The sequence below is a fragment of the Lysobacter sp. Soil_N_23 genome (assembly GCF_057656135.1).
This window is the reverse complement of sequence record NZ_JBDGKY010000022.1, coordinates 1-56,595: the sequence shown is the minus strand read 5'-3', so window position 1 is coordinate 56,595 and position 56,595 is coordinate 1. Positions and strand designations below refer to the sequence as shown.

Below are 56,595 nucleotides of genomic sequence, written 5' to 3'. Positions count from 1 at the left end.
TCTGCGCCGCCGAGCGCACGTCCAGGCGCTGGACGCCGTCGGGCGTGGGCAGCGAGACCGGGCCGGCCACCAGCACGACCTGGGCACCGCGACGGGCCGCCGCCTGGGCGATGGCGAAGCCCATCTTGCCGCTGCTGCGGTTGCCGATGAAGCGGACCGGATCGATGTCCTCGAAGGTGGGGCCGGCGCTGACCACGATGCGCAGGCCGGAGAGCGTCGCGTGCGTGCTCATGCCGTCCTCATGCCTGCGCCGCCACCAGTGCCGAGACGATTTCTTCCGGCTCGGCCATGCGCCCCGGCCCGGATTCGCCTTCGGCGAGCGGGCCGTCGTTGGGACCGATCACGGCCACGCCGCGCGCGCGCAACGTGGCCATGTTGGCCTGGGTGGCCGCGTGCAACCACATGCGATGGTTCATCGCCGGCGCGACGGTGAGCGGTGCGGTGGTCGCCAGGCACAGCGTGCTGACCAGATCGTCGGCGAAGCCGTGTGCCAGCTTGGCCAGCGTGTTGGCCGTGGCCGGTGCAATGACGATACGGTCGGCCCAGCGCGCCAGCTCGATATGGCCCATCGCGGCCTCGGCCGCGGCATCCCACAACGAGGTGCGCACCGGCCGGCCCGACACCGCCTGGAAGGTGGTGGCGCCGACGAAGTGCTGGGCGTTCTGCGTCATCGCCACGGTCACCTCGGCGCCGGCGTCGCGCAGGCGCCGCGCCAGTTCGGCGGACTTGTAGGCGGCGATGCCGCCGCAGACGCAGAGCAGGATCCTGCGTCCTTGCAGAGCACTGGGACCGGTCATCTGTGGGAACTACCTACCGACAATTCGATCATTAGCTTACCCGATGGGACGTCGCGCCCCGGCGGCACTCGATGGCAGCGGCGTGTCGAATGGGCCCGGGTGGCCGGCCGCCGTGATGCTGCATCCAGGGGCACTGGATGCGACCCCTCGCCCCCGGCGGTCGGCCACTTACCCGCAAGCCGGCCCGACCTGATCCGACGAGGACGCCTCATGCACATCCGCGATTGGCCCAGCAGCGAACGCCCCCGCGAGCGGCTGCTGGCCCAGGGCGCCGGCGTCCTGTCCGACGCCGAACTGCTGGCGCTCTTCCTCGGCTCGGGCCTGCGCGGCCGTGATGCGATCGCCACGGCGCGCGAGCTGCTGCAATCGCACGGGCCGCTGCGGGCGCTGCTCGAGCGGCCGCCGCTGGAACTGGCACGACTGCCGGGCCTGGGGCCCGCCCGCGCCAGCCTGCTGGCGGCAGCATTGGAACTGGGCCATCGCCGGCTTGGCGCCGACCTCGAACGTGGCATCGCCATGGACGACCCCATGGCCGCCGGCCGCTACTTCGCCCAGCGCCTGCGCGGGCTGACCCGCGAGGTGTTCGCGGTGCTCTTCCTCGATACCCGCCATCGTGCGCTGGCGTTCGAGGAAATGTTCCACGGCACCCTCGACGGTGCGGAGGTGCACCCGCGCGAAGTGGTCCGGCGCGCGCTGGCGCACAACGCCGCGGCGCTGATCGTCGGCCACAACCACCCCAGCGGCAATCCGGAACCCAGCGCCGCCGACCGCGCCCTCACCGCACGCCTGAAACAGGCCCTGGCGCTGGTCGACCTGCGCCTGCTGGATCATTTCGTGATCGCCGACGGCCCGCCGGTGTCGTTGGCGGCACGCGGCTGGGTGTGAGCCGCCAGCTGTGAATGCGCCGGCCTGTGACGCGCCGACGCGGTGGCACAGGCGGGGCTGACAACGCCACGCGGGACCGCGCAGGCCAATGCCATACCGCCTCGTCGCGTACAATCCCCGGTCCCGCAACACCCGCAGACTCCCCGTGAAAGCCACTCTTCGCGCCCTGGTGGCGCAGGCCATCGACGCCCTCCGCGCCGCCGGCACCCTGCCGGCCGACCTGGCCACGCCCGAGTTCGTGATCGAGCGTCCCAAGAGCCATGCGCAGGGGGATTTCTCGACCAATGCGGCGATGCTGCTGGCCAAGCCGGCCAAGTCCAACCCGCGCGCGATCGCGCAGGCGCTGGTCGATGCCCTGCCGGCCAGTGCCGAAGTGGCGCGGATCGAGATCGCCGGCCCCGGCTTCATCAACTTCCACGTCGCCGAAGGCGCGTGGCGCGAGCGCATCGGCGAGGTTCTGGCGCAGGGCGCGAAGTACGGGCGCAATGCCACCGGCAAGGGCCATCGCGCCGGTGTCGAGTTCGTCTCGGCCAATCCGACCGGTCCGCTGCACGTCGGCCACGGCCGCGCCGCGGTCATCGGCGACTGCATCGCGCGCGTGCTCGATGCCAACGGCTGGGACGTCGCCCGCGAGTTCTACTACAACGACGCCGGCGCGCAGATCAACAATCTGGCCATCTCGGTGCAGGCACGCGCGCAGGGCAAGGGCCCGGATGATGCCGGCTGGCCGGAAGACGGCTACCGCGGCGACTACATCAAGGACGTCGCCCGCGCCTACCTCGATGGCGCCAGTGTCGAAGTCGACGGCCATGTCGTCACCGGCGCCAAGGATCCCGACGATCTCGACGCGATCCGCCGCTTCGCCGTGGCCTACCTGCGCCGCGAGCAGAACCTCGATCTGGAAGCGTTCGGCGTGTCGTTCGACGTCTATTTCCTCGAGTCGTCGCTGTACACCGACGGCAAGGTCGAGGAAACCGTGCGCGAGCTGGTCAAGCACGGCCACACCTACGAGGAAGGCGGCGCGCTGTGGCTGCGCAGCACCGACTTCGGTGACGACAAGGACCGCGTGATGCGCAAGTCCGACGGCACCTACACCTACTTCCTGCCCGACGTCGCCTACCACCTGTCGAAGTGGCAGCGCGGTTACGAGCGCGCGGTCACCGAACTGGGCGCCGACCACCACGGCAGCCTGGCGCGCGTGCGCGCCGGCCTGCAGGCGCTCGATTGCGGCATCCCCGAGGGCTGGCCGGAGTACATGCTGCACCAGATGGTCACGGTCATGCGCGGTGGCGAGGAAGTGAAACTGTCCAAGCGTGCCGGCAGCTACGTGACCCTGCGCGACCTGATCGACGAAGTCGGCCGCGATGCCACGCGCTGGTTCCTGATCGCGCGCAAACCCGATTCGCAGCTGACCTTCGACATCGATTTCGCCCGCAGCCAGTCGCTCGACAACCCGGTCTACTACGTCCAGGTCTCGCATGCGCGCATGTGCGGCCTGGTACGCCAGCTCAAGGAGCGCGGCCTGGGTTACGACCCGGGCAACGGCCTGGCGCAGCCGCTCGACCTGGACGATGCCCCGGCACGCGAACTGGTCGCCACCCTGCTGCGTTACAGCGACGTGGTCGAGACCGCCGGCCGCGACCTCGAACCGCACCAGATCGCCGTCTACCTGCTCGAACTGGCACAGACTTTCCAGACGTACTACAACGACCACCAGTTCCTGGTCAACGACGCCAACACCCGCGATGCACGGCTGGTGCTGGCGATGGCGACGCGCCAGGTCCTGGCCAACGGTCTCGAACTACTGGGCGTGAGCGCCCCCGAGGTGATGTAAGTGGCAGCACGACGCGGCAAGACGCAGGCAAAGCGCAACCAGGGAAACAGCAGCGGCCTGCCGGGGTGGGCATGGATGGTGCTGGGCATCCTGTTGGCGGTAGTGGTCATCCTGGTCGCGCCGAAGTACCTCAAGTCCGGCGGCGACGGATTCTTCCGCCCGCAGCCGAACCCGGACGCCAAGCCGGCCGCGGTCTCGGGCAGCGACGATGAAGCCATCGCCAGCGACGGCGACAGCAGCGAGCCGGCGGACAAGCCCAGGCGCGGCGGCAAGGACGGCGAGAGCAAGAAGGACACCGACTACGACTTCTACACGCTGCTGCCAGGCAAGGAAGTACCTATGTCGGACGCCGAGCTGGCCGCCAGCGAACAGGCCGAAGCCAAGCGCGAGGCGGCGCGGCAGAGGGCGAACAGGACTGACGATGCCGCAGCGGACAAGGTCGACAGCAAGACCACCGCATCCCTGCCCAAGCCGGTCGAGACTGCGCCGGCGGCGGTGGCGACCACCGTGCCGAGGAATGCCGACGCGGCACCGGCGGCAGTGGCGACCACCGACGGCGCCGCCACGCCGGCTGCCACTCCGGTCGACGACGGCACCCGTTACCTGCTTCAGGCCGGTGCATTCCAGGCCTCGGGCCAGGCCGAGGAAATGAAGGCGAAGATCGCCCTGCTCGGTCTGAGCGCGCGGGTGGAGTCGGCCAGCATCAAGGGCGCGACCGTGTACCGCGTGCGCATGGGGCCCTATGGCACGGCCAGCGATCTCGCCGACGCCAAGCGCAAGCTCGCCAGCGGCGGGCTGCCGGCGATGGCGATCAAGGTTCAATAGCCTTTGTCATCCCGAGCGTAGCGAGGGATCTGCTTTCCGCGGCGAACAGCGGGTCCCTCGCTGCGCTCGGGACGACATGACGGTCCGACCTCTGCGACCGCGGTCACCGCGCCGTGCTGCGGCGCGGGCTAGACTGCGCCGATCTTCGAGGGGACGGCATGGACAAGCGCATTCTTTGGGGCTGCATAGCGGCGTTGGGCCTGCTGGTGCTGTTTGCCGTGATCACGATGCTGTTCGATGCGCGCCTCAATCATGCGCTCAAGACGCCGCTGGGCGACCTGCCCGTACTCGATCTGCTTGGCGTGCTGGTGGCGATGGCCGCCGGCGGCGCGATCGCCGGCGTGCGCTTTGCGCGGATCGCGGCGGTATTGATGGCCGTGGTCTGGGTGACCAGCCTGGCCGTTCCGGCGGCATCGCCGTCGATGCCGCTGATGCTCGTGCTCAAGTTCAATGCGCTGGCGATGCTGCTTTCGCTGGCCCTCGCGGTACTGGGCGCCCGCCTGGGCGCGCAGTACGGTCCGCAATGGCTGGCGCGGATCAGGCGCCGCGCTTGAGGGTGATCAGCGCCGACGTGTCGGCCTCGCCCTGTCCGTGTTCGATCAGTTCGGCGTAGTCGGCCAGCGCCTGTTCGACGGTGGGCAAGCGCAGCCCGCAATCGCGCGAGATGGACTGGACGATGCGCAGGTCCTTGAGCATGTGCGCACACTTGAAACCCGGCACGAACTCGTCACGCAGCATGGTCGCGCCGCGCTTTTCCAGGAACCAGTTGCTCGCCGCTCCGGCCAGCAGCGTCGGCAGCAGCTTGTCGGGGTTCAGTCCGAGCTTCTCGCCCAGCGCCAGGCCTTCGCTGACCGCTTCGTTGATGCCGGCGACCAGCACCTGGTTGACCGCCTTGGCGGCCTGGCCGGCACCGCTCGCACCCATGTGGGTGACGCGCGCGGCATAGCTCTCGATGACCGGGCGGACGCTGTCGAGCGCTTCGGAGTTGCCGCCGACCATCACCGACAGCTTGCCGTTGCGCGCGCCCTCGACACCACCGGAGACCGGCGCATCGAGGAAGGCGATGTTGTGCGCACCGAGCATGGCCGCGCAGCGACGTGCGGTCTCCACCGCCACGGTCGAGTGGTCGATCACCACCGCGCCCGGCTTGAGCACTTCGGCCAGCGCGGCCACGTTCTCCAGCACGTCGGCATCGAGCGAGACGCACAGCACCACCACGTCGCAGTCGGCGAAGTTCGCCGCCGACCGTGCCGCGCGTACCGAAAGCTCGGCGGCCATGGCGTCGGCCTTGGCCTGGGTGCGGTTGCCCACCGCGATAAGCAGGCCGGTGTTGTGTATGTGGCGCGCCATCGGCGCGCCCATCGCGCCCAGGCCGATCAGTCCAACTTTCATCGTATTCATATTCCGCTTGGGGGCAGGTGGGGCAGCGATCCGCTGCCACCTTCCTGACTGAAAACGCGATCCACCGCCGGGCGGGGACCGCTGCAATCCGCGCAGGGGCGCGGAGTCGTGTTTGCGCCGGACAGGGCGTTCACGCCAGCGGCGTGTCGTCCAGATAGGTGTAACCGGTCAGGCCGGTTTCCAGGGCCGCGCCCATCCGCGCGGCCTCGTCGGCCGGCAAACCTGCCGCCGCGACCTTGGCCTGGTAGGCGGCACGCAGGTCCGACAGCTTGTAGCCGACGTAGTCGAGCATGACGTCGGTGGTGTCGCCGCGCCGCTGCTGGGTCAGCTGGTAGCCCTGCGCAGACGTTGCTTCGACGCGCACTTCGATCGCATCGGTGTCGCCGAACAGGTTGTGGATGTCGCCGAGGATCTCCTGGTAGGCACCGACCAGGAAGAAGGCGATGCGGTAGCTCTCGCCCGCGCGCGGCGCGTGCAGCGGCATCGAGGTGTCCAGGCCCTCGTTCTCGACGTAGGTCTTGACCGTGCCGTCGGAGTCGCAGGTCATGTCGGCGAGGATGCCGCGGCGCGTCGGCGCCTCGTCCAGGCGTTCGATCGGCACGATCGGGAACACCTGGTCGATCGCCCACACGTCCGGGATCGATTCGAACACGCTGAAGTTGACGAAGTACTTGTCGACCAGGCGATCGTTGAGTTCGTCGAGCAGCTCGCGATGGCTCTTCTCGTCGAAGCTCAGGCGCTTGCGCACGGCGTGCGCGATTGCATAGAACAGGTCGTCGATTCGCGCGCGATGCACCAGGTCGATCTGGCCGAGCGCATACAGCGACAGGCCCTCGCTGTGGTGGTGCTGGGCCTCGTGGAACAGCTCCACCGCTGGGCGCTGGTCGAGTTCGGCATGGATCTCGCGCAGATGGCGGATCACTGCCGGCTCGTCGTCGTGCTCGTCGGGGATGCGGCCTTCCGGCGCTTCCTCGACCTCCGACACGTTGGCCACCAGCACGGCATGGTGCGCGGTCATCGCGCGGCCGCACTCGGTGACGATGCGCGGCGGCACCAGGCCGTGCTCGGCGCAGGCTTCGGCCAGCGGCTGGACGATGTTGCTGGCGTACTGGTGGACGCCATAGTTGATCGAGCAGTAGCCGCGCGAGCGCGTGCCCTCGTAGTCGATGCCCAGACCGCCACCAACGTCCATGTAGGCGATGCGCGCGCCCAGGCGCGACAGCTCGACGAAATACCGCGTCGCCTCGCGCATGCCGTTGGCGATGTCGCGGACGTTGGAGATCTGCGAGCCCATATGGAAGTGCAGCAGCTGCAGGCAGTCGGTCATGCCGCTGTCGCGCAGGTTCTTCCACAGGTCCAGCACCTGGCGCGGGGACAGGCCGAACTTGGCCTTGTCGCCGCCGCTGTTCTGCCACTTGCCGGCGCCCAGGCTGGCCAGGCGCATGCGCACGCCCAGGCCGGGCTTCACGCCCAGCGCCGCGGCTTCCTCCATGACGATCGCCAGCTCGGACGGCTTCTCGATGACGATGAAGGTCTGCAGGCCGAGCTTGCGGCCGATCAGGGCCAGTCGGATGTACTCGCGGTCCTTGTAACCGTTGCAGACGATCAGGCCACCGGGACGGCTCAGCGCCAGCACCGCCATCAGCTCGGGCTTGCTGCCCGCTTCCAGGCCGAAGCCGTCGCCGTGGTGCGAGGCCAGCGTGCCGGCCACGCCCTGGTGCTGGTTGACCTTGATCGGGTACACCGCGGTGTAACCGCCGGCGTAGTCCCAGTCGGCCTGGGCCTGGGCGAAGGCCGACTGCAGCTTGCCGAGGCGGTCGCCGAGGATGTCGGGGAAACGCACCAGCAGCGGCAGCTTGGCGCCGTTGCCGCGGGCACGGTCGACCACCTCGGGCAGCGACACGTCCGGACCGGCCGCGCCGCGCGGACGGACCACGACCTGCCCGGCCGCATTCACGTCGAAGTAGCCCTCCGACCAGTGCGGAATCGAGTAGGTCTTGCGGGCCTGATCGAGCGACCAGTGGGACATCGGCGTGCTACCGGCGGAGGTGGGGGACGCGCATTCTACAGCCCCCCTGACCCGGGGGCCGCGAAGGCTGCGGCGACCTCTCCGGGAACGCCTAGCGGCGGCCGTAGACCGGGGCTCCGGCGGCTTTCCTGAGCCGCGAGGCGACCGAACGCTGGTTGGGCGCGGTGAAAACGATGAAGCTGCCCGGAAGCTCCAGCGCATCCACGACCTTCTGCAGGGCCGAGGACTCGTTGAGCACCATGCCGCGCCAGGTCACCAGCACCGCGTAGTGGTGCACGCCCGAGCTGTCGCCGTCGATCTGCTTGCGTGCGATCCAGGCCTGCTTGACGTTGCCGACCCGGTCGAAGGCGTCGATCGCCTCGCGCAACGCGGCCGGCTCCAGGCCGTGGGCAACGAAGCGGTCGCGCGCGCCCAGTTCGTTGCGGGCATGCAGCGCATCGATGCGGCGGTCGTTGAGCGCACGCAAGCGTGCCTGCACGGCTTCGCGCTCGGTGATGTTGCCGCGCCGCTGGTGGTAGCGGTCGAGCTGGTACAGCGCGGGCTCCGTCGCCTCCGGGTCGAGGTCCATCGCGCGCCGCAGGTGGACGACGCCGGCATTGTCGTCGCGCTGGAGCAACAGCACGCCCAGCCGGTAGTGCGCGAGCGGGGCATTCGGGCTGACCTCGAGGGCGGCACGGAACAGCGGCACCGCGTCGACGTCCGGACGCAGGTCATCGACCAGGCGCGCGTGCTCCACCGCCTCTTCGCTGCTGCGTTCGGCCTTGTTGTCCAGCTCGTCCAGGCGGGCGCTGTCGCGCCGGTGCTGGTCGTGGCGCTCGCGCCAGTTCTCCTCGACCCCTTCGCGCCACTCCTGGCTGAAGCGCTCCTGCAGCAGGTCCTGCAGCGGGCCGAGCAGCACGTCGGCGGCGCTGCGGTTCGGCGTCGGCACCGGTGCGGCCGGCTGGCCGAGCGCCTCCAGGCGCTGCGCCAGGGTCGGATGCGTGTCTTCCAGATCCGGCGTCTCCTGCAGCAACTCGGCCAGGCGCGTGCTTTCGTCCGCGCCCGGCCTGGAGAAGCTCGCGGCCATCTCCCGGTACAGCGCCACAGGTGGCTGCGCGTGGGTCTGCATGGAACGGTGCACGTCCGGCCAGAAGTCTCGGTCGAGCACGGTCGCGCCCAGCCCGACCCGCTGCAGCGCCTGCGCCGCCACGGGCGCGCCGACCACGCGCGCCGCCGTCGCATCGGCCTCGTATTCGTTGGCGCGGGCGAGCACGAAGCTGTAGGCGTTGAAATACGGCGCATACCAGTCGAAGAAGCGCCTGAACAGCTTCGTGGTCCACGAGCGTTGCAGCGCCAGCCCGTCGAGCAGGCTGTACCAGCTCTCCCGCACGCGGTAGATCCAGCCGGCGAAGCGGCTGTGGCCGCCACCGAAGTGACCGAACTCGTGGGCGATGACCGCGTCGAACTGCTCGCGGCTCAGCAACTGCATCAGCGGCAGCCCGAGCACCAGGTAGTGGCCGTTGCCGAGCAGGCCCATCGCGCGCGGGACGCTGGCTGCCGCTGCGTTGAGTCGCGAGTCGATGATGATGCCCTGCAGCGGCGGTGCGCCGGTCTGCTCGCGCAGCCATTCGACCTCGGCACGCAGCTCCGGGGCCTCGCCGTCGCGCAGCAGGTAACCCGGCGGCGGCTCGATGCGGATCCACAGTGACTTGATCACGAACCAGCCGAACGCGACCGGAATCCAGATGATCTTGATCAGCTTCAACAGGAGCACCGGGCTGATCGCCAGCAGCACCAGCACCAGCCCGAGCGACATGCCCAGCGCCAGCAGCACCGCGCCGCCGAGCACCGCGAAACCCAGCCCGGCCAGCAACGCCAGCTTGAAGCGGTAACGCCCCGGCGATTGCCGGGCCTCGCGCTCCAGACGCTCCACCAATCCCCGATACCGTGCGACCGACGCCATCCGTGTTGCCTCCCCCTGAGGTGCGGACATCGTAGGGGGTGTGGGTGCCGCTTGAGTAGACCGCCCACGCAGCGGCGCGCCATCGTCGCGGCCAAGGTGAGGACCCGGGCCGGCGCTGGATCCCGGCGTCCGCCGGGATGACGGTGAGGGGATGAAGCGGGTAGGACCGGTGCCGGCGCGTCACGGCCGGTCCGCTACAATGCCGCCCCCTATTCCCCCGCCAGCTCCCGGGCCTGTCATCGACGACGGCTACCCTCGGGACGCGGCCACCTCCCTGGGACGAACCGGCATGAGCAACGACACCTCCTGGCATTACGAGAACTTCGAACCGACCGGCTCGGCCATCGGCTATCGCATCACCCGCAAGCTCGATGAGGTGCAGTCACCGTTCCAGAAGATCGAGATCTTCGAGAGCACCGACTGGGGCAACCTGATGCTCATCGACGGCGCGATGATGCTGACGACGAAGGACAACTTCTTCTATCACGAGATGATGTCGCACCCGGCGCTGTTCACCCATGCCGCGCCGAAGAACGTCGTCATCATCGGCGGTGGCGACTGCGGCACGCTGCGCGAGGTGCTCAAGCACCCCGGCGTCGAGAGCGCCGTGCAGTGCGACATCGACGAGCAGGTCACGCGCATGGCCGAGAAGTGGTTCCCGGAACTGTGCGACGCCAACCACGATCCGCGCGCGACGCTGATGTTCGATGACGGCATCGCCTACATGAAGAACGCCGCGCCCAACAGCCTCGACGTCGTCATCGTCGACTCGACCGACCCGGTCGGCCCGGCTGAGGGTCTGTTCAACAAGGCCTTCTTCGAAAGCTGCTTCCGCGCCCTCAAGGACGACGGCATCCTGGTGCAGCAGTCCGAGTCGCCGCTGATGCTGCTGGAGCTGATCAAGGAAATGCGCGCGGAAATGGGCAAGGCCGGTTTCACCACTTTCCAGACCTTGCCGTTCCCGCAGCCGTGCTACCCGACCGGCTGGTGGAGCTGCACGCTCGCGCGCAAGGGCAAGGGTTTCGATTTCCGCGAAGCCGACGCGCGCGCCAAGGGCTTCCAGACCCGCTACTACACCGCCGACATCCACCAGGGCGCGGCCAAGCTGCCGCCGTTCGTGGCCGCCGAACTGGGCGAGTAAGGGCGCCGCCTCGCTCTGCTGAAGGAGCCCCGCAGATTGCGGGGCTCTTTGCTTTTCCGGGCCAGACATGGCCGTGGGCCCGCAATGCATCGTTCCGTTCGCAGAACTGTCACAAACGCCCCCGCGGCCTAGAATTCGCGCCACTGCCTCGCCCTCCCCCTGCGAGACCGGCCCGTTCCCTCCCCCCGACGGTCCACGGTGCCGGCCTGGATGCCGCCCAATGAATCTGATGAAATCCCCGGCCCCGCGGGTGCGACCGGTGCCGCGGCCGTCGCGGATGCTCAAGCGCGGCGAACGGCTGCTCGAGCCCAACGTCTACGTGGCCGACCTCGGCGGACGCCCCGCCGTGATCAAGGACTACAGCCGATATCGCTGGACGCCGCTGGCGCCGTTCGCGCGGATCCTGGTGCGCCGGGAGGCGCGCGTGCTGAAACTGCTGCGCGGCTGGCGCCATGCACCGGCGCTGCTCGGCACGATCGGCGGCCTGGCGCTGGGCATGGAACTGGTGCAGGGCGAGCCGCTCGACAGCGAGACCCTGCAAGCCGCCGGTGCGCAGTTGTTCCAGCAGTTGCGCAGCGCGGTGGCCAGCCTGCATGCCGCGGGCATCACCCACAACGATTTGCACGCGTCCAACATCCTGGTCTGCGGCACCACGCCGGTGCTGATCGACTACGCCTCGGCGCTGCGCACGCCGCGCTGGTTGCGCTCGCTGCCGCTGGTGCGGCAGTTGCGTCGAAGCGACCTGGCCAACGTGTTCAAGATGCAGCAGCGCCTGACCGGCGAAGGCCCAACGAAGCAGCAGGCGGCGGCGCTGGCCGAGCCGACCTGGGTGCGGGCGCTGCGCGATGGCTGGCGGCGGTTGTACCGGGTGATCAAGCGGTAACCGCTTCGCCTGCTTCGCGGGGATTGCGGCGCGCCGATTGCCACCGCGCACGCAGTTGCAGGAACGGTCGCTCGACGGCGTAGTACAGCAGCGCACCGCCCGCGAGCGTCGCCAGTGCATAGACGGCGAAGGCCACCAGCCCGCGCCCTTGCAGCCATTGACCGAACTGCACGTCCACGGCGTGGAACACCAGCTTGTGGCTCAGGTACAGGCTGTAGGAGATCGCCGCAACCCATGCCGCACCCGGCACGCGCCAGCGTCCGATCCAGCTGCGCGCGCTCGCGCCGGCCACGACCAGGCAGGCGATCGCGGCCGACAACACCGGCCAGCCGATCGAATTGCCGGGCAGCCCGCCGCGCTCCCGGAACAGCCACAGGGCCAGCGCCATCAGCGCCAGGCCGAGCAGCGCGAACGCGTTGCCGCGCTCGCCCATGCGCGCCCACAACGCCGGGCGGAACACCGAGATCGTCGCCAGCACCACGCCGGCCAGCAGGCCATCGAGGCGATTCCAGGTCGGGTAGTAGATGTCCTCGATGTACCAGTTTCGCGGCGGGTGCATGGCGGTGTCGTGCAGCCAGATGCCGGTACGAAGCGCGATGCCGCCCAGCACCACCAGCGCGCATAGGCCGACGAACTTCGCCATCGATGGCCGCCGCGTCAGCCACCACGCCAGTGCCGGGAAGACCAGATAGAAATGCTCTTCCACGCACAACGACCAGGCATGCGAGAACGATGCCTGGGTGCCGTAGTGGACCAGCAGGTTCATCGTGAACGTGGCGAATTGCCACCATGGCGCCATGCCCTCGGCCTCATGCAGGTCGGGGAAGGTCAGGTAGATCGCCAGCACCACCGCGAACGCCGGCAGGATGCGGCAGGCGCGACGCGAGTAGAAATCGGTGAATGGCAGCCGCCCGCCGCGCGCCAGCGGCGCCAGCACCTGGCCGCCGATCAGGAAGCCGCTGAGGACGAAGAAGATGTCCACGCCCATCCAGCCGAAGCGCGACAGCCAGGCGAAATCCGGGCCGAGACCGCCGACCAGGAACGAGTGGAACAACATCACCCAGATGACGGCGATGGCACGCAGCAGGTCCAGCCCGGGAAGTCGGCTCATTCGCAATTCGTGTGTGGGTACTGCGCCGGTCCGTGGCGCGACGGGCCTGCCGAGCAGGCGAGCAGGCGAGCAGGCGAGCAGGCGAGTAGCGATATCTGCAGCGCGCGGAATCTAGAGCGCGTCGCCGTCCATCTCGCCGGTGCGGATGCGCACCGCGCGTTCCAGGTCCCAGACGAAGATCTTGCCGTCGCCGATCTTGCCGGTGCCGGCGGCCTTCATGATCGCCTCGACCACCGCCTCGACCTGGTCGTCGGTGATGGCGACCTCCAGCTTGATCTTGGGCAGGAAGTCGACCACGTATTCTGCGCCGCGGTAGAGCTCGGTGTGACCCTTCTGCCGTCCGAAGCCCTTGACCTCGGTGGCGGTGATGCCGGCCACGCCGGCCTCGGCCAGCGCCTCACGGACATCGTCGAGCTTGAACGGCTTGATCACCGCCATGACCATCTTCATCGGATCTCTCCCGGTCCGGACCGGACCCCTGCTACGCGGCAGGATAGCGAAGACTGCGCCCGCACGAGTAGCCATGCGCTACAGTGGCCCGCCCGCTCGGAATTTCCTGACAGCAGGTTGCAGCAGACGCCTACGGCGCCCTCACGGCCCCCGCCCCAAGCTGCGACTACTGCTGGAGGACTCATCACCCATGATCGACCTCAACCACATCGACGACCTCGCCCGCCGCCTCAGCACCCTGGTCCCGCCGGGACTGCGCGAGAGCCGCGAGGAGCTCCAGCAGAACTTCAAGTCGGTGCTGCAGTCCGGCCTGGCCAAGCTCGACCTGGTCACGCGCGAAGAATTCGAAGTGCAGCGCGCGGTCCTGCTGCGCACCCGCGAGAAGCTCGACGAGCTGCAGCGCACCGTTGCCGAACTCGAAGCCCAGCTCGGTGGCAGCGCCTCCCCGCGCCACTGATTCCCGCCCACTAAAGGCTTGTCCCCGATGAACCTGGCACTCGTGCACAGCCGTGCGCGATCGGGCGTTCGTGCGCCGGCGGTACGGGTCGAGGTCTACCTGGCCGGCGGCCTGCCGTCGATGTCGATCGTAGGATTGCCCGAAGCGGCGGTACGCGAAGCCAAGGACCGGGTTCGTGCGGCGATCCAGTGCGCACAGTTCGAGTTTCCGGCCCGGCGCATCACCGTCAACCTTGCACCGGCCGACCTGCCGAAGGAAGGCGGTCGGTTCGATCTCGCCATCGCCCTGGGGATCCTCGCCGCCAGCGGGCAGATCCCGCTCGAGGCGCTCAACGACCATGAGTTCGTCGGCGAACTCGGCCTGACCGGCGAGCTACGCGCGATCGACGGCGTGCTGCCGGCGGCACTGGCCACCGCGCAGGCCGGGCGGCGGCTGATCGTCCCCGCCGGCAATGGTGCCGAGGCCGCGCTCGCCAGACAGGTGGAAGTGCGTACCGCGCGCACGCTGCTGGAAGTGTGCGCGCAGCTCACCGGCCGCAAGTCGCTGCCGCTGGCCGTAGCCGTGCCGGGCATGCGCGGACAGCAACCGGACCTGGCCGATGTACGCGGGCAGGTCCATGCCCGCCGGGCGCTGGAGATTGCCGCCGCTGGCGGCCACCACATGTTGCTGATCGGCCCACCCGGTTGCGGAAAGACGCTGCTCGCTTCGCGCCTGCCCGGCCTGTTGCCGGAGGCATCCGAAGCCGAAGCGCTGGAAGCGGCGGCGATCGCCTCGGTCAGCGGTCGCGGACTCGACCCGGCACGCTGGCGCGAACGTCCGTTCCGCGCACCCCACCACACCGCCAGCGCGGTCGCGCTGATCGGCGGCGGCGCTCAGCCGCGCCCGGGCGAAGTCTCCATGGCCCATCACGGCGTGCTGTTCCTGGACGAACTGCCCGAGTGGGAACGGCGCGCGCTGGAAGTGCTGCGCGAGCCGCTCGAATCGGGCGTGGTCACCGTGTCGCGCGCGGCGCGAAGCGCGGAATTCCCGGCGCGGTTCCAGCTGGTCGCGGCGATGAACCCTTGCCCTTGCGGCTGGGCTGGCGATGCCTGCGGCCGTTGCCGCTGCAGCAGCGAGGCGATTGCGCGCTATCGCGGCCGCATCTCCGGTCCGCTGCTCGATCGCATCGACCTGCATGTGGAAGTGGCGCGGCTGCCGCCGTCGGAATTGCGGCCCGATGCGCCGCTGGCGGAAGACACGGCCTCAGTACGCACGCGAGTAGTGGCTGCGCGTGAACGACAACTCACGCGGTGCGCAAAACCCAATGCGCAGCTGGGCCAGGCAGAGACTGCGTCGACGTGTTGCCTGTCGGCGGGCGACCACGCCTTGCTCGAACGTGCCGTCGATTCGCTGCAGCTGTCGGCGCGGTCGCTGCACCGGATCCTGCGGGTGGCGCGGACGATCGCCGACCTGGCCGGCGAAGCGTCGATCGGGACCGCGCACCTGACAGAAGCCATCGGGTTGCGGCGTGCGGCGCGTGGATTGGACGCGCAAGGGCCCTGAAGGCCACCGTAGGAGCGAGCTTGCTCGCGACCACCGGCAGGCTGGCTGCACGCATCACGCGAACGCCGGCGTGATCAAGGCCAGCCCCATGACGCAGATTTGGTTCAGCGTTGTGAAGCCGGTTCCTCGCGTACCCAGACCCGCTCGGCCGGGTCGAGCTCTGCGGTCTCCATGATCTGCCCGCGCCAGCCGAAGCCGCAGATCGCCAGCGCCCCCTGGTGGATCGGGTCGAGGCCGAAGGCCTGCTCCAGCTCGACCTCGTTGATCGCACCGGTGATGAAGGCGCCCAGCCCGGCCTCGGTCGCGGCCAGGTAGAGGGTCTGCGAGAGGTGGCCGCCTTCCAGCGCGACCACACGGTAACCCTTGGCGTGGTGGCGGTACTTCCAGAAGGTGCGGTCGAAGCGCGGCGACAGCAGCACGACCACATGGGCATCGGCGAACCAGTGCTGCTGGGCAACCATGTCCATGACGAACTCGCGCAGCGGCTTGTCCGGCCCGGCCAGCGGTTCGAGCGCGTGCTCCTGCGCCTGGTAGTGGTACAGCCCCGGCTCCACGCCCTCGACGTGCTGGACGATCAGGTAGCACTCCATCGGGTGCAGGCCACCGCCGGAGGGGACGTTCTTTTTCAGGAATGTCAGGTCGTCGCTGATCCGTACCTCGGCCTGGGCGGCGAACACCCGCTGCAGCAACTGGGCGAACAGGTCGTAGGGGACCTTGCGGGCCGGGTCGAAGTTGCGGCAGGTGGCGCGGCGGGCGAGGAGGTCGTCGAAGGCGGTGGGGGCGACGCGCGGAAGCGGCAACCGTGCGCTGCCCTCCCGCGCGTCGATGGATGGCGGCGCCCCGAGCACGCTGCGCATCCCAACTGCCGTCCCGGTGCCGCTGTCCTCCATGTTCTTGACCGCATCGACACCGGTCCAACGACTGAAGGCGTGCAGCGTCGCCGCCAGCGGGTGCCAGTAGACGTCCCTTAGTCGTTCGTCGCGCTGGCGCATCCCGGCGTGGCGCTTGCCGCTCCCGATCAACAACCCTTTACGCAGCAGCTGCCTGATGGCGTCGTGGTCGGCATCGATGGCTTTCGAATCCACCCATTGCACGGGACTCAGTCCGCCCAGCAACTCGCGTTCGGCCTCGTCGACTTCCACCTCGTCGCCCAGGTGTGCCGCCAATGCAAGCCAGCGCCGCTCCCGCAACAATCCATCTCCGCCGCTCATGAGCACGCCAAGGTCAAAGCTGACCTCCTCACGTGGTTCAAGCAGGAGCACCGTGCAACGCCTAACTTTCATGAGTCCCCGGAACCAGAACAGTCCGGCCACAGGTTAACCCGATTGCGCGCAGCGAACGCTGGGACCTGGCGCCACAGGCGTACCGCAGCCGCCCGATGGCCGACAGCTGCCATTGCCAGCACCTTGCCAAACCCTTCGGCATCGATAGAGCGAAACCGGACGAGTCCTTGTGACAGACAGCACAGAAGGTTAGATTCGTGACCTGTCCGGCCCGCAACGGGCCGCCATAGGGGAATGGGGAATGGCCGGCAAGAAGACTGCTCCACTGGATGCGAAGTCTGCGGACAAGCTGTTGGACCTTCTAAGCAGCAACAACGACTTTCGCCGATCCTTCAAGAAGGATCCGCTGCTTGCGATGCAAAATGCAAAGATCGTAGTCGGCGGGGACCCGGCACTGATGGCCTCCGTGGCCGCGTGCTGCCAGCTGGCTCGCATCGCCCCCAAGGCCGACGTCATCAAGGCTCGTGTGCAACTCAGGGAAATGCTGCTTTCAGGACTCTCGCAGCAACCGATTCAGTTGGATGCCACCAACAAGGCTTCCCTGCGCACTCGCAAGTAATCGGGCAACGTCGACGGATTCCATCGGCGGTCGAATGCCGCCAGGTCCCTGGTGGCATCTTCCTTGTGGCCGAGTTGCATCTGCAGTTCGGCTGCCCGCAGTTGCGACAAGTTGGTGTCCACGACATTGAGCGGCTGTTGACACCAGCCGCAGCCAAGCTCGATGTATGCCCGGCCCCGATGCTCGGAAAGCCATCGGGCCTGCGCGAGGGCCTGCCCGGTCTTTCCTGTCTGAGCATAGGCCTCAAGAAGCGCTACCCGAACCTGAAACCGCTCATCCCCATCGATGGCGCTTTCCAGGTTCGAGACCGCTTCGGCGGGCTTGCCCGACAACCGAAGGTCGTTGGCGACGAGCACGACCATCATGTCGCGCAAGGATGGCACGCCGAGCAATGCCTTTTGAGGCTCCAGCCGTCTCGCCACTTCGCGTCCGAGTTCGACATCCCCCATTCGCTGCGCCAGAACGCCGGCGGAAGCTGCCAGGTACGCATCATCAAGGGCACCGGTGGCATTTTCCGGCGAATCCACCGCCACCAGGGCCTTGCGCGCAGTGTCGCGAAGTCTGCGCAGGGCGGCATCATGGCTACCTTGTACCCACTCGGTGACGGCGATGGGGAATGCCGCTGCCCTTGCCCGGAACGAACCCGGCTCGACCGCCTTGATGACCGATTCGGCCTCCTGGCGCGCCTGTCTCCATTGGCCACGATCCAGATAGACCGCAGCGTGGTTGAAGTCATCGTTCTTCACGCCCGAAGGTGCCTTGGCGAACAATGCCTCTGCCGCGTCAAACCCTCCCTGGGCCGCATTCGCGCTGGCGCCGCGGAGGAGCGCCGATGCAACGCCATCGCCCGAGGCATCGGCGAATGCAGACTTGGCCTCGTCGTAGTTCTCCAGCGCGAGCTGGAACTTACCCACCAGATCGGTGGCAAGCGGCGAGAACTCGTACTGGGCAGCCGACGCCCTTCTTGCAAAAACCAGCCCTTCTTCAAAGCGATTGCGGGCGAACAGTTCGTACCCCACGTTCGCAGCAGCCGGAAAGAAATCCGGATACATGGCCGACAGTTCGCGCCAACGATCCAACGCCTGCAACGGTGCATCGACCTGGGCCAGCCAAGCATCCAGATACATTGCATCGCGCGGCGGCAGGTGTTCGCGCAGCTTCGCGGCCTCGCGAAGATTCTCGACGCCGCCAGGCAGATCGTCCAGGGCGTTGTGAGCGCGCAGCAGTCCGATATAGGCCAGTGCAAATGACCCATCGAGCTTCACGGCATTGGAATAGAACCCTTTTGCATCTGCGTACTGTCCGCGCCCATAAGCCTTCTGCCCCAAAGCATAGGCGCGCAGGGCATCGAGGTTGCCAGTGGTGGCCTCCGGCAGCTTGATGGAGTCCTTGTCGATCGAGGCAATCGCCTCCCCGAGCTTGCCGCGCAATGTCCTGGTGACTTCGTCGATTGAGTCGAGCGCCGATTCGGCTCCCTTCCCGTCGACCGACTCGGCGTAGACGGTGGCCTGGGTGTGAGGGTCGATTACTTCTACGCTGACGCGCAGCTTGCCGCCCACTTCCGCAACTGTCGGAAGGATCACGGCGCGAGCCCCATCGCGCATCGCGATCTCTGATGCAACGGCTCGGTCCAGTGGCGTCCCAGGTTGAAGCCTCATGCGCCCGAGCGTGTTCCGTGTCTTCATGTCACTGAGTACATTGACGTAGCGCGACTGCTCCAGGCTGATCCGGAACGCCTGGGCCAGCGAGTCGTCCAGCACCGTCTGCCCGGTCAGGTTCCGCAGGTCCGCCACCACCACCCAGTCGCGCTGGTTGAACGCGATCGCCGGCGCCGGGCGGGTCATGAACCAGACGCCGACACCAAACAGCACCAGCACCGCCGCTTCGGCCACCAGCGACGCCGGCCGGCGCCACAGCGGGATGTCGCGCCAGGCCTTGGGCGTGTTCGGCGGTGCGCGCAGCGGGGCGATACCGGGCTCGCCGACTTCGTAGACCTGCTGGCTCTCGGGCATGCCCTTGAAGCGCCAGCGGCCATGCGATTTCCACAACAACTGCTGGCCGCGTTCGCCCAGTTCGCGCGCGGCGCGGTGGGCCAGCGGTTCGGCCACCGACGACAGCAGGATCTGCCCGGGCCGCGCCATCGACATCAGGCGCGCGGCGGTCGGCTTGGCCAGGCCTTCCACTTCCAGCGGCTTGGCGCCGGCGAGGACGGCTTCGTCGGTGTTGCGCCAGGTCAGCACTTCGCCCACGTGCAGGCCGGCACGCGCCTTGAGCTCCATGCCGAGCGAGGCACTCATCACTTCCAGGGTGCGCACGTAGTCGAGGGCGAAGCCGAGGCCGTCGATCGGTCGCTCGAACATCAGCAGCAGGCCATCGGAGCGGTCGATCAATCGCCCGCGCCAGCGCTGCTGGAGGTCCAGCACGAGGCGGTCGTGGTCGCGGAACAGCGTCGCCGTTGCGACGTCGCCGATGCTCTCGACCAGGGCGGTCGAGTCGCACAGGTCGGTCAGCAACAACGTCCGCAGTTGCGGCGAGTCGATCGACGGGCGATGGGTCATCTCATTCATCGATGGTGCTCACCTCTTCGGCCTAGGCCGAGGTCAGTTCCGCATCGTGATCCTGCCACTGCACGCAATTGCCACCCATGCGCTTGGCCCGGTACAGGCCTTCGTCGGCACGGGCGTACCAGTCGTTCCAGTCCTTGGCCGGGTCGACCAGGCAGGCGCCGACGCTGAGCGGACACATCAAGGGGGCACCGTGCACCATCTGCATCAGGCCCTGGGCGGTGGAGACGACGAAGTCGGCGAAGCGCATCACCTCTTCGCGGTTCTCGGCCACCATCAGCAGGCAGAACTCGTCGCCACCGAGGCGGCAGGCGAGGTCGTCGGGGCCGGCGACCGAACGCAGGATGTTGGCCACGCCCTGCAGCACGCGGTCGCCGATCAAATGGCCGTGCTCGTCGTTGACCTGCTTGAAGCGGTCGCAGTCGATCAGCAACAGGCCCATCGCGTGCGGCATGCCGAGCTTGCGGAATTCCTGCAGGTGCAGGGTCAGGCCGCGGCGGTTGTAGAGGCTGGTCAGCTCGTCGGTGCGGACCAGCTCTTCGGTCTGGTTGAGCTGGTGCGTGGCGGCGTAGAGGCTGTCGAGTGCGGACTCGAGCTCCTCGTTGCGGCGGCGCAGGCGGCGGATCAGGCTCTGTTCGTTGAGCACGACGCGCAGGATCGCGCGGCGCAGGAAGTACGACACCAGGCCCGGGTCGCAATCGACCAGGCGCTGGAATTCCTCGTGGCGCAGTTCGATCAGCAGGCCGTCGCTGGCGGCGACGGCATCGGCGCTGCGGACGTGGTCGCCGATCAGCAGGCCCAGTTCGCCGAAGAATTCGCACGGACCCAGGCGCTTGCCGACGAGGTCCTCGCCGAAGTCGAGGTCGATGACACCGCGTGCGATCACGAACATGGTCGTGCCCAGTTCGCCGCGGCGGAACAGCACCTGCCCTTCCTGGATGCGGCGCGAGCGGCCGATCTCGGCAAACAGTTCGTATTCCGAATCGGTGAGCACCGCCGTCGCCACATCCGCCGACGCCGTGCTGGGTGTGCCTGCGATGATGGTTTCGCGGCTGTATACCATCGCCGCGTTTTCGCGATTCATCCCAGGACCCCGGTCCGTGGTGAGGCTGGAGAATAGCACCTGAACACGGTGAATAACGGTGAAAACAGGGCGTGGAGGACGTGTCGTCTGGGCGGTTTCGGGCTGCAGCGGCGGCTCTCGTCGGGCGCCATTCCGGCGCACGCCGGGATCCGGGAACGAGGCGTCTGAACGGTGGGGACGGGGCGTCCAGTGTGCCAAATGCGGGGTTTTCGGGGGCTGCGGGGGTGTGGGCCTGGATCCCGGCGTTCGCCGGGATGACGGAGTCGCGCGTACCGCCCCGGGATTTTGGGCCGGGGCGGTAGCGGTAACCGAGACTTTTTCTCAGGCGGCCGCGGCGCGCTTTTCGTGGAACTGCTCTTCCTCGGTCGAGCCCTTCAGCGCCACGGTCGAGGACTTGCCGCCCTGGATGGTCTGGGTGACCGCGTCGAAGTAACCAGTGCCGACTTCGCGCTGATGCTTGACCGCGGTGAAGCCCTTTTCTGCGGCGGCGAACTCGGCTTCCTGCAACTCGACGAACGCGCTCATCTGCCGGCGCGCGTAACCGTGGGCGAGGTTGAACATGCCGTAATTGAGGCTGTGGAAACCGGCCAGGGTGATGAACTGGAACTTGTAGCCGTAGCTGGCGATTTCCTTCTGGAACTTGGCGATGGTGGCGTCGTCGAGGTTCTTCTTCCAGTTGAAGCTCGGCGAGCAGTTGTAGGCCAACAGCTTGCCCGGGAACCTGGCGTGGATCGCTTCGGCAAACTTGCGCGCGAATTCGAGATCTGGCTTGCCGGTCTCGCACCACACCAGGTCGGCATACGGCGCGTAGGCGAGGCCGCGGCTGATCGCCTGGTCGAGGCCGTTGCGGGTCTTGAAGAAGCCTTCGACGGTGCGCTCGCCGGTGATGAACGGCGCGTCGTTCGGATCGATGTCGGAGGTGATGAGGTCGGCGGCCTCGGCGTCGGTGCGGGCCACGATCAGCGTCGGCACGCCCATCACGTCGGCGGCCAGGCGCGCTGCGACCAGCTTCTCCACCGCTTCGCGCGTCGGCACCAGCACCTTGCCGCCCATGTGGCCGCACTTCTTGACGCTGGCGAGCTGGTCTTCGAAGTGCACGCCGGAGGCACCGGCCTCGATCATGCCCTTCATCAACTCGAAGGCATTGAGCACGCCGCCGAAGCCGGCTTCGGCGTCGGCCACGATCGGCTGCAGGAAGTCGATGTCGCCGCTGCCTTCGGCGCACTGGATCTGGTCGGCGCGCAGCAGGGTGTTGTTGATGCGGCGCACGACCTGCGGCACCGAGTTGGCCGGGTACAGTGACTGGTCGGGGTACATCTCGCCGGCGATGTTGGCATCGGCGGCGACCTGCCAGCCCGAGAGGTAGATCGCCTTGAGGCCGGCCTTGACCTGCTGCATCGCCTGGTTGCCGGTCAGCGCGCCGAGCGCGTTGACGAAGGGTTCGCTGTGCAGCGAGGCCCACAGCTTGTTGGCGCCGAGCTTGGCGATGGTGTGCTCGACCGGCACGGTGCCGCGCAGGCGCACGACATCCTGGGCGCAGTACGGGCGGTCGATGCCGGCCCAGCGCGGATTGGTGGCCCAGTCGTGGCGGAGTTGTTCGGCGGTGTGCAGTGCGGTGGTCATGGCGGTTCCTTCTGTAGTTGTTCTTGTAGGAGCGAGCTTGCTCGCGATGCTTGGTAGCTGGCGGGTTCGCGAGCAAGCTCGCTCCTACGGGCCGTGGGTCAGTCGAGTCGTGCGTAGGCAGGCAAGGTCAGGAAGTCCTCCAGCACGTCGGCGTGGGTGAGGCGGTCGAGCACGCCGATCGCTTCGTTGATGCGGCTGGCGCCTGGCAGGCGCGCGCGATCACCCAGGCGGCCGGGCAGGTTGAGGAAGGCGCGTTCGAGCAGGGCGAAGTCGACCGGGGTGCCGTCGTCCAGGTGCAAGCCGTCGCTGTGCAGCCACTGCCACAGCTGGGTGCGGGCGATCTCGGCGGTCGCCGCGTCCTCCATCAACCAGTGGATCGGCACGCAGCCGTTGCCGTCGAGCCAGGCGGCGAGATACCGCACGCAGACTTCGACGTTGCCCTCGAAACCGGCGCGGCTGATCGTGCCCAGCGACGGCTTGATCAGGTCGTCGCGGGTGGCCCAGACGTCTTCGCGCAGCACGTGGCGCTGGTTCGGCGTGGGCATGCGTTCGTCGAATATTTCGCGCGCCAGCGGGATCAGCGCCGGATGCGCGACCCAGGTGCCGTCGTGGCCGGCGGTGACTTCGCGCAGTTTGTCGGCGCGGACCTTGGCCATTGCGATCTCATTGGCGGCCTCGTCGCCGCTGATCGGGATCTGCGCGGCCATGCCGCCCATCGCGTGCGCGCCGCGCTTGTGGCAGGTCTGGATCAGCAGTTCCGAGTAGGCCTTGAGGAACGGCTGGGTCATCGTGACCTGGGCGCGCTCGGGCAGCACTTTGTCGCGGTGCCTGCGGAAGGTCTTGATGTACGAAAACACGTAGTCCCAGCGGCCGCAGTTGAGGCCGGTGATGCGCGTGCGCAGCGCATGCAGGATCTCGTCCATCTCGAACACCGCCGGCAGTGTCTCGATCAGCACGGTGACCTTGATCTGGCCCGGCGCCAGACGCAGTTCGTGTTCGATGTGCCCGAGCACGTCGTTCCACAGCTGCGCCTCTTCCATCGACTGCAGCTTGGGCAGGTAGAAGTAGGGTCCGCGATCCTTCGCGGCGAGCACGTCCGAGTTGTGGAAAGCGAACAGGCCCAGGTCGAACAGGCTGGCCGACATCGGCTGGCCGTCGATGCGGACGTGCTTCTCGTCGAGGTGCCAGCCGCGCGGACGAACCATCAGCACGGCCTGCTCCTCGAACGGGCGCAGGGTGTAGTGCTTGCCGGTGGTGCCGTCGGCGCCCACGGCGGTGAACTCGAGGGTGCCGGCGACGGCGCCGATCAGGGCGCGCTGGCCGGCGATGAGGTTGTCCCAGGTCGGCGAGGTGCTGTCCTCGAAGTCGGCCATGTAGACCTTCGCGCCGGAGTTGAGCGCGTTGATGACCATCTTCGGATCGACCGGGCCGGTGATCTCGACGCGGCGGTCGAGCAGGGCCTGCGGCAGCGGCGCGACCTTCCAGCTGCCGCTGCGGATGAAGGTAGTGTCGGCGCGGAAGTCGGGCAGGCCGCCGACGTCGAAGTGCGACTGGCGCGCGGCGCGAGCATCGAGGCGCGACTGGCGGGCCGCTTCGAAACGGCGGTGGAGCCCGGCGAGGAACGCGAGCGCGGCAGGGGTCAGTACCCGGTCCTGGCCCTCGGCCTGGGCCAGGACTTCAATATTGCCTTCGATACCCTCATGGGTTTCGCCGTCTTGCCGCTTGGCCATCACTGCCGACATCGCCTGTAACTCCGTGGTCACCTTGGAAGGTCACCATGCGGCGGCGTGTGTTATTTGACAATCAAGATTTTTCAATGCTAATCATTATTTTCCTTAATATGCATTGAAACCATGGCCACCCAGCCGCCTTCCAGCCCGCGGTTCGCCTACAAGGGGGACCGGCTCAAGCCCCTCCGTGCGTTCTGCCAGACCGCCCGCCTGGGTTCGGTTTCCAGGGCGGCCGAGGCGCTTTACCTCAGCCAGCCCGCGGTCACGCTGCAGTTGCAGGCGCTGGAGCGGGAACTGGGGGTGCGGCTGCTCGAGCGCAGCGGTCGGCGGATCACCCTGACCCGCGAGGGCCAGGAGCTCTACGAGCTGGCCAGACCGCTGGTGGAGGGCCTGGACGCGCTGGATTCGGTGTTCCGGGAGAAGATCCGCGGCCTCGATGCCGGCGAGCTGAATGTCGCGGCGGGCAGCTCGACCATTCTTTATCTGCTGCCGCGGATCGTCGAAGCCTTCCGCGCCGCCCATCCGGAGGTGCGGCTGACCCTGCACAACGTCACCGGCGCCGGCGGTCTCGACCTGTTGCGGTCGGACGGGGTCGATCTGGCCGTAGGCTCGATGCTCGACGTGCCGGCCGACCTCAGCTACGAGCCGGTGTACCGGTTCGAGCCGATGCTGATCACGCCGCGCGACCATCCATTGGCGCTCAAGGAAGACCTGCACCTGCAGGACCTGTCGCCTTATGGCCTGATCCTGCCGCCGCAGCGGCTGACCACTTACCGCCTGATCGACCTGGTGTTCCAGCAGAACCGGGTGCCGTATACGGTGGCGCTGGAGGTGGGCGGCTGGGAGGTCATCAAGCAGTACGTGGCGATGGGGCTGGGGATCAGCATCGTCACGGCGATCTGCCTGACCGAGGCCGACCGCGAGCGGCTGTCGGCGCGGTCGCTGGCGGAGTACTTCCCGTCGCGGACGTACGGGGTGGTGGTCCGCAAAGGTAAATATTTATCACCACAGGCTCGGGCATTTACAGAATTAATAAAGCCAGCGCTGTTCGAGCGCGGGGACTACTACTCGACCGGGCAGTCGGAGCGCTGATAGCTCCCTCCCTGCTCGCAGGGGAGGGTTGGGGAGGGGTTGCGCTTTTCTCGGGCGCGCGGCGCAGACCTCGACCTTCGGCCTCGACCCCCTCCCGGCCTCCCCCTGCGAGCAGGGGGAGGAACAATCGATCACGCGTCGTGGTTCTTGCCCTTCGACACGCCGCGGTACCAGTTGCGGATGCGGTTGAAGTCGCTGTCGAAGTCCTCACCCAGGTCGAACGGCGGACCGATGCCGATCACCTTCTGGCCGTAGTGGAAGTACGCCGGCACCACCGGCACCGCGGCGGCCTTGGCGATGCGCCAGAAGCCGGGCTTCCAGCGTTCGACGGCCCGGCGCGTGCCTTCCGGCGCCAGCGCGTACCAGAGCTTGTCGGCGTCGCGGATCATCCGCGCCGCCTGCTCGACCACGCCATGGGCCGCCTTGCGGTCGACCGGGATCACGCCGAGGTGGCGCATCAGCGCGCCCATCACCGGCAGCTTGAACAACGAATCCTTGCCCAGCACCTTCAGGTCCAGGCCCATCGCCATCTTTGCGGCGAAGCCCCAGATGCCATCCCAGTTGGACGAATGCGGCGCGCCGATCAGGACCAGGCGCGGGATGTCGGGGAAGGCACCGACCATGCGCCAGCCGCCGGCGCGGAGGATGGCGCGGCCGAGCCAACGCGTGAAGGCATTGGGTTTGACCCGCGGCGCACTCGGCGGCAGCGGCAAGACGCGCTGGTCAGGGTCGCGCTGGTCAGAGCCGCGCTGGTCAAAGACCCGGTGGTCGTCAGTGTCGGCCATTGGCCCCTCGTGGCTCGTGCGCTTTCATCGTGCTGTGCGGCCTTTCAGTCCCGGGCGTCAATCCCAGTCCCGGACCACGCGACCGCGCTTGATCGTACCGCGTTCGCGCTTGCCGCTCAGCCGCCGCTCCTTGGACGCACGGGTCGGCCGCGTCGCCACACGCGGAGTCGGTGCGACCAGTCCGGTGGCGATGAAGGCCGCCAGGCGTTCGCGTGCATCCTCGCGGTTACGGTCCTGGGTGCGGAAACGCTGGGCGCTGATCACCAGCACGCCCTCGTCGGTGATGCGACGGTCGCGCTTGGCCAGCAGCCGCGCCCGCACCGGCTCGGGCAGTGACGGCGATCCGGCCAGGTCGAAGCGCAACTCGACCGCGGTGGCGACCTTGTTGACATTCTGCCCGCCCGGACCGGACGAGCGCACGAAACGCTCGACCAGCTCGTCGTCGGGGATGGCCAGGTTGTCGCTGATCTCGAGCATGGCGCAACTTTAGCAATCAGGCCGTGGGCAAGCGCGGATCTGATGTCAGCGCCAGCACCGACTTGCCGAACAACGCCAGCGCCTTCGTGAACTCTGCGTCGGTTGGTGCGACCACCTCGATGCGCCGCCCATCGAGCGGATGCACGAACGCCAGCCGGCGCGCGTGCAGCAGCATGCGATGGATGCCGAGCATGCGGAACTGGCGGTTGTGGCGGCCGTCGCCGTGGCTGGTGTCGCCGATCATGTGGTGCGAGAGGTGCTTGAGGTGACGACGGATCTGGCGGAAGCGTCCGGTTTCCGGTTGCGCGCGCAGCAATGCATAGCGCGACGTCGGGAAATTGGCCGACGGTAGTTCCAGCTCGGTTGTCGCCAGGCGTGTGAAGCGTGTGATGGCCGGCTTCTTGAGCGGCTTGCCCGGACCGCCATCGAGCGGATAGTCGACGACGAAGCTCTCTTCCGGCCAACCGCGGCAGATCGCCCAGTAGTCCTTCTCGACCTCGCGCGACATCAGCACCTTGCCCAGCGCCGAAGCGCTGTCGCGATCGAAAGCGAGCAGCAGGCAGCCGCTGGTGGCGCGATCGAGGCGATGCACCAGGAAGATCGGCTTGCCGAACTGCTCGCGCAGGCGGTCGGCAGCGAAGTCGGTTTCGCCGCGCGCCAGGGCGCTGTCGTGGACCATCAGGCCGGCAGGCTTGTTGACCACGGCCAGCTGCTCGTCAACGTACAGGACATCGAGGGCTTCTGGCTCCCTCCCCTCCGAATGGAGGGGAGGGCTGGGGAGGGGTGAAGCAGTCACTGATCACGTCTCTCGTTCAATATCCGCAGAATCTGCTCCAGCACGGAGTCGGTCCGCAGCAGCACATCGTCATTCCAGAAGCGCAGAACCCGGTAGCCGTTCGTCTCCATCCGCCGAGTGCGCATCGCGTCGTACTCGACCGCTTCCAGATGCTGCCCACCATCAAGGTCGATGACCAGCTTTGCCTCGACGCAGGCGAAGTCGGCGATGAAACCGGCAATCGGGTATTGCCGTCGGAACTTCGCGCCCGCGAGCTGGCGTTGCTTCAGGTGACGCCACAGCAGGCGCTCTGCGTCCGTCGCGGTGTTTCTGAGGCTGCGTGCCTTCTTCCATATCGCTTCCATGCGATCTCCTTTGTTGGGGCGTTCGTTCGGGGCTTCCGTTCGGGGCCTCCGTTGCCTACTTCACCCCCTCCCGGCCTCCCCCTGCATTCGCAGGGGGAGGGGTCAACGTCGGCGCGGCCAGGCGGCCAGCAATGCCCATATGCCGCCGAGGCCTGCAATCCACGCTGCCGCCGGGATCGACCACAGACGCGGGCCGCCGGCTTCCAGGCCGTACAGCACCGTGGCGCAGATCAGCAGGCCGACACCGAGCACGGCCGCGACCGTTCGACGCTGGGCCGAGCGGATCGAACGGTTGAGCTCGGCCAGGTCGCGCGAATGCAGGTGCAGTTCGTGCTTGCCTTCGACCTGCTGGGTCAGCCAGGCGTGCAGCAGGCGCGGCATTTCCGGTGCGTGCGTGACCAGCTCGGGCAGGCGCTTGCGGAACTCGCTGGCCAGGCGCTGCGGGCTGTAGCGCTCGACCAGGATCTTGGTCAGCACCGGCCGCGCCACCGCCCAGATATCCAGCTTGGGATCGAGCAGGCGACCAACGCCTTCGATGTTGAGCAAGGTCTTCTGCAACAGGATCAGCTGCGGCTGCAGCGTCAGCTCGTAGCGCTGCGCGGTGCGGAACAGCTTGAGCAGCACTTCGGCGAGCGAGATCTCGCTCAGCGGGCGGGTGAAGTACGGCTCGCACACCGCGCGCGCGGCCGCTTCGAGCTCGTCGATGCGGATGTGCGACGGCATCCAGCCGGCGCGCACGTGCAGTTCGGCGATGCGGCGGTAGTCGCGGTTGAAGATCGCCATGAAGTTCTCGGCGAGGTAGTACTGATCCTCGTCCGAGAGCTGGCCCATGATGCCGAAATCGAGCGCGATGAAACGCGGGTTGTTGCGTCGCGCCGGATCGCTGTCGACCCAGATGTTGCCGGCGTGGGCGTCGGCATGGAAGAAGTTGTCGCGGAAGACCTGCGTGTAGAACACCCGCACGCCCTTGGCGGCGAGGGCGTGGCGGTCGATGCCGGCCGCGTCGAGCGCTTCGATGTCGTCGGACGGGATGCCGCGCACGCGTTCCAGAGTCAGCGCACGCTCGGCGGTGTGCGACCAGATCACCTCGGGCACGTACAGGTCGTCGCTGTCGGCCCAGAACCGGCGCAGCACGCTGGCATTGGCGCCTTCGCGCTGCAGGTCGAGTTCGGCGGCCAGCGTGTTCTCGATCTCTTCCACGATCGCGCGCGGGCGGATCTTGTCGGCGCTGGGATGGGTGCGATCGACGATCCCGGCCACGGCCTTGAGCAGGGCGATGTCGCCGCTGATCTGCTTTTCGATGTTCGGCCGCAACACCTTGACCACGACTTCGCGCGATACGCCGTTGGCATCCGGCGGCAAGGTCGCCGCGTGTACCTGGGCGATCGAAGCCGAGGCCAGCGGGCAGGTGTCGAACTGGGCGAAGGCTTCGCTGACCGGACGCTCCAGTGCGCGCTCGACGATCAGACGCGCGGCCTCGCCATCGAACGGCGCAACGCGGTCCTGCAGCAAGGCCAGCTCCTGGGCGACATCCGGCGGCACCAGGTCGCGGCGCGTCGACAGGATCTGGCCGAACTTGACGAAGATCGGTCCCAGTTCCTGCAGCGCCAGGCGCAGGCGCGCACCACGCGGCTGCGCGGCGATCTCGGCGGAGGCGCGCGGCACGAACGGCCGCGCCAGCTTGAGCCAGGGTTCGACCGGGGTGTCGTCGAGCAGATCGTCGAGGCGGTAGCGCAACAGCACGCGGCCGATGCGCCATGCACGGAACACAGGCTTCATGCACCGCCCCCGGTACGCACGCGCAAGCGACCCACGCGCGCGGCCAGGCGTTCTACATCGTCACGCAGGGTGTCGACGTCGTCGTGGAAGGCGTTGAGCTCCTCGCGCGGGATCACGTCGCGCGATTCCTCGGTCACGTACTCGGCGGCGTTGCCGGCGAAGGCGCCGGCGGCGCCGCGGGCGTGGCGCAGGCCGGCGGCGAACGAGCTGGCGATCTGCACGCCGAGGACCTCACCGAACACGCGCACGAACGGTTGTTGCCAGTCCGGATCGAAACGTTCGGCCAGGCGCTGCAACCGGCGCGCCAGTTCCGCATCGCCCTCGATGCGCAGCTTGCCCACCGGCGGCGCGTCGTCGTTGCGCAGGAACGGCAGCTGCGACAGCAGTCCGCCCAGGGTGCTGCGGACCGAGAGGTCAGGCTCGCCCTCGCCTTCGATCGGCCCCACCTCGAGCCGTTCGCCGGCCACCCGCACCTGCAGCGCCAGCGGCGGCGAAGCCACGCGCAGGGCGACACGGCGCCCGTCGAGCGTGCGCAGGCCGCCGCGGATATCCGGGTCCAGTGCCAGCGCGCGATTGAGCGCAGCCTCCAGGGCACGGCCGGCGATGGGCTTGAGCGCGGCCAGCGCCGAGGGACCCGACTGGGAGGGGGATGAGTCTGTCATCCCGTCATTGTAGCCCTGCCCCTGCTGTCGCCAGCGCCGCCTCCAGCCGGGTGAGTCCCTCGTCAATGCTCACGCGCGGCACGTAGCCGAAGTCGCGTTTGGCCGGCGCCATGTCGTACCAGTGCGTCGTGCTCAGCTGTTCGGCGAGGAAGCGCGTCATCGGCGGTTCGCCCTTGAGCGGCAGCGCATGCCACAGACCTTCGCACAGCACACCCGCGACATAGGCAGCGCGGAACGGAATGGTCCTGGTCACCAGCGGCGCACCGGCAGCCTGCAGCAGGCCGTTGACGATCTCGCGCACGGTCCTGGGTTCGCCGTTGCTGATGAAGTAGGGCCGCCCGGCGCAGGCCGCGCCCGGGGCGAGATGGTCGAAGGCATCGAGATGCGCCTGCGCGGCGTTGTCGACATACGTGGTGTCGATGCGGTTCTCGCCGTCGCCGACGAAACGCAGGCGACCGGCTTTGGCGCGTTCGACCAGCCGCGGCAGCAACTGGTTGTCGCCCACGCCCCAGATCAGGCGTGGACGCAGGGCGATGGTGGCCAGCGAGGTGTCGTTGGCGGCGATCACGGCACGTTCGGCGATCTGTTTGGTCGCGGCGTAGGGTGCCTTGAGGTGATCACCGTAGGGCACGCTCTCGGCGGTGCCGCCCTCGACCGGATGGGTGGCGCGATGGGTGACGCTCGGCGTGGAGGTGTAGACCAGCCGGCCGATGCCGTGCGCTCGGCAGGCGGCAATGACGTTGTCGGTGCCCACGACATTGGCCAGGTGGTAACTCTCGTAACTGCCCCAGGCGCCGGCCTTGGCAGCGTTATGGAACACCGCGTCGCAGCCGCGCGCGGCAGCGACGATCGCATCGCGCTGGGCGAGGTCGCCCTGCACCTGGGTCACACCGATCGCGTCGAGTGCGTCGTAGCGGCCGCGGTTGAAACTCACCACTTCGAAGCCGCGCGCGCGCAAGCCGCGGCACAACGCCTGTCCGAGGAAACCACCGCCGCCGGTTACCAGTATCTTCATTTCGTTGGGGCCTTTGCCGCAGTCGGCTTGGTCGCTGTCGGGTTGGACTATCGCCGATTACATCATCCAGGCGAAGCAGCACGTCACCATTTCAGTAAAGCCGGAACCGTAGGAGCGAGCTTGCTCGCGAACAGGCGGTGCCGCCGCGGATGCGCCCGTTCGCGAGCAAGCTCGCTCCTACCAGGTCGCCTTCGCCGTGGCCCACGCGGCCAGCTTCTCCCGCCCGATCTTGGCGTTGTGGCGGATATCGACCGGGAACTTCGGATGCAGCGCGAATGCGTCGATGCCGGCCGTATGCAGCCGTGTCTGCCCCAGTGCGCGCAGTTCGCGCTCGATTCGCCCCCACTGCCCGGCATCCACACCAGGCTGCAGTTCGACACACAGCACAGGGCGCTGCGATCCGGGTGTGCCGGCTCCAACCCAGCCGATCCCGACCAGCGCGGTACGCCGCACTTCACGGTGCGTGTTGAACACCGGCTCCACCTGCTCGGTGTACAGCGGCCCCTGTGCGGTCTCGACGCGGTGCGACTTGCGACCGCAGAACCACAACCGTCCCTGCGCATCGAAGTAGCCGACGTCGCCCATCCGGTGGACGACACGTTCGCTTCCATCGGCGAGCGGCTCACGAATCTTGGCCAGGCGGGTCTGCGCTTCGCGATTGAAGTACAGGTCGGTGACGCTGGGACCGGCCACGGAGATTTCGCCGACGACGCCGGCCGCGACTTCCAGATCGGCCGACCACTGCGCGATCGCATCGTCGCTGATGCGGATGATGCGGACCTCGTTGGGCGCAACCGGACGACCGACGCAGGTGCCGGCGCCGGCCTCGGTCGCCGCGCGCGTCGCCTGCAGCTCGCGCCCTTCGATGACCGCCACGGGCAGGCACTCGGTGGCGCCGTAGGGCGTCCAGAACTGCGCGTCCCCGGGCAGCAGCTCGCGCATCCTGGCGACCACGTCGGCCGGCACCGGTGCGCCGGCGGAGGTCACGCGCTTCACCGTCGGCAGGGCCGCGCCGTGACCGGCGAGCACGGCCATCAGAGCCGGCGAACCGAACAACTGGTCCACGCCGAAACGGGCGATGGCGTCGTGCAGCTTGCGCGGGTCGGCCAGCGCCGGCTTGGTCGGGTCCATGTCGGGGATGATCGAGGTCAGCCCCAGCGCCGGATCGAACAGCGCGAACGGCGGGAACGTCGGCAGGTCGACGCCACCGGCACCGATGCCGAAGGCGTCGCGCAGCATGGCGATCTGGGCGACGAAGTGGCGGTGGCGGTAGACCACGCCCTTGGGGATGCCGGTCGAGCCGCTGGTGAAGAGGATCGCGGCAACGTCGTCGGGTTCGGTCGCGGCCAGTTGCGATCCAACGCCCGCGCCGTCGGCCTCGACCCGCGCCAGCGTGGCGTCGGCCAGCCAGGCGCGCCGGCCGGTGGTGATCCTGACCGTCGCCGACCGGGCCCAGCCCAGTACCACCCGCGCCACCTGCGCGAGAGGGATGCCGATGAACGCCTCCGGCTGGGCTTCGTCCAGGCATTGCCGCAGCGCGCGCCGGTCGATGCCGGGATCGACCAGCACCGGCACCGCGCCGGCCTTGAACAGGGCGAACATCAGCAGGAAGAACTCCGGCGACGGCCGCACCATCACCACGGTGCGGGTGCCGCGGACGATCCCGCGCCGGCCCAGGCCGGCGGCGATCGCGTCGCTGCGGGCGTCCAGTTCGCGGTAGGTCAGGGTCAGGTCGAACCGCGCCAGGCCGTCCGGGCCGCGCGTGCCGGGGCAGCGCATGGCGACCCTGTCTGGGAACTGCGCCGCCAGCAGGGGCAACGAGGCGGCGATGTTGCAGGGGGTGCTCATCCGTTCATGCTCATCCATTCATTCTCGCCTTTATGCACAGTGCTTGCGTCGCGTTCATTCAGTATTTGCGGCGCTTGCTTCGCGCCGACAAAGCCTCAGAATCGCGCCCCCGAACCGCTGTTTCCGGACCCCGTCCGCCCATGCAACACCCCTGCCTGACCTGTGGCGCCTGCTGCGCCTTCTTCCGCGTGAGTTTCCACTGGTCCGAGGCCGACCCGGAGCTGGGCGGGCGGGTGCCGCTGGAACTGACCGAGTCGCTGCGCTCGCACGAACGGGTCATGCGCGGCACCTCGCAGGCGCAGCCGAGCTGCGTGGCACTGGACGCCGACATCGGCCGCTACAGCCGCTGCAGCATCCACGACCGGCGCCCGTCGGTTTGCGCGGCGGTGCCGGCATCGTGGGAGTTCGGCGCCGCCAGCGCGCAGTGCGACAAGGCGCGTGTGGCGCATGGGCTGGCGGTGCTGACACCGCAGGACTGGATCGGCGTGGAAACACCGTAGGAGCGAGCTTGCTCGCGATCCCACGCATCCGCCACGGGCACGCTGTTCGCGAGCAAGCTCGCTCCTACCGGACTGCGGTAGCGGGCAGCGGGTGCGTGTCCAGGAACGTGCGGATCTCCGGCACCAGCACCTCGGCCTTGTCCTCCAGCACGTAGTGCCCAGCATCCTCGAACGCATGCACCTGCGCCTGCGGCAGCGCGTCGGTGAAGCCCTTGAGGAAATGCTGGTCGAAGACGAAGTCGCGCAGGCCCCAGCCGATGAAGGCCGGGCGATCGGCGTACTCGGGCAGCTTGCGACCCATCGCCTGCACCAGCGGCCAGGCGGCATCGCCCTCGCCCAGCGGGATGTCCTGGACGAAACGCGAGGTGGCGATGCGATTGGCCCAGCTGTCGTACGGCGCCAGGTAAGCGCGGCGGACGTCGCCGGGCATCGCGTTTTCGACACCGACCCGCGCGGTGATCGCGGCGAAGGCGTTGAGGCCGCGGATCAGGCCGGTGCCCAGCGCCGAATCGCGTCCCAGGCGCAGCGACTTCGGCAGCGGCTTGGCCGCCGGCAACGGGAACGCACCGGTGTTGAGGATGACCAGCCGGCGGATCTGCGCCGAATGCTTCAGGCCCCAGCCAAAGCCGATGCCACCACCCCAGTCGTGCACCGCCAGCGTCACCGGACCGGTCACACCCAGCGTCTGCAGCAGCATCTCGACGTCGTCGATGCGCGACTGCAGGGTGTAGCGGTAGCCCGGGCTGGCGCCCACGCCATCGTCAGGCTGGGCATCGTCGGGCTTGTCCGACAGGCCCATGCCGACATGGTCGGGAACGATGCAGCGGTAGCGATCGCGCAGGCCCAGCACCAGACGGCGCCAGTAGTAGCTCCACGACGGGTTGCCGTGCAGCATCACCACCACTTCGCCGTCGCGCGGGCCTTCGTCGAGATAGCTCATCGCGATGCCGGGTCGGACCTGCAGGCGCTGCGGGGTGAAGGGATAGTCGGGAAGCGGAAGGTCGATCGTCATGGCGGCTCGGTGGCGCTCGCGGGAGGCCGCAAGCCGGGAACAAGCCGCCATTATCCCGTGCCGAGGCGGGTATGCGCACTTCGACGCGGCCTCGTCGAACCGGGCGTCGACCCGGCAGGCTTCGTGCCGGGGCCCGGGGCCCCGTAGCACGTGCGTTTGCACGGCGTCGCCCGCGCGGTGGTCGTTCCGCGTAATTCTTTTGCGTCGCTCGCGTACCTCTTTGGCGTCGAGTTCAATGCCGCCGCCCGGCGGTCGCGTCGCGGTGACGCGTCCTCTGATGCAAGGAGTCCACCATGAAGTCCCCCCGGATGCGTTCGTCCCGCTGGTTGCTGGCGGGTGTACTGCCGTTGGTTGTTCCGTGCCAGGCACTGGCCGACGCCGTGACCGACTGGAATGCCACGACCAACCTGGTCATCGGCGCGGCAGGGGGCCCGCCGCAGCAGTTCCGCGTGTTCGCGATGGTCCACATCGCCATCCACGATGCATTGAACGCGATCGATCCTCGCTACAAGACGTACGCCGCGGTCGGTGCCGGCAATCCCAACGCTTCCCCCGATGCCGCGGTCGCGCGTGCAGCGCGCGATGTCCTGCTGGCGACACTGCCGACCCAGGCCGCGACCATCAATACCGCCTACACCAACTTCATCGCTGCCCTTCCTGCCTGCCCTCCGGCGAAGGCAGCCTGCATCAGCCGGGGCGAGACCATCGGCGCCGGGGCCGCCAATGCCATCCTCGACATGCGCGTACTCGACGGCTCGCAGACCCCGCATGTTCCGTACACGCTCGGACCTGGTCCTGGTGTCTACCAGCCGACGCCGCCGACACCGCCCGCGCCGGCGCCGTTCCCGCAGTTCGGTGGCTGGGGCAATGTCGAACCGTTCGCGCTGTCCAGCCCATGGCAGTTCAACCCGGGTCGGGCGGCCATGCTCAACCTCCGGAGCAAGGCCTACGCCCGGGACTACAACGAGGTCAAAGCCGTCGGCAACGCCGTCGTCCGCAATGCCGCACCCGATTCCGAGGAAAGTCGCATCGCGCGTTTCTGGCCAGGCGGTGGCGGCAACCTCAACGGCGTCGCCCGCGTCATCGTCGCCGACTACGACCTCGACCTGTGGGAGAACGCGCGACTGTTCGCACTGATGAACATCGCCATCAACGATGGCCTCGTCGCCACGTTCCGGGTCAAGTACTACTACAACTTCTGGCGCCCCTATACGGCGATCCACTGGGTCAACGACGGCAACGCGGCCACGCAACCCGACGCCACCTGGACGTCCTACATCGTCACGCCGCCGTATCCGGACTACACCTGCGGCCTGCCCAACACCGTCGGCTCCTTCGCCGGCGTGCTGCGCGAGTTCTTCGGCAGCGACGAAGTTCCGTTCACCTTCACTGCAAGTGGGCTTCCGCCCGCGGTGACCCGCAGCTACACCAGCCTGTCGCAGGCCGCTGACGAGTCCGCGGATGCGCGCGTCTATGGCGGCATCCACTTCCGTACCGGTTGCGAGGCCGGGGTGAAGCTGGGTGAGAAGGTCGGCAAGTTCGTGTTCAAGACGCAGTTGCGGCCGCAGCGCAGGCGCCATTGAGTCATCTGAATCGAGCACGGCGACCGGACCTGCAGCCTTGCGCCCGCAGGTCCGGTCATTGCGATTTCATCCGTTCGATGCGACGGCCGGCGTAGCGTGTCGGGTCCTTGCTGCTGCGTTGTGGAGAGTCGGATGTCGACCGTCAAGGCGTGGGCCGCCCAGGGCCCTGGCCAGTCGCTGGCCTTGCAGAACCTGGACCTTGGACCGCTCGGCGCGGAAGAGGTCGAAGTGGATGTCGAGTACTGCGGCATCTGCCACTCCGACCTGTCGATGCTCGACAACGACTGGGGCATGACCCGGTACCCGCTGGTACCAGGCCATGAGGCAATCGGCCGCATTTCGGCAGTCGGCAGCCATGCCAAGGGACTGCAGGTGGGCCAGCGCGTCGGCGTGGGCTGGACCGCGGAAACCTGCATGCATTGCCGCGAATGCCTGGCCGGTGACCAGAATCTGTGCGCGTCCGTGACGCCGACCATCGGCGGGCACCACGGCGCGTTCGCGCAGAAAGTGCGCGCGCACTGGGCCTGGGCGATCCCGGTCCCGGAGGGACTGGATGTCGCCAGCGCAGGCCCGCTGCTGTGCGGCGGCATTACCGTCTTCAAGCCCTTCCTGGCCTACGACATCAAGCCGACCATGCGCGTGGGCGTGGTCGGCATTGGCGGCCTGGGCCACATGGCGATCAAGTTCGCCGCCGCCTGGGGCTGCGATGTCACGGCGTTCACTTCGACCGCAGCCAAAGCCGACGAGACGCGCGGATTTGGCGCGCACCACGTCGTCGCCAGTCGCGACTCGGCGGCGATCGCCGCCATCGCCGGCAGCCTCGACCTGCTGCTGGTGACGGTGAACGTGCCTATGGACTGGGACGCGATGGTCGGCACGCTCGCGCCGAAGGGCCGCATGCATGTGGTCGGCCTGGTACTGGAGCCGATCCCGGTGTCCGCTTTGAGCCTGATCATGAAGCAGCGGGAGATCTCGGGATCGCCGACCGGCTCACCGACCGACATCGCGACGCTGCTCGACTTCGCCGCCCGGCACGACATCCGACCGCAGGTCGAGATGTTCCCGATGAGCCAGGTCAACGAAGCGCTCGCGCACCTGCGCGCGGGCAAGGCGCGCTATCGCATCGTGCTGGACGCGGCGGCGATCTAGGACAACCGGTGCTGTCATCCCGAGCGTAGCGAGGGATCTGTTTTCCGCGGCGAACAGCAGGTCCCTCGCTGCGCTCGGGACGACATTTGTGCGGATCTGATCCTTTGCGCGCCACATCACCCGTCGCTAACGCGAGCCAGTTGCCGGCATGGGAGCATCGGTCATCCACGCATCCGGAGATCCAGATGAAGAAGTTCATGGCTGTCTACACCGGCACGGCCGCCGCCCGCGAGAAGGCCGAGCGCGAGCTGGCCGACGAAGCTGCACGCAACGAGCGCGATCGCCGGGGCATGGAAGCCTGGGGCAAATGGGTCGAAACCCATCGCGACGCCATCGTCGACATGGGCGCGCCGCTCGGCCGCACCAAGCGCGTCGGTCCCGATGGCATCAGCGACATCACCAATGCCCTGGCCGCCTACACGGTGGTGCAGGCCGAGTCATATGAAGCGGCGGCGAAGTTGTTCGAGAACCATCCGCACTTCACGATCTTCCCGGGCGAGGCCGTCGAGGTCATGGAGTGCCTGCCGATTCCGGGCGGTACGGCCTGACGTTTGAGGCCGCGAAGAACAACGTCCATGGGTTCCCGCCTTCGCGGGAACGACGGGCATGGAGCAACGACGCTGGGTCCCCGCCTTCGCGGGGATGACGGTTTTCGGGGGATGACCCTCTTCCAGCGACGGTGGGAGCCCCTCTCCCGTTTACGGGAGAGGGGTTGGGGTGAGGGCCACCGAAGACCATGCAACGAAATGCCGAAGCGTCGTCCGCCGGGCCGCAGACGCAAGCCCAACACACAACTGCACCAGCAGGTCCCTCACTACGTTCGGAACGACGGGCGACGGCAGAACCAAAAGAAAACCCGGCACATGGCCGGGCTTTCTGTTTCCGGAAAGTGGTGGCGCTTACCAGACCACTTCCGCCATCGAGCAGTTCAAGCCCGAGCCGATGCCCAGCAGCGCCACGCGCGTACCCTTCTTCAGGCGGCCGCCCTCGCGCAGCTTGCTCAGCACGATCGGCACCGAGGCCGGACCGATGTTGCCGTGCTCGCCGAAGATGGTCATGACCTTCTTCGGATCGATGCCGAAAGCCTTGAGGAAGGCCTGGGTGTGGGCCTTGCTGACCTGGTGGATGACGAACTCGTCGAGCTCCTCGACCACCCAGCCCATCGCCGCGCGGGCAGCGACGAAGGTGGTCTTGGCGAGCTTGAGGCCTTCGATCATCAGCATGCGGCCGTCGGCCACCATGCGGTCGTGGTGCAGATCGCCGCGGCACAGCTGGTTCCACTCGGTGGCCGAGCGGGTGACGCTGCCGCGGTAACGCGGGGCGCCCGGGGCCAGCTCGGTACGCGCCAGCACCATCGCGGCGGCACCGCTGCCGAGCGTGAGCGTGGCCATCTCGTCGCGGAACTGCTCTTCGGTGACGTCGTCGCGGCTCAGGCGCTCGAGGGTCTTCTCGTAGGCCAGGTCAGCGGTTTCGCCATTGACGACCAGGGCGTAGTCGATCTCGCCGCGCTCGATCATGCGGCTGGCGATGTCCATGCCGTTGAGGAACGCGAGACAGGCGTTGGCCACGTCGAAGTTCTGGCAGGTGTTGGGCAGACGCAGGTTGCCGGACACGATCGAAGCCGTGGACGGCTCCAGGTAGTCACGGCTGACCGACGTGCTGACGAGCAGGCCGACGCGATCGGCATCGATGCCGGCATCCGCCAGTGCCTTCACGCCCGCGAGCGTGGCGGCATCGGAAGCGCGGACTTCACCGTCCCACAGACGGCGCTCGCGTACACCGGCGACTTCCTCGAGCACGTTGTACTTGATGCCGAGACGATCGAGCGTGGGCCTGAGGCGCGCGTTGATCTCGTCAGAGGTCAGCCGGCGGGGAGCATCGATATGTGCGAGGCCGGCGATTGCGACGTGCTGGAACAACATGGTGGGCTGACCGGAGACGGATGAACACACCATGTTAACGCTTTATGGGGCAAGCCACCATTCGGTGGCGTGTGGTCCACCCCCGCCGGCGACGGACGGTGCGGCCCGATCAGAGCCCGGTCAGCGCCCGATCGGATAGGTCTGGGCGCTGCCGCCGGTCCCGGGAGCCTTCGTAGCGGCGTTCCCGGCGGCGCAGCGCCAGGCGGCGAAGCGCTGCGAGCCATTGAGGGGTTCGCCCATCGGCTGAACGGTATCGGCCTGCAGGCTCGGCGCCTCATTGCGTGCAAGCGTTTCCAGCTCCTCGCGAACGCGCAGGGCGTTGCGGTCATAGAAGGCCACGCTGTTCTTGACCGACACCTCGACCTCGCCGCGCTTCTCGCAGCCGGCCGGCGCACTGCTGCCGTCGATCACGCGCACCGAGGACGCGCCCGGCGCCATCTGCACCCAGGTGCAGCCACCCATCGCGACCACGCACCCCACTGCCAGGACCATTCCCCACATCGACTGACGCATTGCCTGCTCCGGATGATGACTGAGTGCGGCACGGCGCAATTCGCGACCGGCCACTCGACCGGCGCGATTGTCGCCTCACCGGCCGATGTTGTGAATGAGAAGAAGTGAACAGCGACTGAGGCAGCGGTCGCGTTTCAGCGCAAACCGCCGGCTTCTGTAGGAGCGAGCTTGCTCGCGAACAGACCTGTCCGCAGCCGATGCGCCTTTCGCGAGCAAGCTCGCTCCTACCAGAAACCCCTCCCGGGGGGAGGGGTTGGCGGCGGCTATTTCGCCTGGCCGTCCGCGTCCAGGACCTGCACTTCGCCGAGCTTCAACGCACGCACCGGCTGTTCGATCTGCTTGAGATCGCCCACTACCACCCAGGTCAGCGCATCCGGATCGATCGTCGCCGCGGCCGCCTTGACCTGCTCCGGCGTCAGCGCCTCGATTTCGGCCTTGCGCTTGAACACGTAGTCGTCCGGACGGTCGTAGCGGACGATCGCGCTGATCGCGCCGAGCACCGCAGAAGCGGTTTCGAACGAACCTGGCAGGCCGCGGATCTCGGTGGCCTGGATCTTCGCCACCTCTTCGGCGGTCGGCGGCTTCTGCCCGCTGGCATAGAGGCTGATCTCGCGCTGCAGTTCCTTGAGCGAGTCGGCGGTCTTGTCGATCTGCACCGGGGCGAAGGCCATCCACGGGCGCTGGCCGAGCGAGTTGGCCGAGAAGCTGTAGGCGCCGTAGGCCCAGTGCTTGTTCTCGCGCAGGTTCATGTTCAAGCGCGAGGAGAACTCACCGCCCAGCACGGAATTGGCGATGTCGAAGCGGACCGAACTGGGGTCCTTGGTCGAGGGCACGACTTCACCAGCAAAGATGTTGGCCTGCACCGCACCCGGCTGATCGATCAGGAACACGCGCGGCGCCTTCGGCCTGGCCACTTCGCCGATCGTCGGCTTGGCCGGTGCCTGGCCGGTGCCCTTCCAGTCGCCCAGGTGCTTGTCGAGCAGCGGCACGATTTCCTTGAGCGTGGTGTCGCCGACGACGATCAGCGTGGCGTCCTGCGGGCGCACCCAGGCCTGGTGGAAGGCGACCAGGTCGTCGCGGGTCAGCGAGGAGATCGACTCCTCGGTGCCGCTGCCGCTGAACGGCATCGCATAGGGATGGCCTTCGCCGTACAGCAGCGGCGGCAGCACGCGCAGCGCGGCGCCGTTCGGGCGCGCCTTCTCCTGCTTGATGCCGGCCACCCAGGTCGCCTTGACCCGGTCGATCTCCTTCTGGTCGAAGCGCGGCGCGCGCAGCATCTGCGAGAACAGGTCGATCGACGGCACCAGGTTCTCCTTCAGCGCCGACAGGTAGACCTTGCCGCCGTCGAGCGAGGCGCCGGCGCCCATGCTGGCACCGAGCGATTCGACGCGGTCGCCGAAGGCCAGCGAATCGAGCTTGCCCGCGCCCTCGTCGAGCATGCCCATGGTGAAGCTCGAGGTGCCGAGCTTGCGCCCCTCGTCGGCGCTGAACCCGCCGAGGAACTCGTAGCTCATCTGCACGACCGGGATGTCATGGCGCTCGGCCAGGATCACACGCGTGCCGTTCTTCAGCATCGCGCGCTGCAGCGAGGGGAACTTCAGGTCGGGGAACTGGCTGGTCACCGGCACGCCCTTGCTGCGGTCGACCGTGCTCGGCGTGGTGGCGTACTTCGGGTCCACCGGCGGCAGCGTCAGCGGCGCCGGCGTCACCGACGGGTCCTCGGCGATCGCGGTGCGTTCGCCCGGCACTACCAGCAGCGTATGACTGCCCTTGCTCAGCCATTTGTTGCCGATCGCCTTGAGGTCTTTGGGAGTAGCGGTCTCGATCACCTTGAGGCTGTCGCGGAAGCAGCCCGGGTTGCCGGTGTAGACAGTGCATTCGGCCAGGGCGTCGGCCTTGCCGCCGAAGCCGCCGATGCGCTCGATGCCGCGCACGAAGCCGGCCTTGAACACGGTCCGGGCCTGCTCGACCTCGATCTTGCCCGGGCCGTCCTTGAGCAGGCGCTTGATCTCCTCGTCGATGACCGCCTCGACCTTGGCCGGATCGACACCCTCCTTCACGTCGGCGGTGATCAGGAAGCTCGAGCTCAGCTGCGAGCCATAGGCCGAGGCGGAAACACTGTCGACCAGCTTGTCCTCGTGCAGCAGGCGGCGGTCCAGGCGCGAGGACTTGCTGCCGCCGAGCACCTGCGCCAGCAGTTGCAGCTGGTCGATGTCGGTGGTGCCGGTCTGGGCGACGTTCCAGACGCGATAGATGCGCGACTGCGGCACCTTGTCGGTCATGGTGGCGCGGGTCGACTTCTCCAGCGGCGCGACGTCGACCTTCGGCTGGGCCATGGTCGGCGTGGCCGGGATGTTGCCGAAGTACTGCGTGACCTTTTCCTTCGCGGTAGCCAGGTCGATGTCGCCGGCGAGCACCAGTACGGCGTTGTTCGGGCCGTACCAGGTGCGGAACCAGCCCTTCACGTCCTCGAGCGAGGCCGAGTTGAGGTCGGCCATCGAGCCGATCGTGCTGTGGTGGTAGGGATGCGTCCTGGGATACATCGCCTTGCCCAGTTCGTCCCAGACCTGGCCATAGGGTTGGTTCTCGCCCTGGCGCTTTTCGTTCTGGACGACGCCGCGCTGCTCGTCGAGCGTGGCCTGGTCGATCGCGCCGAGCAGGTGGCCCATGCGGTCGGACTCCATCCACAGCGCCATGTCGAGGGCAGTGGTGGGCACGTTCTGGAAGTAGTTGGTGCGGTCGGAGTTGGTGGTGCCGTTCTGGTCGGTGGTGCCGACCAGCTCGAAGGGTTCGAAGAATTCGCCGCGATGGTTCTCCGAGCCGTTGAACATCAGGTGCTCGAACAGATGGGCGAAACCGGTGCGGCCGGCCGGCTCGTCCTTGCTGCCGACGTGGTACCAGATGTTGACCGCGACGATCGGCGCCTTGCGATCGGTGTGCACGACCACGCGCAGGCCGTTGGGCAACGTGAACTCCTCGTACGCGATGTCCACGGTCGCCTTGGGCGCGGCCTGCACGGACGACGGTGCGAAGCCGGTGCCGGTGACGGCCGTGGCCAGGGCGACGGCGAGAACCGCGGCGCGCGGTCGGAAGATGGCGGTCATGGAGCACTCCTGATTGGGTGACGCCCGGACTCCCTTGTCCGGGTGGAACCCTCATCCTAGGCCACCGGCGAAGGCAGGCAACAGGCCAAAAGTCCCAGTGGCCGGGTATCGACCCGGCATCGACCCATCATTGGGCCAACGCGGCACACTGTCGGCCCGGGCCATACACTGGCGCCTTCGTCGCCAGGGATGACCACAATGAGTGATTCCCCGCTTCCCCGTCGCTGCCTGGTCACCGGCGCCAACCGCGGCCTGGGTCTGGAGTTCGTTCGCCAGCTGCTCGCCCGCGGCGACCGCGTGATCGCCACCAGCCGCCACCCGGGGCGCGCGCATGCCCTGAACCAGCTGGCCGGACAGAACCCGGGACGCCTGCATGTGTTGCCTCTGGACGTGGCCGAGCCAAAAACGCACGCCGAACTCGCCCGCGAGCTCCCGCTGGTCACCGACGGCATCGACCTGCTGATCAACAACGCCGGCGTGCTGCATTCGGGCGAGCGCTTTGGCCACGTCGCCGCGACGCAGCTCGACGACAGCCTGCGCACGAATGCGGCCGGGCCGTTCCTGCTGACCCAGGCGCTGGCGCCGCACCTGGCCGAAGCTGCCAAAGTCGCCAACCTGTCATCGATCCTGGGCTCGATCGCCTCGGTCGACGGCTTCCACACGCCGACCTATGCGATCTCCAAGGCGGCACAGAACATGGCGACGGTGCTGCTGGCCCAGGCCCTGCGCGAACGTGGCATCACTGTGATTGCCCTGCATCCGGGCTGGGTGCAGACCGACATGGGCGGCAGCGGCGCACAGGTGACGCCGGCGGACTCGGCGCGCGGGCTGCTGGGCGTGATCGACTCCGTGGGGCTGGCCGACAGCGGGCGCTTCATCGACTGGCAGGGCAATGCGTTGCCGTGGTGACCGCCCGCATGCATGTAGGAGCGAGCTTGCTCGCGACCTGAAGCACCGATCGCGAGCAAGCTCGCTCCTACAATCGCGTCATTCAGTACGCAGCAATCCACACCCGCCATGTTCGACGTCATCCTTTACCAGCCCGAGATTCCTCCCAACACCGGCAACGTGATCCGCCTGTGCGCCAACACCGGCGCGCGGCTGCACCTGGTCCGGCCGCTCGGATTCGACCTGGAGGATCGCCAGCTCAAGCGCGCCGGCCTCGACTACCACGAGTACGCCACGCTGCAGGTGCATGACGACCTCGATGCGGCATTGGCGGCCATCGCCCAGGCCAACGGCGTGCCGCCGCGGTTGTTCGCCCTGAGCACGCGCGGCACCACGCGCTTCGATGGCCCGGCCTATGGCGCGGGCGACGTATTCCTGTTCGGCCCGGAGACACGCGGCCTGCCGGCCGACGTGCTCGAGCGCGTGCCGGCAACGCAACGCCTGCGCCTGCCCATGCGCCCGGACAACCGCAGCCTCAACCTGTCCAATGCGGTGGCAGTGGTGGTGTTCGAAGCGTGGCGCCAGCATGGATTCATGGGCGGCCAGTGAGCTCAGCGCTTGCGTGGCACTCGCCTCGCAGCAACCCTTTGTTCCCCCTAAGGGTAAGACAGGGTGAAGGTTGCAATTGCGTTCACGGTTCCTGGCGAGATGCTGGGGCTGTTTTGTATGTACTGGACTTCCAGCGGAATGTTCACCTGTCCAGCCGATGCCGAGCTCGCAGGTCTGATGGCCGTGCCGCTACCAGGCGATCCGCTTGACGAAAAGACAACCGGTTGCCTCGCCGAGAGCAACTGCAGCGCGACGCCCGAGGCGGTTGAATCTGGAGTAAGCGAAAGGCGGTCAGTCCCGTTGGCGGGATTGGTGCTGTCGCTCAGGACCACGGTCGGCGCCGCATTCGCTTCGCATGACAGGCCAAGGTTGAAAGGGGTCCGCGCGGACGTGGCGTTGAGGCCGTTGAGAGACGATCGCGACACCGTGGGCAAACGGACTTGCGTCGAGGGCACCGCAGCGGTGCAGGTTGGAATTGCCGCAACAATGTAGGAGACGGTCAGTATGCTTCCGGCGCTTGACTGGTTCGCGTGCTGGTAATCCGGTACATGAATGTCGAACGGAATCGAGCCGGGACCTGACACGACAAGGGGCGAAGTTTTGACCAGCTCGATGGTCCCGACAAGCGTGGCCCCCGTTGGAGTCGCGGGCGCGATGTCGAAGTACCAGTCTGAGCCTGTCAGCCGACCCGTCTGAGCAACCCCTGATGCGTTCCTCACTCGAAACCCGATGCCGGAGGCTCCCGAGCCGACCGCGAAGACGTCCGGACTGGAAGTGGCAGTCGCGTTGGCCCCACGAGCCGAGAAGACCCACCTGGGGTTGGCAGGCAAGTCGGGGTTCGTGCAGGTCACCGGGACCGAGAATCCGACCGAGGCGCCGGGAATGGCCTGTCCGACAGCCAGATTGGAAAGCACGCGAACGTTTGGCAGGTTCAATGTCATCGGCAACGGTGCTGTGCATTCGACGTATCTGGCAAATGACGGCAGCGCATGGCCCATCAGTGCCAGCGACAGAAGGGATAAGGCGATCAAGCGACGCGTTTTCATCGGGGAGGCCATGACGGGTTTCCAGGCGTGCGACGGTGAGGCGGCAAGATGGCAATGCGAGCAGTGACCTTCATTGGCATTTCGCATCTACCGACGTGTAACCCATCTTCGTGTTGACGCTCTTGGGCAGCGCATAGCGGAGCTTGCAGGTCTCATCCACGGCCGGCCCCCAGCGCACGGTCAGCTCGCCTTCGTCGGATCCGAGGTTTCGCGCGATGACCTTGCCGGCCTGCGCAACGGTGCCGACGCTGATGCCCTTGCCGTCCAGCACGTCAGCGCCAAACGGCAACGGCTGGCCGTTCGGACGGGTGGTGCGCAGGATCGCCGCGCGCCCGGCGCTGGTGGTGCCAAAGCGGACCAGCGTGATCGCGCCCGAAGTTGGTACCGTCTGCTCCTGCGTCGAGTCGAGCTGGACATTCAGCGGCAGGCCGGCCGGATCGATGTCGATCGAGCTGCGGGTGAATGGCGACAGGTTCGAGACCACGGCGTGGCCCCAGCGGTCGACCCGCAGTCCGCTGCCGTTGGACACGATCGCGCCCTTGGCGCCCTTCGCCTCCACTATCGCCACGGTGTCGCCGAGCGTTGGCGTGAACGTCACGCCGTCCGAGTACGCGACGATGCCGCCGGAAACGCCGGCACTGACCTGGCTGTAGTTGTTGGACCTGCTGGCGCCGCCGGTAAGCGTCGCGCTGGGCAGGGCGTAGGACGCATTCGCGCCGTAGCTGGTCGTGCTGGCCGCACCGCCACCCTGGCTGCGGCTGGCATTGAGGCCGTAGGTGAACTGGCTGTCACGTCCGAGCGTGCCGGAAACCAGTTCCTGGACGGTGGTCGCACCCGACGACTCGCGCTGCAGGTTGGTCTGCGAGTACGGCGCGCGCGGGGACGATCCCAGCGGGATACCCACGGTGAACATCACCCGGTTGTCCCACTCGCCACGGCTCAGGTCGAACTGACGCGAAGCGGAAACACCGAAGTTGATGCGCTTGTAGGTGTTGTTGTAACCGAGCTGGTACTGGGTGTCGGTCTGGCGACGGTTCCAGTAGTCCTGGCGCGAGCCGGTCAGGTAGAACGTGCCCCAGCCGCGGGGCAATGCCTGGTTGACCGTCAGCTGCAGGCGGCCACGCTCGCGGTCCGGTGCCGGCAGCAGATCGTCGGGGGCGCGGGACTTGAGCGCCACTGCATCTTCCAGATCCAGGAACCCTTCGCTGGAGTAGCGGTATGCCGCCAGCGTCAGGTTGGTATTGGTCGGCGCAACCAGCTTGCTATAGCTGAGCCTGACGCTTTGGCCGCGGCGGTCCGGCTCGTGATCGAGCTTCGCGCTGGACTGGGTGATGTCGAAACCGACTGCACCGAACCGTGTGTTGAGCGCGGTACCGACGGCGACGGCCTGGTAGTCCTTGGTCAGCGTCGCGCCGCCGTAGGCGGTGACGCGGTTGCTGAGGCCGCGCTGGTAGGTGGCCTGTACGAGTTCCGGCTCACTGTCGACCGTGGGATGCCGGTACAGGCCCGCGGTGAGGCTGTAACGACCGATGCCTGGCCGCAGCGCATTCACCGCCGCGGAGTACGGCACCTTGGAGACGCTGACGCGGCCGTCGGCTTCGGTGACCACCACTTCCAGATCGCCACCGTACCCGCTCGGGTACAGGTCATTGATCTCGAACGCGCCGGGAGCAACGTTGGTTTCGTACAGGATGCTGCCACCCTGGCGAACCTGCACGCGTGCATTGCTGTTGGCGATGCCGTGGATCGTCGGCGCGTAGCCACGCTGCGATTCCGGGTACATCCGGTCATCGCTGGCCAGCTGCACGCCGCGGAAGCCGAAGCTGTCGAAGAGGGTGCCATCGGTGTAGGCATCACCGATGGTCAGCTGGCTCCTGATCGGAATGAGCGAGCGCTGTGCGTAGGTCTGCACACCGTCGTAGTGGCCGCCATTGATGTCGTTGTAGCTGAGGTTGCCGATGTGACGCAGCCGCCACGGCCCGATGTTGGCACCGGCGTTGATGCCGACATAACCCTGCGTGATCGCGTTGCCCTGCGATTGGGCGCGATAGGCGTTGGCGTTGTACTGCAGGCGGAAGGCGTTGATGCCTTCATCCCAGAACCTGGGATCGACATAGCCCCGGGCGTGCCGGTCGAGCGCGGCTTGCGGAATGCTGACGTCCAGGCGCTGCTCGCCGTTGTCGAACACGGCCGATGCACCCTCGATCACGCTCGGCAAGGTGACGCAGGTGTTCGCGGCGCCGCTCTCCAGACGCGCCACGCTTTCCGGCGTGAGCTTGGCCATGTCGATGCCAAGGCGGCCGACCAGCTCCAGGTCGAAGCACGGCTGGACGTCGTCGCCGCCAGGCGTCAGCGCGCGCAGCGTGACCTCGGCCTTGCCCAGGACCTGCTGGTTTACCTGCAGGTCCGCCAGATAGGTGCCCGGCAGCGCCGCATTGCCGCGGGCGAAGCGGCTCAGGTCGACGCTGGCGCCGCCGCCCTCGAATGCGTGCAGGAAGGCTTCGTTGAACTCGACCAGGCTGCCCGACTCATCCGGGTTCGGACCGCCCGTCCATGCGTTTGCGCCGCCACTTGTCAGCAGCGCCGCGACGGCCAGGCTGATCGGCCGAGTGCGTGGATGCTGGCGATTGCGGTAGTGCTTGCGCATGCTTGTGATTCGACCGGGCAAGCCGCGTCCCTGCCGAGGAACACGGCATCGACGGGAAGTTCATTGGATGCGGGCCGCAGCTCGGCACCGCCGTGGATGGGTCAGGGCGTGAGGCCCCTGGAAGCCCCCTGGCCGTTCAGTGCGGCCTCGCCATCGATCGGTCCGCCGTAGTCATTGATGGCGTGGTAGATGACCTTTGCGCTGGAGGCCGTTGGCACGTCCCCCTGCAAAGTGAATGCCCTCGTTTCGCCCGGGGCGACCATGCCTCCGTCGGTGAAGCGCGCGGTTCTGCCGCCTCCGCTCACGTCAACCGATGCGAACGACACGAAGAAGGGCGTCGGGTTGTGTGCCTGGATGGCATCGCGACCGGCGTCCTTGACCAGGCTCCAGCGTATCTGCGCGGGAGCCGCCGCCGCGTCGCCGGCCTTCAGCGATGACGGTCGGAAAAAGAGCTTGATGCGGGTACGAAATGCCATCTGCAGCAGGTTCGTTTCGGCGGCACCCGCGCCGGGCTTGGGTGGCACTTCCAGCAGGTTGAACCAGAACACCGATTCCTTGTCCTGCGCCATCGCCTCGCCCGTGTAGATGATCCGCACGGCCTGGCCCTTGCCCGGGTCGATCCGTGCGACCGGCGGCGTCACGGTGAAGGGAACATCGATGGTCGAAGGCGCCGCGTCGGGATCACCGCGGTCGAGCCAGATCTGCGTCAGGGCCGGTGTCTGCCCGTCATTGGTCAGCTTGACCGTCACCTCCCGCTCCTGCGCCGGATAGACGACGCGCGTCCCGGCGATCACCACCGAGGCATCGGCGTTCGACGCACACAGGCCGCCGGCTGCGAGCAGGCACGTCGCCGCGAGTGTCCTGAAGTCCTTCATTGCGTTCATGGGTTCATTGGCATCCGCAAGTGGACGGAGGAGCACCCTCCTCCGTCAGCCCGGGCCACAACTCAGTTGTAGGCCATGGAGTAGGTGACACTCGAGGTCACCGCGCCGACTGCGAGCGGCGTCGCGGAAATGCGGTGATACCGGGCGATGTAGTTGAGCGTCGCCGCGCCGCTGGCGATGGTGCCGGGCGCGGAGTTCTGCGATGCATCGGCGGCGCCGACGGCGATCACCGAGCGGTCCTCGTTGAGCAGTTGGATGCGCAGGCCTGCAGAGGAGCCGGCGCCGCTGGTGAGCAGCTCGCCGCTCGCCGCATCCACGTTGGGACCCGACTCGAAGCGCGTGCGGACCGTGCCGGTGGCCGGCGTGCAGGACGTCAGTGCAATCTGGAACGCCGTTTCGCTCGAGGTCGCACCCACGGTGGACAGGTTCGACTGCGACGCGGCCGGCAGCGTCACACTGACGTTACGGTTGCCGTCCGCGGCGGTGCCGTTGATCGAGCAGGTCTGGGTGGTGAGCTCACCGGTGAAGTTGATGGTGCCGTCGGAGGCGAACGCCGACTGCGAAACCAGCGCGATGGCGCTGATCGTCATTGCCTTGAAGAGAATGCTTTTCATGTCTACATCCAATGAAGTGGTGCGGGTCAGTTGTAGACCAGCGAGTAGGTCACGCTCGAGGCAATGACGCCCGTACCCAGGGCCGGCGAAGCGGCTGCGCGCTTGTAGCGGGCGAAGTAGTTCAGGGTCACCGCACCACCGGCAGGAATGGTCTTGGCCGTCGAGTTCTGCGAGGCGTCCGGCGCGCCGATGTTGATGACACCGCGGGTCTCGTTGAGCAGCTGGACATGCAGGCTGGCCGTACCGCCGGCACCGCTGGTCAGCAGTTCGCCGGTCGCGGCATCGACGTTGGCGCCGGATTCAAAGCGCGTGGCCACCGTGCCCGATGCCGGGGTGCAGCCGGTCAACGCGATGGAAAACGGCGTCTCGCCTGCGACCGAGTTGAGCACTGCCAGGCTCGATTGCGGCGTCTTGGGCAGGGCCACGGAGATGTTGCGGTTGCCGTCGGCTGCGGCGCCGTTGATCGAACAGGTCTGACTGGTGATCGAGCCGGTGAAGTTGATGGTGCCGTCCGAGGCAAACGCCGACTGCGAGGCCAACGCAATCGCGGTGAGCGCGAAGGTGCTGAGGATCTTGGTGTTCATACGGGTCCAGATTGGAGAAGGTCAGGGTTGTCGGCGTGTCTGCGGGTGGTCGTTTTATTAACCACAGGCCCGGGCATGTCAGTGACCCCGCCTGCTGCAGAACGGCGCAAGGTTAGGCACGCGCCCCTACGGGGGGTATGAGAATCGTCCTATTTTCCCGGCGAGGCGCCGATGGCTGCGCGAATCGCTGACGCTTGGCGTCTATCTGTCGACGGTGCGTTTGCCGAATTGGCAACCAGCACCGTTCTTGTGCGCATCTTTAGCCGATGTGCAGGCCTGGCCGCGTCGTTGCGACGCGCAAACGCCCGGCAAGGACGATTACCGGGTGATGATGGTGGCGACGCAGTGCGGCGCCGCCGCAGTCCAATCAGGCAAGCAAGCCGTGCTCACGGGCGTAGGCGTAGACCTCGAGGTCGGTCTTGAGGCCGAGTTTGGACATTCCGTCCATTTTTTGCCGGCTTACGGTCTTGATGCTGCGATCGAGCTGCTCGGCGATCTGCGACACCGTCAGCCCCGAAACAAACAGTCCGAGCACCTCGGCTTCGCGCGGCGACAAGGGCAGCTTGGTGGAATCGTGCCCTTCCATCTGCTCCAGCTGATGACCGCCGCTGGCGCTGACGTAATCGCGGCCGTGGGAAACGGCCTGGATCGCCAGCGGCAGCTCCGACAAGGCGTCGGACTTGTTGAGCAGGCCGCGCACGCCAGTGGCGAGGATCGAACTGAGCACACCGGGATTGTTCATCATCGTCAGGACGACGATCGGCAGCTGCGGCCATTGCCCGCGAAGGGCATCAAGCATCGCCAGGCCGTCGGCCAGCTGGCCGCCGGGCATGCTGAAATCCGTTAGCAGCACATCGCATTCATGGTCTGCCAGCGCCGTGAAAAGCTCATCGGTGCTGCCGGCCTCGGCGACTACCTGCAGGTTGTTGCGCTCCAACAAGGCCCGAACACCGCTGCGGACTATCGGATGGTCGTCGGCCAGAATTATGCGTAGCGTCATGGCTTCGTTGCGGCCTGTTCAGGCTTGGATCATCGCTTGCACGATCCCCATCTGCAACTCGGCAATCACAATTGAGACGATTCTGATGGAGGCGCGGGCTCTCGGTCACTAGCGTGGTTCCTTCAGGGGTCCATTCAGTGCAATCGGTCATGCCATTCCGAGTTGGAACCCTCTGCCTGACGAGGGCGACGATGTTCGCCGCGTTGCTGCTCGCCGCATTCATCGCGCTGTTCAGCGTGGCGCTTCCGGTCGGAGCGCAGCAAGGTGACGTGGCGACGCTGGATGCCGAAGAAGCGCAATGGCGCAGGGACCACCCGGTGGTGCGGGTGGGCGTGTTCGCTGGCGACCACCTGCCCGCCGAAACCTGGGTCGCCGGCCACCCGGAAGGGTTGGGGCCCGATTACGCGCGACTGCTCGCGGCAAAGGTCGGTCTGCGCCTGTCGTTCGACCCTTTCACCGACTGGGAGACGGTTTCCTGGCCGGCCGCTTCGCAGACTCCGCGCTACGACCTGCTGCTCGGACAGCCGGACACGCCGGCGCGGCGCGGACACCTGGAATTTCTTCGTCCCTACCTGAAGGGCTACATCATGCTGGTGGCGCGTCGCGGCGACACGCGCATCCGTGGCGAATCCGACCTGGTACGGGCGCGGATCGTGGTGGAGCGACGCTACCTCGAATCGGCCGGCCTGGTGGTGAAGCGTTTTCCGCAGGCGATCATCCTGTATGCGCAGGACGGCCGCGAAGCGTTGCGCATGGTCGCCGACGGCGAGGCCGATGCCTACGTCGGCAACACCGAGTACCGCACGCGCACGCTGCTGCACCAGCGCACCGTCGATGACCTGGTGCTGCTCGGCGCGCTGGACATGCCGCCGCTGCAGGTGAGCCTTGCCGTGCCCGCCCGCGAGACGATGCTGATCCGTCTGCTGCGCAAGGCCGAAGCCACCGTCAAGCCGGAAGAGATGCAAAGCCTGCAGGAACGCTGGGGCGTTGACATGCTGCCATCGACGACCGCACCGGCCGGCGTCCTGACCAACCGCGAGCGCCGGGTTCTCGAACGACTGCCCGTGCTTCGGCTCGGCTACGAGACCAACCGGCCGCCGTACTCGTTCGTCAATGTCAACGGCGAGTTCGACGGAATGGCGGCCGACTACGTCGAGGCGGTGCGCAAGGTGCTCGGGTTGCGGCTCGAACTGGTGCCAGCCAGGGACTGGACCGACCTGCAGCGGATGGTCCACGCCGGCGAGATCGACCTGGTCGCCGCGGCCATGGCCGACGACTTCGGCGGCGACGACCTGGTGTTCAGCAGGCCGTACGAGCGCTTCCCGGAAGTCATCGTCGCCCGCGTCCATGGGCCCACCGTGGCCGGCCCGGAAGACCTTCGCGGACGGCGCGTCGCCGCACGCGCGGAAGCGGGCCTGATGGCGCGCCTGAAGATCGTGCTCGACCAGAGCAGGCTGGTGCCGGTGGGCAGCAACGAAGACGGCCTGGCCCAGGTCGCTGACGGCAAGGCCGACGCCTTCGTGGGCACGTTCCCGGCAATCGATGCGTTGATTCGCGACCGTTACGCGGCGCGCCTGCAGATGGTCGGGCCGACCGGACTCGATCACGAGCTGTCGTTCGGTGTACGCCGTTCGCACGCGGCATTGCTGCCGCTGATCAACAACACACTGGCGGGGATCAACGAGCAGGAGAAGCAGGCGATCCGTGCGCGCTGGTTGAGCAACGAGTACCGCTTCGGTGCGCCATGGGGCTGGGTGCTCGGCATTGTCCTGGGCGGCTGCGTCATCGTCGGGTTGATGGCCGTTGCGCACCTGAGCATGCGCCGCCAGGTGCGTGCGCGCACCGCTGCCGAACGCAAGCTCGCAGACCAGCTGCAGTTCCAGGAGCGATTGCTCAACAACATTCACTACCCGGTGTTCGTGAAGGACACCCAGGGCCGTTACCTGGCGGTCAATCTGGCCTACACGCTGCGATACGGCGTCGAGGAGGGCGATCTGGTCGGGCGCACGCTGCTGGAGACCCGGCACCTGCCGCAGATCGAGACCGAGGCCATGCACGATTTCGAGATGTCGGTGTTCACGACCGGCCAGCAGTTGAGCAAGGAGCTTCGCACCGAGGCGCCCGACGGCGGCGAGCGCCATGAGCTGCTGTGGATCCAGATGTTCGAGCTCGGCAACGGCGAGCCGGCCGGGTTGCTCGGCACGGCGGTGGACATCACCGAGATCCGCGTTGCCGAAGCGCGGGCGCGGGCGTCGGAGCTGCGCCTGGCGCAGATCGCGCGGACCCTGCCTTCGGCGGTGTTCGAGTTGCGGGTGTGGCCCGATGGCAGGCGCGAATTCACCTATGCCGACGGCGACACCCTGTCCACCATCGGCATCACGCCCGAGGAGATGATGGCCGACGAGGCGCTGGCCTTCTCGCACGTGTATGTGGACGACCGCCAACTGGTCGCCGACAACGTCGCCGCCGCTGCGGCCGCGATGCAGCCGATGCCGCAGTTCGACGTGCGCCTGCACTCGGTGCAGGGCCTGCGCTGGGTCCGCACCGCGGGCGGTCCGCCACGGCACGGCCCTGATGGCTCTGTGGACTGGAGCGGTTACTGGATCGACGTCACCGACAGCCACGAGCAGGCCCAGGCGCTGGCCCGGGCCAATGCCGAAGCCAAGGCGGCAGTCGCGGCGAAGGCGGCGTTCATGGCGATGATGAGCCACGAGATCCGCACGCCGATGGCGGGCGTGCTGGGGCTGGTCGAGCTGCTGGCACAGACGCAGACCGATCGCGAGCAGGCACAGATGCTGGCGATGGCGCAGGACTCGGCGCGCACGTTGTTGCAGCTTCTCGACGACATTCTCGATTTCTCCCGGATCGACTCCGGCCGCCTCGCGCTGGAGAAGGCGCCCTTCGACCTGCGCTCACTCGTCGACGGCGTGATCGGCCTGTTCACCGCCAAGGCACACGAAAAAGACCTGCGACTGTATTGCGTGCTCGACTGGCGCCTTGCGGCGGAGTTCGCCGGCGACGCGGTGCGCGTGCGCCAGATCATCACCAACCTGCTCAGCAATGCGGTCAAGTTCACCCACCAGGGCCAGGTCGAGCTGCGAATCGAACTCGTCGAGGAACGCTCTACCGAGGGAGTCGATCTGCAGAAGCTCTCCATCACCGTCACCGATACCGGCATCGGCATTTCCGGCGAGCAGTTCCTGCGGCTGTTCCGGCCTTTCACCCAGGCCGAGTCTTCGACGAGCCGTCGCTTCGGCGGCTCCGGCCTGGGCCTGATCATCTGCCAGCGCCTGGCCTGCCTGATGGGCGGGACAGTGCAGTTGGAGAGCACGCCAGGGGTGGGCACGCGCGCCATCTTCGAGCTGAGCCTGCCGGTGGTGGCAAAACTGCAGCCCTTGCCGGAGTTCGCCGGCAAGCCCGCGGTGCTGTGCACGCAGGACCCGATGTTCGCACTGGAACTGGCCAACGCACTGTCGTCGATGGGCTTCAGCGTCGTCGAGATCGAGGTTTCAGACTTGCCGACGCTGGACTGCGATCGCACCGAACTGCTCCTGGTCGATCGCCGCCTGGTGGAGGCGGGGCAGCGACCGTCGCGGCGCTGCCTGTTGCTGGACGACGCCGCCAACCATCGGCTGCCGGCCGAGCGTGGTCAGGCGACGGACACGGTCGTGCACGGCAACCCGTTGCTCTGGCGCTCGCTGCGCGATGCCTGCCGCGCGGTGTTCGAGCAGACCACGCCGGTCGAAGCCGAACGAGATTCGCCACGACACGCGCTGCGGGCCGCGCGCATCCTGGTTGCCGAGGACCACCCGGTCAACCGGGCTGTGATCTCGCGGCAACTGGCCCACCTGGGCTTGGAGTGCGTGCTGGCCGGCGATGGCGAGCAGGCATTGGCGGCGCTCACCGGCGGCGATTTCGATCTGCTGATCACCGATTGCGACATGCCGAAGATGGACGGTTACACGCTGGCCCGGCGGATCCGCGCGGATGAGGCCGGCCAAGTGCGGCGGCTGCCGATCATCGCGCTGTCGGCCAGCGCGCTGCCCAGCGACGTGCAGCGGTGCAGCGATGCCGGCATGGACGGGTTCCTGGCAAAGCCGATGACGCTGATGGAGCTCGAGACGATGCTCGCCCGGCACCTGCCTTCCGGGTCAGCGACTGCGCCGGCCATGACGGCGCCGGTGCTTGCCGACCCGATGACGTTCCTGACGCAATCGCTCGGCAGCGCCGAGGATGCGCAGCGCCTGCTGCACGAACTGCTCTCGACCTGCCGCGATGACATGCGTGAGTTCGACCTGGCGCTCGCATCCGGCGACACACGCGTGCAGCACAAGTTGCTGCACCGGATGCGGGGCGCGCTGGCGTTGTTGCGCGACATGCCGCCGGCAAACACCGACGAGGAAATTGTCATCCCGCTGGTGCGGCAGCGCGATGAGCTGCTGATGCGGCTCGACAGGCTCGACAGGTTGCTGCGTGCATCGGACGCGATTCCGGTCGATGCGAAAGACGCCTGCGACTAGGCCTGGACTCCACGGGCAGACCTGGATCCGCGCGAGCGTGACCACCGCGTTGCGTGGTTAGTTCCTGCACGGCCGAGTTTAGTATTCAGGTTAAATTTCGGTTACGTCAGGATACTGTCGCCACCGGTGCCGGAAAACGTTTCCCCCGAATGACTCTGATGTCGAGAGTGCGGCGCCGGATCCAAAACCATAACGAGGCTGAGACCTTATGAAGCGTTCCCTGCTTGCCGCCCTGACCCTGCTCGCTGCCGCCCCGCTCGCCGCTTCGGCTGCCGAAGGCGTGTCGTACACCTACGTCGAGGCCGGCTACGCCGCCACTTCGGCCGACAACAACGGCCTCGATTCCGATGGCTGGGCGATCAACGGTTCGGCCGCCATCGCGCCGAACTTCCACATCTTCGGCGGCTACAGCGGCCAGAAGACCGACGACTTCAACACCGCACTCGGCCGCGTCGACGGCATCGACGTCGACCAGTGGAATGTTGGTGTCGGCTACAACCATGAACTCAACTCGCAGGTCGACCTGCTGACCCGCGTCGGCTACCAGAAGGCCGAAACCGATGGTTACTCGGTCGGCGGCCTCAACTTCGGCGGCAACGATGCCGACGGCTGGAACGTCGAAGCCGGCGTGCGCGCCGGGCTGACGCCGAACATCGAAGGCTACGCGCTGGCCGGTTACGAGGACTACGAACGCGTAGACGGCGAGTTCTACGGCCGTGTCGGCGCCCAGGTGAAGTTCAACCAGACCTGGGGCGTCAACGGTGAGGTCAAGTTCGTCGACGGCTACACCTCGTACTTCGTCGGTCCGCGCATGAGCTTCTAATCGGCACCCGTCATCCTCCCGCGCTGCCGGAGGGTGCGAAGCACCAGATTGTGTTTCATCGCGATGGCTCTCTCTCCCCCACGTCGCGATCTGGAAGCCCGGCCACCAAGCCGGGCTTCTTTTTTTGCTTCGCCTTCCCGTTGCGTGACGGTTGGCGTCTTGCGTGAAGGTCGGCGTTGCTCGTCGTCCCGAACGCAGTGAGCAACTGTGTTTCTCGTCAAGCGGTTTGTTCGCGATGGGCGTTCCAGCGGACACCGTC

At 67.4% G+C, this 56,595-nt stretch carries 45 protein-coding genes and 2 pseudogenes (1 of these 47 only partly in view); 18 read left to right on the top strand and 29 right to left on the bottom strand.

What is annotated here, in order from left to right:
* Positions 1–797: pseudogene (gene coaBC / locus AC3A3X_RS15015) on the bottom strand (bifunctional phosphopantothenoylcysteine decarboxylase/phosphopantothenate--cysteine ligase CoaBC) (it extends 440 nt beyond the left edge of the window).
* Between the two features lie 210 nt (positions 798–1,007).
* Between coaBC and radC the strand changes: the two are divergent.
* The 4 genes from radC (at position 1,008) to AC3A3X_RS14995 (ending at position 4,895) form a co-directional block, all read left to right on the top strand.
* The gene (gene radC / locus AC3A3X_RS15010; RefSeq protein ID WP_487583827.1) at positions 1,008–1,682 is read left to right on the top strand and encodes a RadC family protein; all 675 of its coding nucleotides are present in this window, start codon (positions 1,008–1,010) and stop codon (positions 1,680–1,682) included.
* A 145-nt stretch (positions 1,683–1,827) separates the two neighbouring features.
* Positions 1,828–3,516: an arginine--tRNA ligase gene (argS, locus tag AC3A3X_RS15005; protein WP_487583826.1), complete on the top strand. Its 1,689-nt coding sequence runs from the start codon at positions 1,828–1,830 to the stop codon at positions 3,514–3,516.
* On the top strand, positions 3,517–4,341 hold the full coding sequence (locus AC3A3X_RS15000) for an SPOR domain-containing protein (RefSeq protein WP_487583825.1): 825 nt from the start codon (positions 3,517–3,519) through the stop codon (positions 4,339–4,341).
* 158 nt (positions 4,342–4,499) lie between these two features.
* Positions 4,500–4,895 (top strand): hypothetical protein, encoded by a 396-nt coding sequence (locus AC3A3X_RS14995; protein WP_487583824.1) that lies wholly within the window; start codon positions 4,500–4,502, stop codon positions 4,893–4,895.
* Here AC3A3X_RS14995 and AC3A3X_RS14990 read toward each other — a convergent pair.
* The 3 genes from AC3A3X_RS14990 to AC3A3X_RS14980 form a co-directional block, all read right to left on the bottom strand.
* A complete protein-coding gene (locus AC3A3X_RS14990) occupies positions 4,879–5,829 on the bottom strand; it encodes an NAD(P)-dependent oxidoreductase (RefSeq protein WP_487583823.1) in 951 nt (316 codons plus the stop codon). The two genes, AC3A3X_RS14995 and AC3A3X_RS14990, sit on opposite strands and share 17 nt — an antisense overlap.
* A 43-nt stretch (positions 5,830–5,872) precedes the next feature.
* Complete coding sequence (speA, locus tag AC3A3X_RS14985; protein ID WP_487583822.1) at positions 5,873–7,771, bottom strand: arginine decarboxylase; 1,899 nt, start codon at positions 7,769–7,771, stop codon at positions 5,873–5,875.
* 91 nt (positions 7,772–7,862) lie between these two features.
* Positions 7,863–9,713, bottom strand: a complete 1,851-nt coding sequence (locus tag AC3A3X_RS14980; protein ID WP_487583821.1) for a M48 family metalloprotease — start codon at positions 9,711–9,713, stop codon at positions 7,863–7,865.
* Positions 9,714–10,002: 289 nt separating this feature from the next.
* On the opposite strand from AC3A3X_RS14980, the gene speE reads away from it, so the two are divergent.
* Together speE and AC3A3X_RS14970 are read left to right on the top strand one after the other, a co-directional pair.
* The gene (gene speE / locus AC3A3X_RS14975; RefSeq protein WP_487583820.1) at positions 10,003–10,854 is read left to right on the top strand and encodes a polyamine aminopropyltransferase; all 852 of its coding nucleotides are present in this window, start codon (positions 10,003–10,005) and stop codon (positions 10,852–10,854) included.
* A gap of 229 nt (positions 10,855–11,083) precedes the next feature.
* Positions 11,084–11,737: a phosphotransferase gene (locus AC3A3X_RS14970; protein ID WP_487583819.1), complete on the top strand. Its 654-nt coding sequence runs from the start codon at positions 11,084–11,086 to the stop codon at positions 11,735–11,737.
* Here AC3A3X_RS14970 and AC3A3X_RS14965 read toward each other — a convergent pair.
* Together AC3A3X_RS14965 and AC3A3X_RS14960 are read right to left on the bottom strand one after the other, a co-directional pair.
* Positions 11,727–12,848 carry an acyltransferase family protein gene (locus AC3A3X_RS14965; RefSeq protein ID WP_487583818.1) on the bottom strand — a complete coding sequence of 374 codons (1,122 nt, stop codon included), beginning with the start codon at positions 12,846–12,848 and terminating at the stop codon, positions 11,727–11,729. The two genes, AC3A3X_RS14970 and AC3A3X_RS14965, sit on opposite strands and share 11 nt — an antisense overlap.
* A 111-nt stretch (positions 12,849–12,959) precedes the next feature.
* A complete protein-coding gene (locus AC3A3X_RS14960; RefSeq protein WP_158732151.1) occupies positions 12,960–13,298 on the bottom strand; it encodes a P-II family nitrogen regulator in 339 nt (112 codons plus the stop codon).
* A 190-nt stretch (positions 13,299–13,488) separates the two neighbouring features.
* Between AC3A3X_RS14960 and ubiK the strand changes: the two genes are divergently transcribed.
* Both ubiK and AC3A3X_RS14950 read left to right on the top strand, forming a co-directional pair.
* Positions 13,489–13,755 carry a ubiquinone biosynthesis accessory factor UbiK gene (ubiK, locus tag AC3A3X_RS14955; RefSeq protein WP_200608360.1) on the top strand — a complete coding sequence of 89 codons (267 nt, stop codon included), beginning with the start codon at positions 13,489–13,491 and terminating at the stop codon, positions 13,753–13,755.
* Positions 13,756–13,782: 27 nt separating this feature from the next.
* Entirely contained in the window at positions 13,783–15,297 is a 1,515-nt protein-coding gene (locus tag AC3A3X_RS14950) for a YifB family Mg chelatase-like AAA ATPase (protein WP_487583817.1), read from the top strand.
* A 104-nt stretch (positions 15,298–15,401) separates the two neighbouring features.
* Here the strand turns inward: AC3A3X_RS14950 and AC3A3X_RS14945 are convergent, their stop codons facing one another.
* Positions 15,402–16,580, bottom strand: coding sequence for a putative peptide maturation dehydrogenase (locus AC3A3X_RS14945; RefSeq protein ID WP_487583816.1), 1,179 nt, complete (start codon positions 16,578–16,580; stop codon positions 15,402–15,404).
* A 241-nt stretch (positions 16,581–16,821) separates the two neighbouring features.
* On the opposite strand from AC3A3X_RS14945, the gene AC3A3X_RS14940 reads away from it, so the two are divergent.
* On the top strand, positions 16,822–17,139 hold the full coding sequence (locus tag AC3A3X_RS14940; RefSeq protein WP_487583815.1) for an NHLP-related RiPP peptide: 318 nt from the start codon (positions 16,822–16,824) through the stop codon (positions 17,137–17,139).
* Here AC3A3X_RS14940 and AC3A3X_RS14935 read toward each other — a convergent pair.
* The 4 genes from AC3A3X_RS14935 to aceB form a co-directional block, all read right to left on the bottom strand.
* Positions 17,094–19,706 carry a putative peptide modification system cyclase gene (locus AC3A3X_RS14935; RefSeq protein WP_487583814.1) on the bottom strand — a complete coding sequence of 871 codons (2,613 nt, stop codon included), beginning with the start codon at positions 19,704–19,706 and terminating at the stop codon, positions 17,094–17,096. The genes AC3A3X_RS14940 and AC3A3X_RS14935 overlap by 46 nt on opposite strands.
* A 22-nt stretch (positions 19,707–19,728) precedes the next feature.
* Positions 19,729–20,787, bottom strand: coding sequence for a GGDEF domain-containing protein (locus AC3A3X_RS14930; protein ID WP_487583813.1), 1,059 nt, complete (start codon positions 20,785–20,787; stop codon positions 19,729–19,731).
* Between the two features lie 321 nt (positions 20,788–21,108).
* Positions 21,109–22,410, bottom strand: coding sequence for an isocitrate lyase (gene aceA, locus AC3A3X_RS14925; protein ID WP_487583812.1), 1,302 nt, complete (start codon positions 22,408–22,410; stop codon positions 21,109–21,111).
* 98 nt (positions 22,411–22,508) lie between these two features.
* Positions 22,509–24,152, bottom strand: coding sequence for a malate synthase A (aceB, locus tag AC3A3X_RS14920; protein ID WP_487583839.1), 1,644 nt, complete (start codon positions 24,150–24,152; stop codon positions 22,509–22,511).
* A gap of 111 nt (positions 24,153–24,263) precedes the next feature.
* Here aceB and AC3A3X_RS14915 point away from each other — a divergent pair, with 111 nt between their 5' ends.
* Positions 24,264–25,232: a LysR family transcriptional regulator gene (locus AC3A3X_RS14915; protein WP_487583811.1), complete on the top strand. Its 969-nt coding sequence runs from the start codon at positions 24,264–24,266 to the stop codon at positions 25,230–25,232.
* A 131-nt stretch (positions 25,233–25,363) separates the two neighbouring features.
* Here AC3A3X_RS14915 and AC3A3X_RS14910 read toward each other — a convergent pair whose 3' ends face one another.
* From AC3A3X_RS14910 to oleC, 8 genes are all read right to left on the bottom strand, one after another.
* Complete coding sequence (locus tag AC3A3X_RS14910; RefSeq protein ID WP_487583810.1) at positions 25,364–26,017, bottom strand: 1-acyl-sn-glycerol-3-phosphate acyltransferase; 654 nt, start codon at positions 26,015–26,017, stop codon at positions 25,364–25,366.
* Positions 26,018–26,074: 57 nt separating this feature from the next.
* On the bottom strand, positions 26,075–26,494 hold the full coding sequence (gene arfB / locus AC3A3X_RS14905) for an alternative ribosome rescue aminoacyl-tRNA hydrolase ArfB (protein ID WP_487583809.1): 420 nt from the start codon (positions 26,492–26,494) through the stop codon (positions 26,075–26,077).
* A 16-nt stretch (positions 26,495–26,510) separates the two neighbouring features.
* The gene (locus AC3A3X_RS14900) at positions 26,511–27,290 is read right to left on the bottom strand and encodes a pseudouridine synthase (RefSeq protein WP_487583808.1); all 780 of its coding nucleotides are present in this window, start codon (positions 27,288–27,290) and stop codon (positions 26,511–26,513) included.
* On the bottom strand, positions 27,287–27,634 hold the full coding sequence (locus AC3A3X_RS14895) for an endonuclease domain-containing protein (protein ID WP_487583807.1): 348 nt from the start codon (positions 27,632–27,634) through the stop codon (positions 27,287–27,289). The genes AC3A3X_RS14900 and AC3A3X_RS14895 overlap by 4 nt, the downstream gene beginning before the upstream one ends.
* 102 nt (positions 27,635–27,736) lie before the next feature.
* Positions 27,737–29,413, bottom strand: coding sequence for a ubiquinone biosynthesis regulatory protein kinase UbiB (ubiB, locus tag AC3A3X_RS14890; protein WP_487583806.1), 1,677 nt, complete (start codon positions 29,411–29,413; stop codon positions 27,737–27,739).
* Positions 29,410–30,075 carry a ubiquinone biosynthesis accessory factor UbiJ gene (locus AC3A3X_RS14885; protein WP_487583805.1) on the bottom strand — a complete coding sequence of 222 codons (666 nt, stop codon included), beginning with the start codon at positions 30,073–30,075 and terminating at the stop codon, positions 29,410–29,412. The genes ubiB and AC3A3X_RS14885 overlap by 4 nt, the downstream gene beginning before the upstream one ends.
* A gap of 4 nt (positions 30,076–30,079) precedes the next feature.
* The gene (gene oleD, locus AC3A3X_RS14880; RefSeq protein ID WP_487583804.1) at positions 30,080–31,090 is read right to left on the bottom strand and encodes a 2-alkyl-3-oxoalkanoate reductase; all 1,011 of its coding nucleotides are present in this window, start codon (positions 31,088–31,090) and stop codon (positions 30,080–30,082) included.
* Positions 31,091–31,267: 177 nt separating this feature from the next.
* The gene (oleC, locus tag AC3A3X_RS14875) at positions 31,268–32,938 is read right to left on the bottom strand and encodes an olefin beta-lactone synthetase (protein WP_487583803.1); all 1,671 of its coding nucleotides are present in this window, start codon (positions 32,936–32,938) and stop codon (positions 31,268–31,270) included.
* A gap of 140 nt (positions 32,939–33,078) precedes the next feature.
* Here oleC and AC3A3X_RS14870 point away from each other — a divergent pair, with 140 nt between their 5' ends.
* A complete protein-coding gene (locus AC3A3X_RS14870) occupies positions 33,079–33,438 on the top strand; it encodes a YkgJ family cysteine cluster protein (protein ID WP_487583802.1) in 360 nt (119 codons plus the stop codon).
* A 64-nt stretch (positions 33,439–33,502) separates the two neighbouring features.
* On the opposite strand, the gene AC3A3X_RS14865 is transcribed toward AC3A3X_RS14870, so the two are convergent.
* Positions 33,503–34,450: an alpha/beta fold hydrolase gene (locus tag AC3A3X_RS14865; protein ID WP_487583801.1), complete on the bottom strand. Its 948-nt coding sequence runs from the start codon at positions 34,448–34,450 to the stop codon at positions 33,503–33,505.
* 293 nt (positions 34,451–34,743) lie between these two features.
* On the opposite strand from AC3A3X_RS14865, the gene AC3A3X_RS14860 reads away from it, so the two are divergent.
* The 3 genes from AC3A3X_RS14860 (at position 34,744) to AC3A3X_RS14850 (ending at position 37,730) form a co-directional block, all read left to right on the top strand.
* The gene (locus AC3A3X_RS14860) at positions 34,744–36,033 is read left to right on the top strand and encodes a vanadium-dependent haloperoxidase (RefSeq protein WP_487583800.1); all 1,290 of its coding nucleotides are present in this window, start codon (positions 34,744–34,746) and stop codon (positions 36,031–36,033) included.
* 132 nt (positions 36,034–36,165) lie between these two features.
* Positions 36,166–37,182, top strand: coding sequence for an NADPH-dependent aldehyde reductase Ahr (gene ahr / locus AC3A3X_RS14855; protein ID WP_487583799.1), 1,017 nt, complete (start codon positions 36,166–36,168; stop codon positions 37,180–37,182).
* A gap of 185 nt (positions 37,183–37,367) precedes the next feature.
* Positions 37,368–37,730: a hypothetical protein gene (locus AC3A3X_RS14850; RefSeq protein ID WP_487583798.1), complete on the top strand. Its 363-nt coding sequence runs from the start codon at positions 37,368–37,370 to the stop codon at positions 37,728–37,730.
* A 351-nt stretch (positions 37,731–38,081) separates the two neighbouring features.
* On the opposite strand, the gene AC3A3X_RS14845 is transcribed toward AC3A3X_RS14850, so the two are convergent.
* The 3 genes and pseudogenes from AC3A3X_RS14845 to AC3A3X_RS14835 form a co-directional block, all read right to left on the bottom strand.
* The gene (locus AC3A3X_RS14845; protein ID WP_487583797.1) at positions 38,082–39,104 is read right to left on the bottom strand and encodes a 3-oxoacyl-ACP synthase III; all 1,023 of its coding nucleotides are present in this window, start codon (positions 39,102–39,104) and stop codon (positions 38,082–38,084) included.
* Positions 39,105–39,296: 192 nt separating this feature from the next.
* A pseudogene (locus AC3A3X_RS14840) lies at positions 39,297–39,596 on the bottom strand (DUF4156 domain-containing protein); the annotation flags it as partial.
* Positions 39,597–39,880: 284 nt separating this feature from the next.
* The gene (locus AC3A3X_RS14835) at positions 39,881–42,721 is read right to left on the bottom strand and encodes a M16 family metallopeptidase (protein ID WP_487583796.1); all 2,841 of its coding nucleotides are present in this window, start codon (positions 42,719–42,721) and stop codon (positions 39,881–39,883) included.
* Between the two features lie 198 nt (positions 42,722–42,919).
* Between AC3A3X_RS14835 and AC3A3X_RS14830 the strand changes: the two genes are divergently transcribed.
* Positions 42,920–43,630, top strand: a complete 711-nt coding sequence (locus tag AC3A3X_RS14830; protein ID WP_487583795.1) for an SDR family oxidoreductase — start codon at positions 42,920–42,922, stop codon at positions 43,628–43,630.
* Positions 43,631–43,738: 108 nt separating this feature from the next.
* Positions 43,739–44,218 (top strand): tRNA (cytidine(34)-2'-O)-methyltransferase, encoded by a 480-nt coding sequence (locus AC3A3X_RS14825; protein WP_487583794.1) that lies wholly within the window; start codon positions 43,739–43,741, stop codon positions 44,216–44,218.
* A 47-nt stretch (positions 44,219–44,265) separates the two neighbouring features.
* On the opposite strand, the gene AC3A3X_RS14820 is transcribed toward AC3A3X_RS14825, so the two are convergent.
* The 6 genes from AC3A3X_RS14820 to AC3A3X_RS14795 all read right to left on the bottom strand — a co-directional run bounded on the left by AC3A3X_RS14820 (position 44,266) and on the right by AC3A3X_RS14795 (position 50,993).
* On the bottom strand, positions 44,266–45,276 hold the full coding sequence (locus AC3A3X_RS14820; protein ID WP_487583793.1) for a fimbrial protein: 1,011 nt from the start codon (positions 45,274–45,276) through the stop codon (positions 44,266–44,268).
* Positions 45,277–45,334: 58 nt separating this feature from the next.
* Positions 45,335–47,911, bottom strand: coding sequence for a fimbria/pilus outer membrane usher protein (locus AC3A3X_RS14815; protein WP_487583792.1), 2,577 nt, complete (start codon positions 47,909–47,911; stop codon positions 45,335–45,337).
* A gap of 101 nt (positions 47,912–48,012) precedes the next feature.
* On the bottom strand, positions 48,013–48,795 hold the full coding sequence (locus tag AC3A3X_RS14810; RefSeq protein WP_487583791.1) for a fimbria/pilus periplasmic chaperone: 783 nt from the start codon (positions 48,793–48,795) through the stop codon (positions 48,013–48,015).
* A 62-nt stretch (positions 48,796–48,857) separates the two neighbouring features.
* Positions 48,858–49,409, bottom strand: a complete 552-nt coding sequence (locus AC3A3X_RS14805) for a fimbrial protein (RefSeq protein WP_487583790.1) — start codon at positions 49,407–49,409, stop codon at positions 48,858–48,860.
* Positions 49,410–49,435: 26 nt separating this feature from the next.
* Positions 49,436–49,993: a fimbrial protein gene (locus tag AC3A3X_RS14800; RefSeq protein ID WP_487583789.1), complete on the bottom strand. Its 558-nt coding sequence runs from the start codon at positions 49,991–49,993 to the stop codon at positions 49,436–49,438.
* A gap of 367 nt (positions 49,994–50,360) precedes the next feature.
* The gene (locus AC3A3X_RS14795) at positions 50,361–50,993 is read right to left on the bottom strand and encodes a response regulator (protein WP_487583788.1); all 633 of its coding nucleotides are present in this window, start codon (positions 50,991–50,993) and stop codon (positions 50,361–50,363) included.
* Positions 50,994–51,184: 191 nt separating this feature from the next.
* On the opposite strand from AC3A3X_RS14795, the gene AC3A3X_RS14790 reads away from it, so the two are divergent.
* Positions 51,185–55,513, top strand: coding sequence for a transporter substrate-binding domain-containing protein (locus AC3A3X_RS14790; RefSeq protein ID WP_487583787.1), 4,329 nt, complete (start codon positions 51,185–51,187; stop codon positions 55,511–55,513).
* Positions 55,514–55,721: 208 nt separating this feature from the next.
* Positions 55,722–56,336, top strand: coding sequence for an outer membrane beta-barrel protein (locus AC3A3X_RS14785; protein ID WP_487583786.1), 615 nt, complete (start codon positions 55,722–55,724; stop codon positions 56,334–56,336).
* Positions 56,337–56,595: the final 259 nt, after the last annotated feature.

Bases quoted from the DNA above. Each gene is read 5' to 3' on its own strand.
- radC (WP_487583827.1), top strand. From the start codon at position 1,008: ATGCACATCCGCGATTGGCCCAGCAGCGAACGCCCCCGCGAGCGGCTG.
- AC3A3X_RS14995 (WP_487583824.1), top strand. From the start codon at position 4,500: ATGGACAAGCGCATTCTTTGGGGCTGCATAGCGGCGTTGGGCCTGCTG.
- speA (WP_487583822.1), bottom strand. From the start codon at position 7,771: ATGTCCCACTGGTCGCTCGATCAGGCCCGCAAGACCTACTCGATTCCG.
- AC3A3X_RS14980 (WP_487583821.1), bottom strand. From the start codon at position 9,713: ATGGCGTCGGTCGCACGGTATCGGGGATTGGTGGAGCGTCTGGAGCGC.
- speE (WP_487583820.1), top strand. From the start codon at position 10,003: ATGAGCAACGACACCTCCTGGCATTACGAGAACTTCGAACCGACCGGC.
- AC3A3X_RS14970 (WP_487583819.1), top strand. From the start codon at position 11,084: ATGAAATCCCCGGCCCCGCGGGTGCGACCGGTGCCGCGGCCGTCGCGG.
- AC3A3X_RS14965 (WP_487583818.1), bottom strand. From the start codon at position 12,848: ATGAGCCGACTTCCCGGGCTGGACCTGCTGCGTGCCATCGCCGTCATC.
- AC3A3X_RS14960 (WP_158732151.1), bottom strand. From the start codon at position 13,298: ATGAAGATGGTCATGGCGGTGATCAAGCCGTTCAAGCTCGACGATGTC.
- ubiK (WP_200608360.1), top strand. From the start codon at position 13,489: ATGATCGACCTCAACCACATCGACGACCTCGCCCGCCGCCTCAGCACC.
- AC3A3X_RS14950 (WP_487583817.1), top strand. From the start codon at position 13,783: ATGAACCTGGCACTCGTGCACAGCCGTGCGCGATCGGGCGTTCGTGCG.
- AC3A3X_RS14945 (WP_487583816.1), bottom strand. From the start codon at position 16,580: ATGAAAGTTAGGCGTTGCACGGTGCTCCTGCTTGAACCACGTGAGGAG.
- AC3A3X_RS14940 (WP_487583815.1), top strand. From the start codon at position 16,822: ATGGCCGGCAAGAAGACTGCTCCACTGGATGCGAAGTCTGCGGACAAG.
- AC3A3X_RS14935 (WP_487583814.1), bottom strand. From the start codon at position 19,706: ATGAATGAGATGACCCATCGCCCGTCGATCGACTCGCCGCAACTGCGG.
- AC3A3X_RS14930 (WP_487583813.1), bottom strand. From the start codon at position 20,787: ATGAATCGCGAAAACGCGGCGATGGTATACAGCCGCGAAACCATCATC.
- aceA (WP_487583812.1), bottom strand. From the start codon at position 22,410: ATGACCACCGCACTGCACACCGCCGAACAACTCCGCCACGACTGGGCC.
- aceB (WP_487583839.1), bottom strand. From the start codon at position 24,152: ATGTCGGCAGTGATGGCCAAGCGGCAAGACGGCGAAACCCATGAGGGT.
- AC3A3X_RS14915 (WP_487583811.1), top strand. From the start codon at position 24,264: ATGGCCACCCAGCCGCCTTCCAGCCCGCGGTTCGCCTACAAGGGGGAC.
- AC3A3X_RS14910 (WP_487583810.1), bottom strand. From the start codon at position 26,017: ATGGCCGACACTGACGACCACCGGGTCTTTGACCAGCGCGGCTCTGAC.
- arfB (WP_487583809.1), bottom strand. From the start codon at position 26,494: ATGCTCGAGATCAGCGACAACCTGGCCATCCCCGACGACGAGCTGGTC.
- AC3A3X_RS14895 (WP_487583807.1), bottom strand. From the start codon at position 27,634: ATGGAAGCGATATGGAAGAAGGCACGCAGCCTCAGAAACACCGCGACG.
- ubiB (WP_487583806.1), bottom strand. From the start codon at position 29,413: ATGAAGCCTGTGTTCCGTGCATGGCGCATCGGCCGCGTGCTGTTGCGC.
- AC3A3X_RS14885 (WP_487583805.1), bottom strand. From the start codon at position 30,075: ATGACAGACTCATCCCCCTCCCAGTCGGGTCCCTCGGCGCTGGCCGCG.
- oleD (WP_487583804.1), bottom strand. From the start codon at position 31,090: ATGAAGATACTGGTAACCGGCGGCGGTGGTTTCCTCGGACAGGCGTTG.
- oleC (WP_487583803.1), bottom strand. From the start codon at position 32,938: ATGAGCACCCCCTGCAACATCGCCGCCTCGTTGCCCCTGCTGGCGGCG.
- AC3A3X_RS14870 (WP_487583802.1), top strand. From the start codon at position 33,079: ATGCAACACCCCTGCCTGACCTGTGGCGCCTGCTGCGCCTTCTTCCGC.
- AC3A3X_RS14865 (WP_487583801.1), bottom strand. From the start codon at position 34,450: ATGACGATCGACCTTCCGCTTCCCGACTATCCCTTCACCCCGCAGCGC.
- AC3A3X_RS14860 (WP_487583800.1), top strand. From the start codon at position 34,744: ATGAAGTCCCCCCGGATGCGTTCGTCCCGCTGGTTGCTGGCGGGTGTA.
- ahr (WP_487583799.1), top strand. From the start codon at position 36,166: ATGTCGACCGTCAAGGCGTGGGCCGCCCAGGGCCCTGGCCAGTCGCTG.
- AC3A3X_RS14850 (WP_487583798.1), top strand. From the start codon at position 37,368: ATGAAGAAGTTCATGGCTGTCTACACCGGCACGGCCGCCGCCCGCGAG.
- AC3A3X_RS14845 (WP_487583797.1), bottom strand. From the start codon at position 39,104: ATGTTGTTCCAGCACGTCGCAATCGCCGGCCTCGCACATATCGATGCT.
- AC3A3X_RS14835 (WP_487583796.1), bottom strand. From the start codon at position 42,721: ATGACCGCCATCTTCCGACCGCGCGCCGCGGTTCTCGCCGTCGCCCTG.
- AC3A3X_RS14830 (WP_487583795.1), top strand. From the start codon at position 42,920: ATGAGTGATTCCCCGCTTCCCCGTCGCTGCCTGGTCACCGGCGCCAAC.
- AC3A3X_RS14825 (WP_487583794.1), top strand. From the start codon at position 43,739: ATGTTCGACGTCATCCTTTACCAGCCCGAGATTCCTCCCAACACCGGC.
- AC3A3X_RS14820 (WP_487583793.1), bottom strand. From the start codon at position 45,276: ATGGCCTCCCCGATGAAAACGCGTCGCTTGATCGCCTTATCCCTTCTG.
- AC3A3X_RS14815 (WP_487583792.1), bottom strand. From the start codon at position 47,911: ATGCGCAAGCACTACCGCAATCGCCAGCATCCACGCACTCGGCCGATC.
- AC3A3X_RS14810 (WP_487583791.1), bottom strand. From the start codon at position 48,795: ATGAACGCAATGAAGGACTTCAGGACACTCGCGGCGACGTGCCTGCTC.
- AC3A3X_RS14805 (WP_487583790.1), bottom strand. From the start codon at position 49,409: ATGAAAAGCATTCTCTTCAAGGCAATGACGATCAGCGCCATCGCGCTG.
- AC3A3X_RS14800 (WP_487583789.1), bottom strand. From the start codon at position 49,993: ATGAACACCAAGATCCTCAGCACCTTCGCGCTCACCGCGATTGCGTTG.
- AC3A3X_RS14795 (WP_487583788.1), bottom strand. From the start codon at position 50,993: ATGACGCTACGCATAATTCTGGCCGACGACCATCCGATAGTCCGCAGC.
- AC3A3X_RS14790 (WP_487583787.1), top strand. From the start codon at position 51,185: ATGTTCGCCGCGTTGCTGCTCGCCGCATTCATCGCGCTGTTCAGCGTG.
- AC3A3X_RS14785 (WP_487583786.1), top strand. From the start codon at position 55,722: ATGAAGCGTTCCCTGCTTGCCGCCCTGACCCTGCTCGCTGCCGCCCCG.